The sequence below is a fragment of the Streptomyces malaysiensis subsp. samsunensis genome (assembly GCF_024519315.1).
Classification (GTDB): domain Bacteria; phylum Actinomycetota; class Actinomycetes; order Streptomycetales; family Streptomycetaceae; genus Streptomyces; species Streptomyces malaysiensis.
On record NZ_JANIIC010000069.1, the window covers coordinates 1 to 49407 of the forward strand.

Consider the following 49407-nt stretch of genomic DNA (forward strand, 5'->3'; position numbering starts at 1 on the left):
AGCGGCATCGTCAAGAACCTGAACGCGAACGTGGGCGCCTCGGTCAGCTCGGGCGCGGTCATCTGCGAGCTCAAGGACTGACCAGCCGCCATGGCGTCCTTACGGCGGGCTCCGACCGGGGCCCGCCGTCATGGTCGGTCCTCGACGAGGCCGGTCTTCGAGGCCGGTCCCCGAGGGTCCCCGAGGTCAGTCCTTCAGCGTCCGCTCCAGGAAGCCCAGAACGGTGTCCGCGTAGGTCTTCGGCTGGCTCTTGATGCCCTGTAGATGGTCGGTCTCCGGCAGGGTGTGCACCTCGGCCAGCGGATAGCGCTCGGCCAGCGCCCGTACCCCGGAGGCGGGGATCATGGTGTCGCGGTCACCGGTCAGGAAGAGCATCGGGGTGCGCTCGTACGCGCCCCCGACCGGCGGCGGCCACTGCACCCGCAGCATCGCCACGGCCGCCGACGAGGCGACCGACTCCACGACCGGGCGGGAGGGGCCCGCCCCCAGCGGGCCGGGGATGGGCACCCCGCCGGCCGCCACGAAGTTCCGGAACAGCGGGGCCAGTTCCAGTGCCGGACCGCTGTCGAAGACCAGTGCGTCGACCGGGCAGTCCTCCCTCTTGAGCATGTAGAAGGAGGGGAAGGTCGAGATGGAGAAGCCGTAGATCGCGATGCGCGCGGCGGCGTACTCCTCCATCGACCGCATATGCCGCACCACGGCGACCACATCGTCGGTGTGACGGTCGCTCATACCCCAGCCCGCCCGGTCCGCGGCGCTCTTACCGTGGTTGCGGTGGTCGAACATCGCGACCGTATAGCCCGCCTCGTTGAGCATCCGGGCGTGCGCCAGGCTCGCGGACTTGCTCAGCCCCAGGCCGTGTCCGAGGACCACGACCCGTTCGGTGTCGCCGGGAATCAGCCAGACATGCAGCCCGCGACCCTGTTGTCCGTTCAGCGGAACGTTGACATCGGTGCTGGTCAGGCTCAGGTCGGCGGGCTTCTTGTGATGCGGTCTGCGCGGCGGGTGGAAGATCATGTACGAGAGGAAGGCGCCGTACAACGGTGCCACCGGGAGGGTCACCGCAGAGGCCGCCTTCGCCAGGAATCCCGTCGCCATGGTCGCCAAACCCCCATCACCGATCGTGCCCGGACGTGCGCGATCGTAGTGCGCACGGAAGGTGACCGCGTCGGCGGGGAGATGAACGTGGCCTAAGTCACCGGGTGCCCCTCATCCGCAACGCCGCCTCGGGTCAAGGGGGTTGGGGGCGCGTGAACCCGCCATGGCGGCGCGTTCCGACGGCGCGCCGCCGCGCGCGCCGCTGTACCGTCAGTACGTCCACAGCGAGCGCATCATCGGCCGATAGCACGGGGGAAGCGGAACAGTGTCCTTCAGCAGCCCGGTTCAGCCCGCACGGGAGCCCCGGGGCTGGGCCCCGGCCCGCGCCCTGCCCACCCCCGGAGACCGCCCCGGCCCCGGCGAGGTGGCCGTATGGCTGCTGCGGATCCCGCCGTCCGCCGCCGCTGCCGCCGCCGTCGCGGAGGGCACCCTGGACGAGGGGGAGCGCGAGCGCGCGGCGAGGCTGCGGTCCGAGGTGGCGCGCGAGCGCTATGTGACCTCCCATGTGGGGCTGCGGACGCTGCTCGGCGGCTATCTCGGCATCGCCCCGGCCGACGTCGTGTTCACCCGGGAGACCTGCGGAATGCCGGACTGCGACAAACCGCACGGCCGCCCGGCCCTGGCGGGCGAGGACATGCTGCACTTCTCGCTCTCCCACTCCGGGGACGCCGCCCTGTGCGCCGTCGCCCGGGTGCCCGTCGGCGCCGACGTCGAGGAGCGCGACCCCGGGCGCGTGGGGACCCGGCTGACGGGGCTGATCGGGCAGCTGCACCCCGAGGAGCGCGCGGCGGTCGACGCGCTTCCGGAGGAGCTGCGGGAGGAGGCGTTCCTGGGCTGCTGGGTCCGTAAGGAGGCGTACCTCAAGGGCATCGGCACCGGGCTGCCGGGCGGGATCGGCGCCCACCATGTCGGCCTCGCCGAGGGCCTGGCACCGGCCGACGCGCCGTCCGGCCCCAGCGGCTGGGGCTTCGCCGACCTCGACGCACCGCCCGGCTACCACGCCGCGGTCGCCGTACGGCACGAGGCCGCGCCCGGCGGCCCGGCGCGGCCGGTGGTGACCCTGTCCGGTCTGCCCCTGGGCTGATCGGCCCGAGTACAGTCGGCGCCATGCCGCATCGCGAGGTGGAACTCTCGGCAGGCACCGTCGAGTACGAGGACACGGGAGGTGAGGGCCCCGTCGCGGTTCTGCTGCACGGCGTGGCCATGGACGGCTCCCTGTGGCGCGATGTGGTCGCCGCGCTGAGCCCCGACATCCGCTGTGTCGTCCCCACCCTCCCGCTGGGCGGCCACCGCCGTGCGATGCGGCCCGACGCGGATCTAACGGTGCTCGGGGTGGCCCGGCTGGTCGCCGAGTTCCTGGACCGGCTCGACCTTACGGATGTCACGCTGGCCATGAACGACTGGGGCGGGGCGCAGGCGCTGATCGCCGACGCCCGCGCCCAGCGGATCGGCCGGCTGGTGATCACCTCCTGTGAGGCGTTCGAGAACTTCCCGCCCGGGCTGCCCGGCCGGAATCTGCGGATGGCCGCGAAGCTGCCGGGCGGGCTCAACGCCGTCTTCAAGCTGCTGAAGGTGGCGCCCCTGAGGCGGCTTCCGATGACCTGGGGCTGGATGACCAAGCGCCCGGTGGACCCCAAGGTGATGGACGCCTGGCTCCAGCCGCTGTGGACCTCCCCGGAGGTCCGCCGGGACCTGCGGAAGTACGTTCTCGGGGTGCCACCGGTGGACGAGCTGCTGCGCTGGGCCGAGGCGCTGCGCACCTTCGACCGCCCCGCCCTGGTGGCCTGGGCGTCCGAGGACCGTGTGATGCCGCCCGAGCACGGTCTGCGCCTGGCGGGGCTGCTGCCCCGGGGCAGTCTGGTGGAGATCCCCGACAGCTACACCCTGATCCCCCAGGACCAGCCGGGGCCGCTGGCCGACCTGATCCGCGCCTTCGTCCTGGACGGCGCGGCCACGGCATAGGGACTGGCCGCCGTCGCATCGGGACTGGCCGCCATGCCCTAGGGACTGTCGTACCCCCGGCGTACCGTCGTCAGTATGTGCAGATCCATCAAGACCCTTCGCCCGCCGTACGCCGAGTCGGTCACCGAGGCCGATATGCGCGCCGCGGCGCTTCAGTACGTCCGCAAGATCTCCGGCTTCCGCCAACCCGCCGCGCATAACGCGGAGGCGTTCGACAAGGCCGTCGAGGCCATCGCCGCCGCCACGGGGGAGCTGCTGGCCTCGCTCGAGGTGCGGGGTGGGGCGGCACGCTGAATGGCCCGGGGCTTTTGAGCACCCGGGCCATCCGCTTGATCAGTTGTGCGCCGCCAGGGACTCGAACCCCGGACCCGCTGATTAAGAGTCAGCTGCTCTAACCAACTGAGCTAGCGGCGCCTGCTGACGAAATAAATACTACCCGGTCCGAAGGGGTGGTTCTGACCGCGCGCGGATGGGCTCAGATCGACAGGGAGAGCAGCATCGGGGCCGCCTCCCGGTTGAGCGTGTCGGCGGCCTGGCGCAGGCGGTGCGCGTGGGCCAGGGGGAGGGAGAGGGCCAGACAGCCCACCGAGCGGCCCGCGCTGATCGGGACCGCCGCGCAGACCGTGCCGATCGCGTACTCCTGGAGGTCGAGCACGGGCACGGTGGCGGGCTGGCTGTCCAGCTTGCGGAACAGCGCCTTTTCGCTGGTGGTGGTCCGGGAGGTGAGCCGCACCGTCTTGTGGCGGGAGATGTGATCGCGGCGGCTGTCGTGGTCGAGCTGGGTGAGCAGGCATTTGCCGAGCGCCATCGCATGGGCGGCGGAGCGGAAGTCCACCCACTCGTTGACCTTGGGGGCCCGCGGCCCGTCCGCGTACTGCGTGATCTTGACTTCGCCGTCCACATAGCGGCTGAGGTAGACCGCCGCGCCCACCGAGTCGCGCAGGGCGCTGAGCGACCGCTGGAGCTTGTCCTGGACGGCGTGGCCGTGGCCGGGACCCGCGGAGCCCAGCAGGGACAGGGAGCTGCCGCCGACATAGGCGCCGTCGGCGATCTGCTCCACATAGCCCTCGCGGCGCAGCATCCGCAGCAGGTCCGCGAACTGGTGGGCCGGCAGCCCGGTCTCCCGGGCGATCATGATGTCGCTGACGCCGGACGAGTGTTTGGCGACGACCTCAAGGATCCGGAGGGCGTGCTGCACCGAGTGGAACGGCGCGGTCGGCTCGGGCCTGAGCGCCACGATTTCCCCCCTCGCAGGTTGGCGTGGCTTTGTATCACGATAACCGCCAAGGGGCTTATCCGGATCGGCTGTTGAGGATATTGCCGGGGCGCCACAGCCCCGGTCAGCAGGGGCGTATTTCTGTGGCATATGACACAGGCATGCCCCCGCAAGCGGCTCGCGGGGGCAGTGCCGGTCGTGGCCCGGCCGGGGCCGGGCGATCTAGAGAACCGCGCTCAGGAATTCCCTCGTCCGCTCGTGCTCCGGCTCGGTGAAGATCTTCTCCGGCGGTCCGGACTCGATCACCCGGCCCGCGTCGAACATCAGTACATCGTCGGAGATGTCCCGGGCGAAGTTCATCTCATGGGTGACGCACAGCATGGTGATGTCCGTTGTGTGAGCGATGTCACGCAGCACATCCAGCACTCCGGCCACCAGCTCCGGGTCCAGCGCCGAGGTCACCTCGTCCAGCAGCATCACCTGCGGCCGCATCGCCAGCGCGCGGGCTATCGCCACCCGCTGCTGCTGCCCGCCGGACAGCTGCGTCGGATAGGCGTCGCACTTGTCGCCGAGCCCGACCAGGTCGAGCAGCTCCCGGGCGCGGGTCTCGGCCTCGTCCTTGCCGAGGCCCAGCACATGCACCGGGGCCTCGGTGATGTTCCGCAGCACCCGCATATTGGGGAAGAGGTTGAACTGCTGGAAGACCATTCCGATCTTCTTGCGCACCTCACGGGTGTGCTTCTCGCCCGCCGGGACCAGTGTGCCGCCTCTGTCCTCATGGGTGAGGTAGTCGCCGTCGACCTTGATCGTGCCCTCGTCCGGCTTGATCAGCGTCATCAGCAGCCGCAGGATCGTGGTCTTGCCCGAGCCCGAGGGGCCGATCAGGGTGACGTGCTTGCCGGAGGAGACCGAGAAGTCGAGGTTGTCCAGGACCGTATTGCTGCCGAAGCGCTTGGTCACCTGGTCGAAGCGGATCAGTTCACTGCCGTCCACGGCAGGGTTCGTGTGGTCGGTTTCAGTGGCCAAGACGACGCTCCAGGGCTCGCATAAGAAGGGAAGCCGGATAGGCGATGACGATGAAGGCGATGCCGACCATCGTGTAGGGCTCGATGTACTGGAAGGACGACGCGCCTTCCGCGCGCGCCTTCTGGAGCATGTCGACGACGCCGATCAGCGCGAGCATCGGGGAGTCCTTCAGCATCGCGATCACGTAGTTGCCCAGGGCGGGCACCACCCGGCGGATGGCCTGCGGCAGGATCACCGCGGTCCAGGTACGGCCGCGGGAGAGGCTGAGCGCGGTCGCCGCCTCCCACTGGCCCTTGGGCACACCGTCGATACCGGCCCGGTAGACCTCGGCGGTGTACGTCGAGTAGTGCAGGCCGAGCGCGATCACCCCGGTGGTGAGCGCCGAGAACTTGATGTCCCAGGTCGGCAGCACGTAGTAGAAGAAGAACAGCTGCACCAGCAGCGGGGTGTTGCGGATGAACTCCACAACGGCCGCCACCGGCCAGCGGACGAAGCGGGTCGGCGAGCGGAAGGCCATCGCCCACACCAGGCCGAGCGCGAACGCCAGGACCGAGCCCAGCGCGGTCGCCTCCAGCGTGATCAGCAGTCCGCGGCCCAGTTCGGGGAGGAAGTCCTTCGCCACATCCCAGTTCCAGTTCACTGGGCACCTCCCGCCGTGATGATGTTGGACGACTGCTCGGTCTCCTGGCGCGAGGACAGCTTCCGGGTGATCAGCGAGCGCTTGCCGGAGTCCACCGGGGCCTGGCCGATCCCCGCCTTGGCGCGCCGCTCCAGCAGCCGCATCAGCCGGGTGAGCACGAAGGCCAGCACGAAGTAGAGGACCAGGATGATCGCGTAGATCTCCAGGCTGTCACCGGTGGCCAGCCGCGAGAGCTGGGCGGCGAAGGTGATGTCGGCGACGCTCACCGCGGAGACCAGGGCGGTCGCCTTCAACAGCTCGATCAGCAGGTTGTTGAAGGGCGGGATCATCTCCGGGATGGCCTGCGGCAGGATCACCCGGCGCATCCGCTGTGCGGGGGTGAAGCTGAGCGCGATGGCCGCCTCGCGCTGTGCCGGGGCCACCGCGGCGATCGCGCCGCGCACGATCTCCGAGCCGTACGCCCCGTAGGTGAGGCCAAGGGCCAGCACCGCCGCCCACATCGGCACCAGCTGGAACTGGAAGGCCAGCGGCATCACGAAGAACAGCCAGAACATCAGCACCAGGGCAGAGGTGCCGCGGAAGACCTCGACATAGAAGCCCGTCAGAAAGCGGACGATCCACAGCCGCGAGGTGCGGGCGATCCCGATGCCGAACGCCACGACGGCCGCGAAGATCGCGCTGTACAGGGTCAGCTGGATGGTGATCCAGACGCCCGGAAGAAGCCAGTTTTCCCAGAGCCCGGCCGTCATGAGCACAGCTCCTTGGCGGTCAGATCGGTCATCTCTTCCTCGGTGAAGCCGAAGGGCCGCACGATGCGCAGCAGCTCGCCGCTCTTCTTCATCTTGTGCAGCTCCACGTTGAAGGCGTCCCGGAGCTTGGCCTCCTCCGGCCGGAAGGCGAAGCCGCCGGCGCCGATGTCCGGTTTGCCGTCGACGTACGCCTGGAACGGCTCGGTGGCCTCGGCCCGCTGGCTGTTCCGCTGCTTCACCACGTTGTGGACGGTCACGGTCGTGCCCGCGAAGACATCGGCCCGGCCCTGCTCCACGGCGAGCAGCCCGGCCAGCTGGTCGGGGAGGATCAGCATGTCGCTCTGCTTGATCCCGGCGTCCTCCGCGTAGCCGATCTCGGCGTAGGCGGTGCCGGTGGCCATTTTGGCCTTCTTCTTAAAGATGTCTTCGTAATTGTGCAGGTTTTTGGGGTTCCCCTTGCGTACGATGAACGCGTCACGCATGCGGTAGTCGGGGTCGGAGAAGATCACCTGGGCGCAGCGCTCGGGGTTGATGTACATCCCCGCCGAGACCACGTCGAACTGCTGCGACCGCAGGCCCGGGATGAGCGAGCCGAATTCGGTCGGCACGGGCTGGACCTTGGGCACTCCCAGCCGTTTGAAGATGACCTTCGCGATCTCCGGTGCCTCGCCGGTGAACTCGCCGTTCTTGTCGATGTAGCCGAATGGGATCTCCCCCGCTATTCCCAGTCGGACCGTGCCTTGCGACCGCAGTCGCTCCAGCAGATTGCCCCCGTCCTCGGTGCCGGAGGCGGACACCCGGCTACAGCCGACCGCGCCCAGCAGACCCAGGGCCGCGCCGCCGGCGAGAAGGGAGCGGCGGCTGGGTCCTATTTTTGCTATTTCTCTGCTATCGGTGTCTTTCCCACGTGGTGGAGCCATGGGCGCGCGGCTACCCGACTCCAACAGATGTATGCAGTCTGTTTCCGGCCCTTGATACAGCCGATGCGTGGGTAGGCCCCTGGGGCAGGACTGGTTCCTAAGCGACCTGGAGGAAAGTCGATGGTTGACCGAGCCGACCGGTTCATCGAGGTCTCGCTCGAGAAGCGCGGGGTGAGCTGTACGGCCAAGCTCCTTGACGAGCTCGCGCCGATCACCTGTGAGGCGGTGTGGAACGCGCTGCCGCTGGGAGGTGATGTGTATCACGCGAAGTACGCGCGCAATGAGATCTACGCGCTGGTGCCCCCCTTCGCGCCGGAGGAGCCGCCCCTGGAGAACCCGACGATCACCCCGATCCCCGGGGATCTGTGCTACTTCACCTTCACCGACACCCAGCTCGGGACCAAGTCGTACGGATACGAGACCGAGGCCAAGCACCAGGGGCGGCGGCAGGTCGTCGACCTGGCGCTCTTCTACGAGCGGAACAACCTGCTGATCAACGGCGACGCGGGGTGGGTGCCCGGGATCGTCTGGGGCGCGGTCGTCGACGGCCTCGACCGCATGGCCGACGCCTGCCAGGACCTGTGGCGTGCCGGGGCGCTGGGGGAGACCCTGAGCTTCCGGCGGGCGTAGATCCTCGGCTTTCACCGGGCGGGGACCTCGGTTGCCGCCCGGTGTGGCCCTTGGTTTTCGTCGGGTGTGGCCCTTGGTTGCCGCCCGGTGTGGCCCCTGGTTTCCGCCGGGCGCGGCCTGGGGCGTGAGCAGGGCCCGGGGCGGAGCCGCCCCGGGCCGGGCAGTGGGCTTTACGGCCAGTGGGCCTCAAGGCCGCCGGGGGCGGACCCGTATGGCTCAAGCCGCCCCCGGGCGCACCCCGTGCGCTCAGGCCGCCCCCGGGCGCACTCCGTCCGCCAGCCCCGCCTCGAACAGCGCGTGCGACGCCCGCAGCACCAGCGCGTCCGCGTGGCGCGCGCCCACCAGCTGCACACCGATCGGCAGGCCCGCGCCGCTGAGGCCGCACGGCACCGATGCCGCGGGCTGCTGGGTCAGGTTGAAGGGGTAGGTGAACGGCGTCCAGCCCGTCCAGCGGGTGTGCTCCGACCCCTTGGGCACCTCGACCCCGGCCTCGAAGGCGGTGATCGGGAGCGTCGGGGTGACCAGCAGGTCGTACGCGGAGTGGAACCGTCCCATGGCGTGGCCGAGAGCCATCCGCACATCCACGGCCGCCAGATAGTCCAGCGCGCTGTACGAGGCCCCCTGGGCGCAGATCTCGCGCAGCCCCGGGTCCAGCAGCTCCCGGTCCTCCTGCCCCAGCGGCTGCACCACCCGGGCCGCGCCGCTGAACCACAGCGTGTGGAACGCCTCGACCGGGTCCTCGAACCCCGGGTCGATCTCCTCGACCACCGCGCCCAGCTCCGCCAGCAGATCCACCGCCCGCCGCACCGCCGCGGCCACCTCCGGGTCGACCGCGGCCGCGCCGCCGAGCGCGGGGCTGTAGGCCACCCGCAGCCCGTCCACCCCGCCCCCGCCGGGGGTGAGCGCCTCCCGGAAGCCGCCCTCGGGGGGCGGCGCCAGCTGGGACCAGTCACGCCAGTCCGGACCGGAGATCACATCCATCATCAGCGCCGCGTCGGCCGCGTCCCGGGTCATCGGCCCCACATGGGCCAGGGTGCCGAACGCGCTCGCCGGATAGAGCGGAACCCTCCCATAGGTGGGTTTCAACGCGAAGATGCCGCAGAAGGCGGCCGGGATACGGACCGAACCTCCGCCGTCCGTCCCCAGACTCAGCGGACCCGCGCCCAGCGCGACCGCGGCCGCGCTGCCGCCGCTGGAGCCGCCCGCGGTCCGCTGAGGGTCGTACGGATTGCCGGTGACCCCGTATACCGGGCTGTCGGTGACGCCCTTCCAGCCGAACTCCGGGGTCGTGGTCTTCCCCACGAACACGGCGCCGTGCTCGCGCAGCCGCGCCACCGAGGGCGCGTCCTCGTCCCATGCCTGGACATCGGGCCGCACGGTCCGCGAACCGCGCAGGGTGGGGGCGCCGCGCAGCAGGAGGATGTCCTTCACCGACACCGGTACGCCGTCCAGCAGGCCCGCGGGGGCCCCGCGCCGCCACCGCTCTGCGGACTCCTCCGCCTGTCGCAGCGCGCCCTCGGCGTCCACCCTTGTGAAGGCGTTCACCTCCGGCTGTATCTGCTCGATCCGGTGGAGGACGGCACGGGTCGCCTCGACGGGGGAGAGCTCGCCGGAGGCGTAGCGCTCCAGGAGTTGAACGGCTGTCAGGTCGTGCGTATCGGTCATCCGGCTCTCCGTTCAGGTCGTGCGATAGGTCGTGCGATCAGTCCACCGGTACGTACCCGAGGCGTTTGTCGACGATGTTGAGCAGTGGTTCGCCCGCGCACCAGCGCTCGAAGTTGTCCTGGAACTGCTCGGCCAGATGGTCGCGCCATCCCACCGTGTCGCCGCTCATATGGGGCGAGACGAACAGCCCCGGCACGTCCCACAGGGGATCGTCCGAGGCCAGCGGCTCGTGTTCGAAGACATCCAGGGCAGCGCCGCCGATCCGGCGGGCCACCAGGGCCGCCGTAAGGTCCTTCTCGACGACCAGGGGGCCGCGGCCGATGTTGATGAACCGGGCGCTGGACTTCATCCGGTCGAAGACGGACCGGTCGAACATGCCGCGGTTGGCTTCGGTGAGCGGTGCCGCGCACACCACCCAGTCGGCCGACGGCAGCAGCCCGGGGAGCTCGTCACCGCCGCGCACGCCCTGCCGCGCGGAGCGGCCCACCAGGTCGACCACCACACCGAGCGCGGCCAGGGTGGAGCCGATCGTCCGGCCGATGGGGCCCGCACCCACGACCACGGCCCGCGTCCCGGCCAGCCGCATCGTCTCCCGGTGCTGCCAGCGGCGCTGCCGCTGAAGCTCCCAGGTGCCGTGGAAGTCCTTGGCCATGGCGATCACCAGGCCGGCCACATACTCCGCGATCGGCTGCTCGAAGACCCCCCGGGCATTGGTCAAAACCGTGTCGGACGCGATGAGTTCGGGGCAGAGCAGCCGGTCCACGCCGGCGCTCGCGGTATGGACCCACGCCGGCCGGGGGCCCTTGCCGGGCCAGGCGTCGCGGACCGCGTCGGAGGTGAAGTCCCAGACCAGGAGCACATCCGCGACAGGGAGCGCCTGGGGGAGCGATTTCTCGTCACAGACGAGCACCTTGGCCCGCTCGGCCACCCGGTCCAGGTGGACGGGTGGCTGGTCGCCGAAGACGACAACTGTGCTTTCGGACATAGGCGGGAAACCGTTTCGAAACGTGGGTGGGTTTGCCTGGAGGAGGAGGGGGCAGGCGCCTCAGTTTGAGGATTGACCACGCTAGGCAGCGGAAACTACCGTCGTCAACAACGGCATCTGTCCCGGCGTCCCGGCATCAGGCCGGTCTCTCTCCATCGAAACCTCTGGCCAATGGTCCAGTCCCTCCGTTCCGTATTGGGGCTCGCTTTGGACGTCTCTTTTCTAGGTGGCCCACAGCCGCAGCGCGGCGTGGGAGTGGTGGCACCGTTCGACTTCGCACTCGATCGTGAACTGTGGCGCTGGGTACCGGACGAGGTCTCCCTGCACCTCACCCGTACCCCGTTCGTACCCGTCGAGGTGAGCCTCGACCTGGCCCGGCTCGTGAGCGAGCACGAGACCTTGCACGACGCGGTGCGGGCGCTGGCCGCCGTGGCACCGGAAGTGGTGGCGTACGCATGCACCTCGGGCAGCTTCGTCGGCGGTGTGGCCGGTGAGCGCGCGATGTGCGCCGCCATGACCCAGGCGGGTGAGATCCCGTCGCTGACCACCTCGGGCGCCCTGCTGGAGGCGCTGAGAGAGATCGGCGCCCGGCGGATCGCCGTGGTGACCCCGTACACCCGGTCCGTCACCGACTCGCTGGAGGAGTACCTCGCCGAGGGCGGGATGACCGTCACCGGACGGGCGTACCTCGGACTGACCCGGCACATCTGGAAGGTGCCGTACCGCGATGTGGTCGACATGGCCCGGCAGGCGGTGGTCGGGGCGACCGACGCGCTCTTCATCAGCTGCACCAATCTGCCGACCTACGACGTGATCCCGCAGCTGGAGGCGGAGCTGCGGATGCCCGTGCTGTCCGCCAACCAGGTCACGATGTGGGCGGCGCTGCGGGCGATCGGCGCACAGGCCGTCGGGCCGTACCAGGCGCTGCTTGACCCGGTCGCCCGGTCCGGTCCCGCGGGGATGTCGGTCTCGCCGCTGCGCGGCCCGCTCCCGATGACGGACCCGGTCGTCGAGTCGGTGATCGAGGCCGTGGAGTCGGTCGAGTCGGTGGTGGACGAGCCGGAGGCGGCGCTGGCCGGGGCGGCGTCGCCCGGGTCGGACGGCGATCCGGTCGACGGGCTCGACCCGGGCTTCGGAGCCGGCCTCGGCGAGGGCCCCTATCTCGACGATTCGGGAGGCCCGGCCGCGGGGTGAGGCGGCGGCCCGGCGTGATGTGACGTGATGTGGAGGGCGGCCCGCCCCGGAGTGAGGGGGCGGGCGCCCCGGCGTGGCCGGGAAGCCTGCCCGGGTGAGACGGGCAGGAGGTCCGCGGTGTAGGAGAATTGAACCCTCCCCCCGATGAAGAAAGGGGGATTCCTGGCTCAGGAAGCCCCGCAGGTCTGCGACCTGAAGGGTCTTACTCCCTCGGCACCAGCCGGGACGGAACCTGCCCGGTCGCCCGAAAGCGTGGGGTTGCGCTGGCTTGGCTCTCGCTCAGCACGTTATGCGTGCTTGGTTCTCGCAACGCACGACACGCACTTTACCCAACCGTGTGGGCGTTTTCGCCCCGGAGGTGAAATCCCGTTCCTTGCTCTGCTCCGATTCCTCCCCCGCCCGAAGGCGGGGGCACGCCAGTCAAGGAGGCAAGTCATGGTGGACTCGACGCGCCCGGCCCCGGACACAGTGGGCTTTCTCTACCCCGGATACTCCGCCGAGGACGAATATCCGCGCCTGGAAGCCATGCTCGGCGGCGACAGCGGCGACATCCGGCTTCCGCTCGTCCACACCGACATCGGTGAGGACGCCCACCGGGTGGACGCCCTGCTGGAGATGGGGTCGGCGGCCCGTCTCGCGGCCGGGGTCGCCGAGCTCGCCGAGCGCGGTGCCCAGGCCGTGGTCTGGGCGTGCACCAGCGCCAGCTTCGTCTTCGGCTGGGAGGGCGCCAAGGAGCAGGTGCGCGAGCTGAGCCAGACGGCCGGGATGCCCGCCTCCAGCACCTCCTTCGCCTTCGCCCACGCGGTGCAGGAGCTCGGCGCCGAGCGGGTGGCCATCGCCGCCACCTATCCGGAGGATGTCGCCGACTACTTCAGGGCATTTTTGAAGGCGGCCGGAGCCGAGGTGGTCTCGATGCGCGGCAGCGGGATCATCACGGCCGCGGAGGTCGGCACCTGGGGGCGGGAGGAGGTGCTGGAGCTGGGCCGCGCCGGGGACCACCCCGAGGCCCAGGCGGTGCTTCTGCCCGACACCGCCCTGCACACCGCCGCCTGGATTCCGGATCTGGAGGCGGAGCTGGGTAAGCCGGTGCTCACGGCCAATCAGGTCACGGTCTGGGAGGGGCTGCGGCTGCTGGGCCGCGATCCGGTCCATGACCGGCTGGGCACGCTGTTCGCCCGGAGCGGCGGATAGCGGAAGGCGGTGCGGCCGCCGGGGGGCGTGCCGAGATGGCCGAGGAGCCGATGACAGGGAGCTGAATCCCGGCGGAATTCCATGTCGCTCTTTCGCCATCGGGGCATTCCGCTTATCGGACTGCGCCTAGCATGCAGCCGTGCGTCGCCATCATCTCTCCCCGGTCCCGTCGGCACGTCATCTGCTGGTCGCCGGTGCGGTGACGGTGGCCACGGCCGTCGGGATCGGCGTGCTGGCGGTCGGCGGAGGATCCTCGGACGGCCCCCGTGCGAACCCCTCCGCGAGCGCGAGCGCGCCCGCGAAGGCCCCGGACGGGCTCCGGCACACCTCCGTCGAGGTGTCCGAGGGTGGCTGTGGCCATGGCTGGACCGATGCCACCCGTGGCAAGCAGGTCTTCGATCTGCGGAACACCTCCAGCAGACCGGCCGAGGTCCATCTCACCGATCCGGCGAACGGCGCCGTCTACGGAGAGGTGGAGGGCCTGGGCCCCGGCACCAGCAGACCGCTGAGCGTCACGCTCGGCGGGGGCTCCTACGCCTTTGTCTGCCTGCCCGAGGACGCGGACGCGGTCACCGGGCCCACCGTCCGTGTTCCCGGACCGGCGCGCGGCGGTGGACCGGCCGCGGTCCCGGTCAGCCAGCAGGATCTGATCCCGCCCACCATCGCCTACCAGAAGTGGGTGGCGGGCCGGATGGACGAGCTGGTGCGGCGTACGGACGCGCTGCGCTCGGCCATCCACTGCGGTGAGCCGGCCACGGCCCGTGCGGCCTGGCTGCCCGCCCATCTGGTGTACGAGCGGATGGGCGCCGCCTATGGTGCCTTCGGCGACGCCGATGGGGCGATCAACGGCACCACGGCGGGGCTGTCCGGCGGGGTCCACGACCCGGACTTCACCGGCTTCCACCGCCTGGAGTACGGCCTGTGGCACGGTCAGTCCGCGAGCGCTCTGCGCCCGGTCGCCGACCAGCTCGTCAAGGATGTCCGAAAGCTGAGGGAGGACTGGTCGCAGGCGCGGATGGACCCGGCCGACCTGGGCCTGCGGGCGCACGAGATCATGGAGAACACCGTGCAGTTCGAGCTGACCGGCCGCACCGACTACGGCAGCGGCACCAACCTGGCCACCGCGCGGGCCAACGTCGACGGCACCCGGGCCGTGCTGCGCCGGCTGGAGCCGCTGCTGAAGCCCCGCGCCCCGTGGCTGCCCGAGCTCAAGAGCGACCTGGACCGCACCCAGCGGACCCTGGAGCGCTCGCACCACGGGGACCACTGGACCACGCTGGACCGGCTGAGCCGCACCGGGCGCCAGCGGCTCAACGCGGACGCGGGCACGCTGGTGGAGCGGCTGTCGCGGGTGGCGGCGCTGATGGATGTGCGGAGGACCCGGTGAGCGAGGTGCTGCGCAGGGGCTTTCTGCTGGGCGCTGCCGCGGGCACGGTCGGCGCGGTGGCGGGCGCTGCCGCGGGCACGGCGTCCGCGAAGGAGGAAGGCCCGGAGAAGAAGCCCACCCGTGTCCCCTTCCACGGCCCCCATCAGTCCGGCATTCTCACCCCGCCCCAGCGGGCCGCCGCCTTCATCGCGTTCGACGTCATGGCCGAGGGGCGCGAGGAGCTGACCGACGCCTTCCGCACGCTCACCGAGCGGTGCCGCTTCCTCACCACCGGAGGCACCCCCGACCCGGTCGGGATCACCGCGCCGCCCGCCGACTCCGGCACCCTCGGCCCCCAGGTGGCCGCTGGCCGGCTGACCGCGACCGCCGGCGTGGGCGCCTCGCTCTTCGACGGGCGCTACGGCCTGCGGGACCGCAAGCCCCGGCGGCTGAGCACGATGGAATCCTTCCCCGACGACGATCTCGACCCCGACTGGTGCCATGGCGATCTGAGTCTTCAGCTGTGCGCCGACAGCCCCGACACGGTGCTGCACGCGCTGCGCGACATCGCCCGGCACACCCGGGGCGCGCTCCAGATCCGCTGGCGTATCGACGGCTTCGTCAGCCCGCCGCGCCCGTCCGGCACCCCGCGCAACCACATGGGGTTCAAGGACGGCACCGCCAATCCGGACACCGATGACGCCCGTGCGATGGACCGTCTGGTGTGGGTGGGCGCCCACTCCGGGGAGCCGGCCTGGGCGACCGGCGGCAGCTATCAGGTGATCCGGCTGATCCGGATGCTGGTGGAGTTCTGGGACCGGGTGTCGATCAGCGAGCAGGAGCGCATGTTCGGCCGCAGCCGCGACTCGGGCGCCCCGCTGGACGGTCAGCACGAGTTCGACACCCCGTGCTACGCACAGGACCCCAAAGGCGACATCATTCCGCTGGACAGCCATATACGGATGGCCAATCCGCGCACCGCCCGCACCGAGGACCAGCGCATACTCCGCCGCCCCTACAACTACGACCGGGGCATGGACGGCAATGGCAACTTGGACATGGGGCTGCTGTTCTGCTGCTATCAGCAGGATCTCGTGCGTCAGTTCGAGGCCGTCCAGAAGCGGTTGGCGGGCGAGCCCCTGGTGGACTACATCACCCCCTTCGGCGGCGGCTATTTCTTCGCCCTCCCCGGAGTGAGAGACCGCTCCGACTGGCTGGGGCGCGCCCTTCTGGCCTGACACCGCCCCACCTTCCGGTCAAGAACACCTCAAGAGTTCCTTGGATTCTTCTGACCCTCTATTCACTCGGCCGCCTCCATGGATTCCATCGGAGAGTCCGGCCCGCGGCACAGGATCAGGCGCAGGCGTGAATCGCGAATCATGTGGAGGCATGACATGGGCGGCACGGCAGGATCCGTAGGCGGCCGACGGCGTGGCCGGGCCATGCGCTGGGGTGCCCTCGCCGGCGCCGCGGCCCTGGCGACCGTGGGCGGGGTGGCCCCCGCATGGGCCGCGCCCGCCAAGGGCGGCGGCACCGCGACCCCGGTGAAGCATGTGGTGGTGATCTTCGACGAGAACATCTCGTTCGACCACTACTTCGGCACCTACCCCAAGGCGGCGAACACGGACGGCACCACGTTCACGCCGGCCAAGGGCACCCCCAAGGACATCGACACCCTGGCGCACGCCGGGTTGCTGAAGAAGAACCCCAATCTCTACAAGCCCAAGCGGCTGCGCAGCGACCAGGCCATGACCTGCGACCAGAACCACTCCTACGGCCCCGAGCAGTACGCGGCCAACGCCGGCAAGGCCGATAAGTTCGTGGAGAACACCGAGGTCAGCAAGTGCACCGGGCTGTTCGGCGAGCCCGGTCTGGTGATGGATTACTACGACGGCAACACCGTCACCGGGCTGTGGAACTACGCCCAGCACTACGCGATGAGCGACCGCTCCTTCAGCTCGGCCTACGGCCCCTCCACCCCCGGAGCGCTGGAGCTGGTCTCGGGCCAGACCCACGGCGTGATCTCCACCGACCCCAAGTCCTCCACCGAGAACCCGATCCAGACCGACAAGCCGGACGCGTACACGGTGGCCTCACCGGACGCCAAGGGCGTGGGCACGATGATCAACGACCCGGACCCGGCCTACGACGACTGCTCCAACAAGGACCACACCAGCGGCAACGCCCTGGCCCTGATGCAGGGCAGGAACCTCGGCGATCTGCTCAACGACAAGGGTGTGACCTGGGGCTGGTTCCAGGGCGGCTTCCGGCCCAGCACCGCCTGGGACGGCCGGCAGGACCACTACGCCAAGTGCTCCGGCACCACCCACAAGAACGTCGGCGGGGCGGAGTCGGTGGACTACAGCCCGCACCACGCCCCGTTCCAGTACTACAAGTCCACGGCCAACCCGCATCACCTCCCGCCGAAGAACGTCCAGGAGATCGGCCGGAGCGGCCGGGCCAACCACAACTACGACCTCACCGACTTCGGCGCGGCGCTCAAGACCGGCCATCTGCCGGCCGTCAGCTTCCTGAAGGCCGCCGAGTACCAGGACGGCCACGCCGCCTACTCCGACCCGGTCGACGAGCAGCACTTCCTGGTCGAGCAGATCAACGCGATCCAGAAGTCCCCGCAGTGGAAGGACACCGCGATCGTCGTCGCGTACGACGACAGCGACGGCTGGTACGACCACGCCTACGCCAAGCCCCTCAACGGGTCGACGGACAAGACCACGGGCTCGGGCGGCAAGGCCACCGACAGCCCCGCCTGCCAGTCCGGCCCCGCGCCCGCGGGCGGCTACCAGGACCGCTGCGGCCCCGGCCCCCGGCAGCCGCTGCTGGTGATCTCCCCCTTCAGCAAGTCCAACAAGGTCGACCACACCCGGACCGAGCAGACGTCGATCACCCGCTTCATCGAGGACAACTGGCACACCGGTCGGATCGGTGACGCCTCCTTCGACAGCCGGGCGAACTCCCTCTCCGGGCTGTTCGACTTCCGTCACCCCAACAACACCCAGGTGCTGCTGAAGTCCGACGGCTCGGTCGCGTCGGTCCACAAGGCCGGTCACTACACGACCTCCGCCCTGGCCGCCCACGCCCCGATCGTCAACGCCGCGGCCGCCGACGCCCTGACCACCCGGCGTCTCGCCGACGACCGGGGCACCTCCGCCGCCCTGCCCATCGGCATCACGGCGGGTGTGCTGGTGCTCGGCGGCGCCGGTACGGCGCTGGCCCTCCACCGCCGCCGCACCGCGCGGACCGTGGGCTAGCCCCGGTCCGCCGCGAGAGACGGCACACCGCCGTCGGGTCCGCCGCCGCACTTCCTCCCCAGGTGGCGGCGGGCCCGGCCGTCCGCCGGGGGCCGGGGAATAAAGCGGAGCCTTTCTCCGGTTGAATGTGCCCGGTAGACGTAGAGGCGTAGAGCCGAAGACGTACGAGCAGACGCACAGGCGTACGCGCACCGCAGCGCGACCAGGGAGGCGGGCCACCGTGGCCGATGAGCAGGACCGGCGAGACGACCAGCGCGACCCCATCCGGGCCCGGCCCCTCGGCAGCGCACCGGTGCCCCTGTCGGTGCTGGACCTCGCGACCGTCGGCAGCGGGGTGACGGCCGCCGAGGCGCTGCGCACCACCACCGAGCTGGCCCGGCTCGCCGAGCGCCGGGGCTTCCACCGCTTCTGGGTCGCCGAGCACCACTCCATGCCCGGGGTCGCCAGCTCCTCCCCGGCGGTGATCCTCGCCCATCTCGCCGCGCACACCGAGCGGATCCGGCTGGGCTCCGGCGGGGTGATGCTCCCCAACCACGCCCCGCTGGTCATCGCCGAGCAGTTCGGCACCCTGGAGGCGTTCGCCCCCGGCCGGGTGGACCTCGGCCTCGGTCGCGCGCCCGGCACCGACGGGGCCACGGCCGCCGCCCTGCGCCGCACCGAGCGGCTGCGCGAGGGCGCCGACGACTTCCCCCAGCAGCTCGCCGAGCTGACCCGCTTCCTCGACGACTCCTTCCCCGACGGCCACCGCTACGCCCGTATCCACGCGGTGCCGGGGCCGGTGCAGGGCACCGTGCCCGGCGGGGTCCAGTCCGCCGGCCGGCCCTCGATCTGGCTGCTGGGCTCGAGCGGCTTCAGCGCCCGGCTCGCCGGGATGCTCGGGCTGCCGTTCTCCTTCGCGCACCACTTCTCCGCGGCCAATACCGTGCCCGCGCTCGACCTCTACCGCGAGACCTTCCGGCCGTCCGCCGTGCTGGACCAGCCGTACGCCTCGATCGGCGTCTCGGCCTTCGCCGCCGAGGACGAGAAGGAGGCCCACCGCCAGGTGCTCACCGGCGCCCTGGCCATGATCCGGCTGCGCACCGGACGCCCCGGCCTGGTGCCGACGCCCGAGGAGGCCGAGGGGTACGAGTCCAACGAGATCGAGCGCGACTTCATCAACAGCTGGCTCGCCAATGTCGAGTACGGCACCCCGGACCAGGTCCGTGAGGGACTCGACGGGCTGATCAAGCGCACCGGAGTGGACGAAATCAAGATCACCGCCAATGCCCACGGCCGCGAGGCCCGTCTGCGCTCGTACGAGCTGATCGCCGATGCCTACGATCTGCCGACGGCGCAGACGGAGGCGTAGCCCTACCCCGACGCCGGGCAGGTGGTGATCATCGCCTGGATGCGGTCCGGCGGCACCGGACGGGAGTAGAACCACCCCTGTCCCGTGTCGCAGCCGATCCGCCTCAGCCGCTCCGCCTGCTCGGCGCTCTCCACGCATTCGGCCGTCACCGTGAGGCCCAGCCGGTGCGCTAGCTGCACCAGCGCCTCGACGATGGTCTGGTCGGCCGGATTCGGATGCTCCTCCGCCCGGAACCCCTGGACGAACGAGCCGTCCAGCTTGAGCGTGGAGACCGGCAGCCGGCTGAGATAGGCGAGGTTGGAGTAGCCGGTCCCGAAGTCGTCGATCGCGATGGCCACCCCCATGTCGCTGAGCTGCTGGAGCGCCTGGAGCGGACGCCCCGTCGAGCCCATCACCGCCGACTCGGTCAGCTCCAGCTGAAGCAGATGCGGCGGCAGCCGGGTCTCCGCCAGGATCGCGCCGACATCGGCCACCAGATCGGAGTCCCACACCTGGCGGACCGCCACATTGACGCTGACCACCAGCGGATGCGTCGGATTGGCCAGCTGCCAGGCACGGGCCTGGCGGCAGGCGGTGCGCAGCACCCACCGGCCCAGCGGCACGATCGCGCCGTTCTCCTCGGCCAGGGGGATGAACCGGTTCGGCGACAGCCGTCCGAACTGCGGATGGTCCCAGCGCACCAGCGCCTCCACCCCCCGTACGACCCCGTCGCCAAGACCCACCAGCGGCTGGTAGTCGAGCACGAACTCCTCCCGCTCGACCGCCGGGCGCAGGGTGCTGGACAGCGCCTGCCGGGTCATCCGATGGGCGTTGCGCTCCGGGTCGAAGAGGGTCCAGCGCGCCTTGCCGTCCTCCTTGGCCCAGTACAGCGTGGTGTCCGCGGCCTGCATCAGCCAGGTGGTGTGGGTGCCGGCCGCGGGCCGCTCCACCACGCCGATGCTCGCCGACACCGACAGCCGCTGCCCGCCCACGTCGAACGGCTCCTGAAGGGCGGCCAGCACCGACCGGGCGAGGTCGCACAGCTGCTCGGTGCCGGTGGAGTTGCGGACCAGCAGGGCGAACTCGTCCCCGCCGAGCCGCGCCACGAGATGGCCGCCGGGCGCCGCGCAGTCGATGAGCCGCTGGGCGACCGCGCCGAGCAGCCGGTCGCCGACCCGGTGGCCGAGGGTGTCGTTGACCGCCTTGAAGCCGTCCAGGTCGAGATAGCAGAGCCCGATCCGGCCGGTGCCCTCGTGGTCGTAGGTGGCCGCCTCCAGCGCCGAGGTCATCCGCTCGAAGAACAGGCTGCGGTTGGGCAGCTTGGTCACCGGGTCGTGCATCTGGAGATGGCGCAGCCGCCCCTGGAGGTCCCGCTGATCGCTGATGTCGGCCATGGACAGCAGCAGGCTGCAACTGTCCGGCGCCGGCTCGACGGTGATCTCGGCCCACAGGGCATGGCCGTCGGCGCGCAGCAGCCGCCGGGTGCGGCGCAGCCGCGCGAGGCGGCCGCCCAGGACCTCCCGGTACTCCCGCCAGGTGCGCGGATCCTCGTGCAGATCGGCCAGGTCGGCCGCGCTGCGGGTGGTCAGCAGGCCCGGATCGGTGCCGAGCAGGGCGCCGAGCGCGGGGTTGGCGTCGAGCACCCTCCCCTCGCGGTCGACGACCGCCATGGCCAGGCGCGCCGCGTTGAAGGCGGCGCGGTAGTCGCCGGGCGCCGGGCCCGGGGTGTGCCCTGCGCCCGGGGGCGTGACCGGGCTCGGGGGCGCGCCCGGGACCGACGGCGCGCTTGGGGCCGGACGTGGTGCGCCGGGGTCCTCCGCGACAGGGAGGACGCTCGGGATGGCATCACGCTCTGTGATCGCGGGCAGGGTCGCGCCCGGGGCGCGACCCTGCCCGTCGGGGGTTCCGCTCACCGCTCGCTCCCGCGTGGCGTTTGTTGTTTCCAAGTTGTTCGTACACATCTTGCGCATGTCTCACACCGGGTGCCGGGCAGACCGTAATTGGCTGCCTGAAGGGGGATTCCCCGCTGAAGATGTGCCGATCATAGGGGCTCGTACTTCGGGCGTTCCATCGACGTCATCGCGCTCACCGCCGCCTTGACAATGTGTTTGGTCGTATCTGTTCGACTCTGCGCGTGCAAACAGCCGCTCTGACCGAATGTGACCGTCTGTTACGTACCCGGATAGCGGCCTCTTCACTCGACCAGCCCAACTCAACAGGGCGTACCCCGCCAATTCACCTCAGGGTGGAGTGGGTGTTCCGACTACGCCCGGGAGGTCGACATGGTGCGTCCTCAGGTACCCGAGGGAGTGCACCAGCGGCCTCGGCTGCGTCGGACCCAGGCCCTGCTGACCTCGCTGAGCGCGCTCATCGCGACCACCGTGGTGGCGGGCCCCGCCGTCGCCGCCGGCCCCGGCGGACCCTGTGACCTGGAACGTACCGACGCCCACCACTCGGAGGGCCTGGACACCTGGAACTCCCGCTATCCGCGCCCGGTACGCCGACTGGACGCGGCGATGGTCTTCCTGTCCTTTCCCGACGCCAGGCCCAGGGTGACCCCCGCCCGGCTGGCCGCCGACCATATCCCCGCGACCCCCGACTTCTTCAAAAGGGCCTCCTACGGGAAATTCGCGCTGCGCGTACATCCGCTGCGGCGCTGGATCGCCATGCCCCAGCGGTCCACCGCGTACGCCATACAGCGCGACTGGAACGCCCAGCGGCGGGCCGCCTATCTGCGCGACGCCATCGCGTCCGCCGATCCGCACCTCGACTTCGGCCGCTATGACCTCGTCTATCTGGTCGCCGACCCCGATGCCCCCGGTGTGGACGCCGATGCGACGAAAGTGGTCAACTTCGAAAAGCCACTGCGCGCCGATGGTGTCGATCTGCGTCGTCTGGTCACCGTTTTCGAGCACCATCCACCGGACCGCAATGTGCTGGCCCATGAGACCGGGCATGTCTTCGACCTTCCCGACCTCTACCACCGGCCGAAGGACACCGACGGTAACGCCGAATGGGACACCTACGTCGGCGACTGGGACCTGATGGGAAGCCAGTTCGGGATGGCACCCGATCCGTTCGGCTGGCACAAGTGGAAGCTGGGCTGGCTCGGCGCGCGCCAGGTGGCCTGCGACCGCCTCACCGGTCCGCGCAGATACACCCTCCAGCCCCTCAGCGCCCCCATGGCGCGCGGCGGGCCCGGCGCCGACTTCCGCACCCGGCTGGTCGTGGTCCGCACCGGGCCCACCACCGCGCTGGCCATCGAGGCGCGCGGCGGCCGTGGCAACGACGCGGGCATCTGTACCGAGGGCGTGCTGGTCTACCGCGTCCACAACGACAAGGCGTCCGGCGACGGCCCCGTCCAGGTGCTGGACGGCCACCCCACCACCTCCGCCTGCTGGAACGAGTCGGTCTACCCCGAACTCGCCGACGCCCCGCTCGGCGTCGGCGACACCCTTTCGGTCAAGGAGGACGACGTACGGATCACGGTGGCCGGCCGCGCCGCCGACGGAGGCTGGACCGTACGGGTCAACCGCCAGGCGCCCGGATGACGCGGCGGCCCGCCGGCCGAAGGCGCCCGTCCCGGCCGGGACCATGGCCGCCTTCCCGCCCCGCCGCGCCCCGCCGTCGTGGACCCGACGACCGGACGGATCCGTGACGCCCTGGGGTCGACCCGGGTGAAGTACGCGCGCCGCACGCCGAGTTCGGGAGGGAGGCCGGTGAGCCCTGCCGGGGTGGTGCGGCATGACAAGGGGGCGCGCGATCGCGCTCGTGCTACGGGGTATGCGTTCGACGGGCGGATTTGCCCGCGAATCGATGGAAGGTCCGGGAGAGCGGGGGAATAATCGTCATGCGGGGGAAGCCGGGCGGGTGGAGCAGGGGGCGGCATGGTCAGGGTGCTGATCGCGGAAGACATGCATATGTTGCGCAAGGCCCTGGTCGCCCTGCTGGAATTCGAACCGGACATCGAGGTGGTGGCCGAATTCCCCGACGGGGCCGACATCCTGCCGCGCGCCCGTGAGCTCCGCCCGGATGTCGCGGTGCTCGACATCGATCTGCCCGGTATGGACGGGCTCACCGCCGCGGCCGAGTTGAGCACCGCCGTCCCCGAATGCCGCACCATGATGCTCACCAGCCTCGGCCGCCCCGGGAATCTGCGCCGGGCGCTGGCCGCCCATGTCTCCGGCTTTCTGCTGAAGGACAGCAGCCCGGAGAAGCTGAGCGACGCCATCCGCGCCGTCGCCAAGGGCGAGCGGGTGATCGATCCACAGCTCGCGCTGGCCGCCCTGGACGACGGTCCGCAGCCGCTGACCCCACGTGAGCTGGAGGTTCTGCGGTTCGCCGCGAAGGGGGAGGACTCCGGGCAGATCGCGGCCAAGCTGTTTCTGTCGGTGGGCACGGTGCGCAACTACCTGACGTCCGCCGTGACCAAGCTGGACGCCCGCAACCGGGTCGACGCCATCCGGATCGCCCGCGAGGCGGGCTGGCTGTAGCGGCGACCGGGCCTTGCCGCGCCGCCATGGTCGCGCCGCGCCGCCATGGTCGCGCCGCGCCGCCACGGTTCTCGCCGCGCGTCGCGGGGCCACGCCGCCACGGGCCTTGTTACGCCGCCCCGGGCCGCCTGTCACGCCGTCACGGTCGGCCCCGGGCCGTACTCCTCCTCCGAGCCGCGCTCCCGGCCGCTTCGCCGCGGCGCGGCCACGGACACATCCAGCTCCGCCCGTAACTCGAACCAGCCGTCCGACCGTACGCCCGCGCGCAGCCGCCCGCCGAGGTTCTCCACCCGCACCCGGAGGTTCCCGATTCCGCTGCCGCCGTCCGTGCTGTCGGCGCGCAGGATCGTGGACGGCCGGCCGACCCCGTCGTTGACGAGGGTCAGCCACACCCGGTGGCCGCTGCGCCGTGCCTCGAACGCGCAGTGGTCGGCCTTGCTGTGGCGCAGCACATTGGTCAGCCCCTCGCGCAACACGCTCGCCAGCACCGTGTCCACCAGCTCCGGCAGCGGTGCGCAGTCGATCTCGGCCGTGGCGCTGATGCCCGCCGCGGCCAGCATCGAGCGGGCCGTGGCCGCCTCCGCCGACAGCGACATCTTGCGATAGCCGCTGGCCACGGCCCGTACGTCGGCGAGGGCCTGACGGGAGGTCTGGAGGATCTCCGAGAGCTCCTGCTGGGCGCGGGAGTTCTGCCGGGGCACCAGCCGGTGCACCAGCTCGCATTTGAGGGTGATCGTGGACAGGCTGTAGCCCAGCAGATCGTGCACGTCCCGGGAGAACCGCAGCCGCTCCTGGGCGACCGCCAGCCGGGCCAGTTCCGCCCGGGACCGGGACACCTCCGCGACCAGCCCGGACAGCCGCGAGAGCCCGAAGACCACCAGCCCGGTCAGCGCGGTGGAGACCGAGGTGTACGCGACCTGGCCCCAGCCGAAGCCGACCTGGAACAGCAGCACGTCCGTGCACAGCAGGATGGCCGCGAACGCGGGCCACGCCAGCGCCGGAACCAGCACCAGCAGCGAGGAGCCGGCCAGGAAGCCCGGCATGCCCAGCCAGGCGTGCTTGAAGATCGCGAACGGGGCGAAGGTCAGCACCGCCTGGAGCGCCAGCGTCCAGTGCCGGGCGCCGCTGAGCCGGGGCGCGAGGCCGGGGAAGGAGTGCAGCAGTTGGAGGCAGAGCAGGACGGTCATCGGCAGCAGCGCCAGCGCGAGCATCGCCGCGTCGATCGTCCCGCCCGAACGATTGCCGTCGACCACATAGGTGACGGCCACGGAGAAGTAGCCCACCAGCACGATGACCGTGATGACCACGGCCAGACGCGGCGCCAGATCGTCATGGTGACGCGGTGGGTGGTTCCCGGCACCGTCGGGCAAGAGGCTCCCCTGCACTCGTCCTCCGGATGGTCGAGCCGGATTGGGTGGCTTGCCCGAGAGTATCCGATCTTCGGTGGAGGTGGAGAGGCCGCGTAGAAGGCTCATGGTGTACGCAGAGTTACCGGGTGTCACGGGGAATCACAGGAAAAACGGAATCGGGTTGAGGTCCGCATAGGGCGTGGGGGCCGACAGCCGGCCGAGCGCGACGGGTACGTCGAAGAGCCGGCCGGGCGCGAACCGGGCCCAGTGCGGGCGCATCCCGGGCATCAGCACCTTGGCCACCGGCAGTCCCACATCCGGCCGGGTCTGGTCAAGCACCAGCAGCTCCATCCCGCGCCCGCGCGCCAACTCCCTTACGGCGGCCGTCGCGTCGCCCTCCGGGGGGCCGGATATCGGGGGCGGCGGGGCGGCCGGATCGGGTGTCAGATACGGGTGGTCGGCGAGGGTCGCGGTGCGGAACCAGCGCAGCGCCTCGGGCTCGGCCGCGCCGTAGCCCCCGCCGTCGGCACGGGCCTCGACCACCGCCGGAAGCATCTGGTTGAGCTCGGCGAAGGCGTGGCAGAGCGCGGTGTGCCGGTCGAAGTGGGCGCCGAAGCCGAGGGTGATGTCCTCGGCGGGCTTGTCGAGGCGCCGGGAGAGCGCGGCGACCACCGGAATGCCGAAGTCCGTGGTGAGGTCCAGGGCCCACACCTCGCGCCGTACGCCCCGGTGGGCGGCGCGCACCTCGGCCAGCCAGGGGTCGTCGAAGGCGTCGAGGGCCACGGCGGGCTGCCGGGTGCGGTTGTACCACCACAGGGCGACCGCGTCCCGCTCCACCAGCTCCAGAAAGCCCCGTACGACGGCGTCGGCCAGGGTGCCGCCGGCCGCCGCGCCGTTGGAGTCCGCCCGGCAGCAGCGGCCGCCCGGGGGCTGCGGGGCGCCGTAGTACAGCAGCGCGGTGGGCAGCAGCCGGTGGCGTTCGGCGGTGAGCGACCACACCGGGGTCCAGTCCAGCTCCGCGCCCTCGTCGAACGGATCGTTGATCCGGTGGCGCGCGGGGAGGGCGGGGTCCCGGAACTGCCGCGGATCGAAGAGCTGGACGGTGTCCGGATGCATCACGTCGTCCGGGCGCAGATCGCGGTAGCGGGCGCGCTGACGGGGCTCGTCCCCCTGGAAATGGCCGCTGTAGTGCTCCAGGGCCTCGCACAGCGCGCTCGCCCGCGCCTGTTCGGCCGTGCGGCCCTTACCGTGGGCGGCGGCCCGCAGCCCCGCCCTTACGGCGTCCAGGCCGCTGTGGGGGCCCGCCCCGGCGTACGAGGGGTGGCGGGCGTGGAAGCAGTTGAGGACGGCCGGGCCGCGCGGATCGCGCCGGATCTCGGTGACCAGCCCGGTGACGGGGTCCACCAGATGTCCGTAGCGCTCCATGATCCCGCGCGGGGAGGTGTCGGCGTCGGTACCGATGAGCGGGTCCCGTGGCGACGGCAGCGACAGGGGCGCCCGTATCCGGGCCGCGACCAGCGCCGGATCGCCGCAGCCGGCGCACTGTGGCCGGCGGGCGAGCGGATGGCGGTCCACGGTGGCGGTGAGGCTGTCCAGGGTGCGCAGCTCCCGCTGGCCCGGATGCCGGTGTCCGGCAAGCCACTTGGCGGCCTCCAGGGCGGCGAGCTGGAGCGCCGCGGCGCGGCTCGCGGGCAGGGAGGCGGGCGGGCGCGGCACCGGCCCCGGGCGGCCGAGCCGGCGCTGGAGATACGCCTCGGCCTGCCGTCCGCGCCACAGCCGGTCGGCCAGACAGTCCCAGCACGGATCGTCGGGGGCGCCGAGGAACGGGCCCAGCCACGCCTGGGTGCCGACCGGTTTGACGGGCAGCCAGCGAAGGCCGGCTGCGCGGTGCGCGGCGTCCACGGCGGCGAGCCGGGGATCGAGGTAGTCATCGCACACCACAAGGGTGAGTTCTGTGTCGCCATGTTGACGAGGGGCGATTTGACATATCTCTCGGCGAGGAGTAGCGGCCCCGGAAACCGTCGGATCGCCGTCCACCGCCCCCCGGTCCGCCGCGGCCCCGCCCACGGTCCTCGAGGCAGCGGTCCTCAGCCCCGCGGCGCGCAGCGCCCGGACCACTTCGCCCGGGTCGGCCGAGCCGAGGACCAGCGGGGCCACGGCGGGGCGGGACGCCCGGGGCGCGGGCGCCGGGGTGGGGCCGCCCACGGCGGCCGGCCCCGCCAGCTCCCAGTACGCCGCCTCAGGGGTCGAGGCGCGCTCCCGCTCGGAGACCAGCCCGGCCGCGCGGAGTCGGGCGATGACGCGCTCGGCCTGCCCGGCCGGGACCGCGCCGGCCGGGCCCGCGGCGCGGGCGGGCGCGGCGGCCTCGGTGAGGATGTGGGCGAGGTCCCGCGACCCGTCGAGCAGCGGCGCCAGCGCGGCGATCGCCTGCCCGTGCAGCGCCGTGACCCCGTGCTCGGAGACGAGATACACGGCCTCGCCCGGCACCGGCTCGACCCGCAGATGTGGTGTGAAGCCCAGTTCGCCGGTCATCGGCCGGTCATTCGGCGCCGACGGTGCAGATGCAGATGCCGGCCGCGGGGACGGCCCAGGCGGCCTCGGAGAGGTCCTCGATGACCAGGTCGTCCGCCTCGACGGGCGGATGAACGGCCTCGGCGGCCCCGACGTCCCCGGCGCGCTCGGCGAGCCTGACGCGTTCGGTGATCTCGGCGACCCCGGTGACCTCGGTGTTCTCGGCGGAAGAAGCCAGGCCGGCGGGGCTCGTGGACTCATTTGGGACGGGCGTATCGGTCATCGCGGACTCTCTCATCGCCAGGGGTGTGAATTTGTCATGGTGCGGGGCTCTGGAACTCATATCGAGCTCGTTACTCCGGCACTGGCCGCACAGGCCGCCCACAAGCGAGGCTCTTAGATGCCTCGGTGGCAGGGCCGCGCGGCCAGGAGGCACTTGACGGACCGTTGACGGAGGTACACGACCATGGACATCAAGGTGTTGGGGCCGCTGAGCGTCGAGGCGTGCGGTCAGTCGATCGTGCCGAGCGCGGGCAAGCCGCGCCAGATCCTTGCATTGCTTTCCGTCTACGCCAACCAGATGCTCCCGGTGCCCACTCTTATGGAGGAAATCTGGGGCACACAGATGCCACGCAGCGCGCTCACCACTTTGCAGACCTACATCCTCCAGCTGCGCCGCAGGCTGGCCGCCGCCTATGGCCCGCAGGCCCCGCAGGCATCCAAGGATGTGCTGGCCACGCGCTACGGCGGATATGTGCTGGAGGCCCAGCCGGGTGCGGTGGACATCCATGAGTACGACCGGTTGGTGGCCGCGGGGCGGGAGGCGCTGGACGCCGGGGACGATGTGCAGGCGTCCCTGCTGCTGCGCGAGGCGCTGGCCGTGTGGCGCGGCCCCGCGCTGGTGGATGTGAAGGTCGGGCCGGTTCTGGAGATCGAGCTGGCCCGTCTGGAGGAGAGCCGGCTCGGCGTCCTGGAGCGCCGTATCGAGGCCGATCTGCGGCTGGGCCGCCATGCCGAGCTGCTCACCGAGCTCACCGAGTTGACGGCCCGCCATCCGCTGCACGAGGGGTTGCACGCCCAGTGCATGGCCGCGCTCTACCGCGCGGGCCGCCCCTGGCAGGCGCTGGAGGTCTACCAGGGGCTGCGCGCCAGGCTGGTCGAGGACCTCGGGCTGGAGCCGTCGCCGCGGCTCCAGAAGCTCCAGCAGGCGGTGCTCGCCTCCGACCCGGCGCTCGATCTGGACCTGGACGGCCACTGGCGCCGCCCGGTGCTCGACCTGTTCGCCGCATAGCCCCTCGACCGCATTGCCCCTCGACCGCGTAGTCCCTCGACCGAATAGACCGACAGCCGACAGCCGACAGCCGACAGCCGACAGCCGACAGCCGACAGCCGACAGCCGATCCCTGATACCGCCCTCGTCCGAAGTCTCGTGGGCCCGGTTCCCGTAGGTCTCGTAGGTCCCGTACCAGCCGTCCCCGTCCGATGAACCATCCCCCCAAAAACGCCCGGCGCCGCCCTTCAGCCGGGCCTGCTACGGCTCCGCTGCCCGATCCCCCCGCGCGGGCAAGCGGAGCCGTAGCGCGTCCAGGGAGCGTCAGGGGGTGTCACTGGCGCCCGGTGCCCAGGTCCTGGAGCCCGACCAGCAGGAGGCGCGACGATGCGCGAGATCGACACCGATGTGTGCGTGGTCGGGGGCGGCCCGGCCGGTCTGGTGCTGGCGCTGCTGATGCTGCGGTCGGGGGCCCGGGTGACCGTCCTGGAGTGCGCCCGCGCGCATCAGCGCGTGGTCCGCGGCGAAATCCTCCAGCCCGGCGCGATGGAGTTGCTGGACGCGCTCGATGTGCTCTCCGGCGCCCGCGCCCGCGGTGCCCATGAGCACCACCGGTTCCTGGTGATGGAGGGCGAGCGGGTGCTGCTGGAGGCCGACTACCGGCTGCTTCCGGCCCCGTACGACCACCTGTTGAGCGTTCCGCGCCCCCATCTGCTGGATGAGCTCCTCGCCCGCTGCCGCCGCTCGCCCGGCTTCCGTTATCTGCCCGGATGGCGGGCCGGTGGTCTGCTGCGGCGGGATGAGCGGATCGCCGGGGTGATCGCCGACGGACCGCCGGGCCGTTGTGCCGTACGGGCGCGGGTCGTGGTCGGCGCGGACGGCCGGTTCTCACGGGTCCGGCGGCTGGCGGGTATCGGGGCGGGCCGCGCCGAGGCGTTCGCCCAGGATGTCCTGTGGTGCGCGCTCACCGCGTCCCCGGAGGAGCCGCCGGTCCGCGATGTGCGGGTGTTCCGCACCGGCGGCGGCCCGGTGCTGGTCTACGGCTCCTGGCCGAACCGGATCCAGATCGGCTGGACCCTGCCGCACCGGCGCTACGGCCATCTGGCCGCCCTCGGCCTCGACCATGTCAAGGAGCGGCTGGTGCGCGCCGTGCCGCGGTACGCCACGCTGATCCGCGACCAGATCCGGACCCCGGCCGATCTCGGTGTGCTCGATGTCTTCTCCGCCCGTGCCGAGCGCTGGGCCGCCGACGGTCTGGTGCTGATCGGTGACGCGGCCCACACCCACAGCCCGATCGGCGCCCAGGGCATCAACCTCGCGGTGCAGGACGCGGTGGTGCTGCACCCCCTGCTGACCCGTGCCCTGGCCGAGGGCGACACCAGCGCCGAGCGGCTGGCGGAGTTCGAGCGGCGGCGCGGGCCCGATATCGCGGCGGTCATGCGGATGCAGACCTTGCAGAGCCGGGCGATCCTCTCGCAGGGCGCGTTCACCACCCGGGTGCGCCCCCGTCTCGCGCGGGCGCTGCGTCGTACACCGCTCTATCGCAAGATCCTCCAGCGCATGGCCTACGGCAATCCGTCGATCCGTATCGCCGACGCCGGAGTGTGCGGCCGGACATAGCGCCGGAGCGCGATGGCCGGAATTCGTTGGCACACCGCTTCTCGCCACCCCGACGGTGGTGCCATAGGCCGTATGGCCTAGGTTGAGGCCATGCACACTGTCGTGATCCTGGCGCTGGATCAGGTCATCGCCTTTGATCTGGCCACCCCGATCGAGGTGTTCACCCGCACCCGGCTGCCCGATGGCCGGGAGCCCTACCGGGTCCGGGTCTGCGGGCCCACCCCCACCATCGACGCCGGGGTGTTCGCCCTCCAGGCGCCGTACGGACTCGAGGCGCTCGCCGAGGCCGACACCATCGTCGTGCCCGGCCGTAGTGACCCACTGCTTCCGGTCCCCGCCGAGGTGAACGACGCGCTGCGGGACGCGGCCGGGCGGGGCACCCGTATCGCCTCGATCTGCTCCGGGGCCTTCATCCTCGCCGCCACCGGGCTGCTCGACGGGCACTGCGCCACCACACACTGGCTCGGCGGTGCGCTGCTCGCCGAGCTCCATCCGAAGATCCAGGTCGACCCGGATGTGCTCTATGTGGACAACGGCCAGTTCCTCACCTCGGCGGGCGCCGCGGCCGGGCTCGATCTGTGTCTGCACATCATCCGGCGCGACCATGGTTCCGCCGTGGCCGCCGACGCCGCCCGGCTGTCCGTGATGCCCCTGGAACGGGAGGGCGGGCAGGCCCAGTTCATCGTCCATGACCAGCCGCCCGTACCGCGCGGATCGCTGTTCGAACCCCTGCTGCGGTGGATGGAGGACAACGCCGCGCGGGACCTCACCCTCACCGAGATCGCCGCCCATGCCGGCATGAGCACCCGCACCCTCAACCGCCGCTTCCGGGAGCACACCGGGACCACCCCGCTCCAATGGCTGCACCGCGCCAGGATCCGCCAGGCGCAGTATCTGCTGGAGGCCACCACCCACCCGGTCGAGCGCATCGCCACCCAGGTCGGATTCGGCTCGCCCACCTCCTTCCGGGACCGCTTCAAGCGCGTCGTCGGCACCAGCCCGCACAGCTACCGCTCCGCCTTCCGGCGAAACGCCGGATAAGCCGCTTCTGCGAAACGCCGGAAGTCGCTCCGGCGAACGCCGGACGGCCGCCACATCCCGGCAGGGGCGGGCGCGGGTCGAGGCTGCCTCGAGTCACGGCGGCGACCATGGCCTTCTCAGTGGGAACGACCGCGAGGAGTGCCCATGTTGGACCTCGGCCTGGAGGGGCGCACGGTCCTGGTCACCGGGGCCACCGGGGCCATCGGCCGGGCCGCCGCGCGCGCCTTCGCGGAGCAGGGCGCCCGGGTCGCGCTCGCCTTCCGGCACCGCCGCGAGGCCGCCGAGGCGCTGGCCGACGAGCTGTCCGGATCCGACCGGGGCAGGGCCTTCGCCGTGCCGTACGCCCTGGACGACGCCGCGTCGCCGCGCTGGGTCGTGGCCGCCGTGGAGGAGCGCTGGGGCGGGCTGGACGTGCTGGTGGCGACCGCCCGGCGAAGAGGTGCGCGACGCGAGCCGCACACCCGGTTCGAGGACGTATCGGAGGAGCACTGGCGGCCGCTGGTCACCGACGGCTTCGCGCCCGCGATCCGCACCGTCCAGTGGGCCCTCGCCGGGATGCGCAAGCGCGGCTGGGGCCGGATCGCGCTGGTGGCCGCGCCGTACGCAGCGGACGGCGATCCCGGCGGGGAGTTCCACGCGGTGGCGCGGGCCGGGCTGCACGGTCTGGTCCGCGGTCTGATGGACGAGGTGGGCGGCGACGGAGTGCTGATCAACGCCGTATGCCCCGGGCCCACCCCGCCCGACCGGCCGCCCACCACCCCCGAGGACATCGCCCGCACCCTCCTCTTCCTGTGCTCCGCGGCCAACGGCACGGTCACCGGCGAAGCGCTGACGCTCGCGGGGCGCCGCTGAGCCCGCCGAGGAGCGCGGGATGTGATGAGTCGGCTCGGTGTCATGTCCATCGGCCGGACGGGGCGGTCCGGCCGGCTCGACTCCGCGGGAGGTCACCGTGCGCGTCCTGTTCACGACCTGGGCCTCGGGCGCCCATCTCGTCCCCATGGTGCCGCTGGCGCGCGCCCTGCTCGAGGCCGGGCATCAGGTGCGGGTCGCGGTGCCGTCCGCATGCGCGGCGGCCGTCGCCCGCGCCGGCCTGGTGCCGGTGCAGATCTGCGCCCTGCCCATGGCGGTGGTCAGGGCGCCGGACCCGGCGCGGCGCCCGCGCGGCGTCTGGCCGACGGACTGGCCGGTGCGGCCCGCCGCGCTCACCCCGGAGCAGCACGGAGTGCTGCGCGCGTGCGGCGATCGTCAGGTGCGGATCGCCGAGGCGATGGCCCAGGGGCTGGTGGCCTTCGCCCGCTGCTGGCAGCCGGAGGTGGTGGTGCACGACGCGAGCGCCTACGCGGGCACGGTGGCCGCGGGCGCGCTGGGGGTGCCCGCCGTCGGTCAGCTGTGGGGGAGCGCGGCCGTCCTGCGGCTGGACCGGCAGCGGCTCGAAGGCCCGCCGCTGCCCGGCTACGCCCGGCTGATGCGGCGCTACGGCGCCGACCCGTCGCGCGAGCCTGACCTGTGGCTCGATCCCTGCCCGCCGAGCCTCGCGCTGCCCTCGCGGGCGCGGCGGCTGCCGGTGCGCTTCCTTCCCCAGGGCGGATCGCCGCCGGGCTCGCCGGGTGCTACGCGCCCGCTGGGGTTGCCGAATTCCCTGGATGAGGCGCCGTCGCCGTACGGGGCCCGCCGTGCCGGGCCGTACCTCGGGCGCCGGGCCGCCGCGTCGAACGGGCGGCGCGGACCGGGCGGCCCCAGGCGCTCCGGACCGGTGCGGGTGTGCGCGGCGTGGGACGACGCCGGTGGTCCGCCGGACGCCGTACGGGTCGCTCTGTGTGCCGCGGAGGCGCGGGGCGTGGAGGTCGTCCGGGTCGGGAGCGCCGCCGAGGGGCGGCCGCCCGCCGGGCCGCTGCACCGGGTGCTGCCGGGCTGCCGGGCGCTGCTCCACCAGGGCGGGGGCGCGTCGGTGCTGGCCGCCGCCATGGCCGGGGTGCCGCAGCTGGTCGTCGCGCCCCGTCTGGAGCACCAGCTGAACGGGGCGCGGCTGGCGCGGGCGGGCGCCGGGATGTACCTGCCCGCCGATGCCCTCGACGGCACACGGCGCGGGGCGGGTGCCGCGGGGGCCCGGCTGGCGCTGGACCTGTTCGCACTGCTGGAGCAGCCCTCGTACGTCGCGGCGGCGCATGTGCTGCGCCGTGAGGCGCTCGCGATGCCCGGCCCGGACAAGGCGGTGCGGGCGGTCACCCGGCTCGCGGGCCCGGCCGTATGAGGGCCGTCATGCGCGACCCGGCCTTGCGGCGGCCGTGATACGCGAAGGCCCCTCCTCGCGCGTGAGGCCATGCGAAAGGCCCCCCACCGAAGTGAGGGGCCTTTCGCTGTCTGTGCGCCGCCAGGGACTCGAACCCCGGACCCGCTGATTAAGAGTCAGCTGCTCTAACCAACTGAGCTAGCGGCGCCTGCTGACGTAGGAGACCTTAGCACCCGGACGCCACGGAGCGAAAATCGATAAGTTTCAGCTCGGAAAGACGGCGGGTGCGCTGGTCACAGCCGTGCCGACAAGATCATTACCGGCGGTGCGGGCCGCCCTCACACAGGCCCACAGCAGCACCTCGGGGCCGGGCAGCCAGGGGTTGCGGACATCGGGCGCGACCAGCCAGCGAGGCGATGGCGCCGGAGTGGACTCCCGCGTTCCGCCGGGCATCGGGACGGCGGGTTCCGGGACGCCGGGCTCGGGAGTGCTGGACTCGACGGCGCCGGACTCCACGGCGCTGGGCTCCGGAACGCCGGACTCCGGGGTTCCGGGCTCCCTCGCGCCCGGCTCCTGAGCACCGTGCTCCAGGGCGTCCTGCTCCAGCGGCGCCGTCGCCGGTGGATCGGGGTCCGGCGGGAACAGCGGCGGCACGGTCACCGCGTCGCCCCGCCCGTAGCAGAGCAGCGGGGGAGCGGCGGCGCGCCACTCCTCCCAGCCGAGCAGCGCCGGCAGCCGCTGGGCGGTCCCCGGGGCGGCGAAGAGCATCACCCGGCCGCCCTGGGCCGCGACCGGCCCGGTGCCGGGCCCGTCGGTCCATAACCGGCCCACCACCCGGCGGCCGAAGAGCGCGTCCATGCTGATCACGTCGAACGCCGTGCCGCAGGGCAGCGTCACGGGGGCGGTCGGGGCCCCGGCCCACAGGGCCTGCACACCGCGCGGTGAGGCGCTGGCCGAGGCGAGCCAGTCCGCACCGGCCGGGGTGACGAAGACGGCGGCGTGAAGTGAGTCCTGAGGCGTTCTGCTCATGTTTCCACCTTTACCGTCGGCGATGACGTGTAGAGAGATGAGACGAAACCGGGACATCGGGTGGCGGCATCCGGTACCTTCCGCCCGCATATGCCCCGGGCTCACGCCTGCCGTCCGTCCGGTGCCGTCAGTCCGGCACCTCGCCGCCCCGCATCAGCTCACGACCGAACTCGACCATCTTCTTGGCGTAGTCCTCGGTCCACTCGGCGCGCTCGGCGATCACGGCGGGGGTCAGCCGATCGAACCGCCTCGGGTCGGCGAGCTGCGCGGCCGCCATCGCCTGGAACTCCATGGCCCGGTCCGTCGCCGCACGGAACGCCAGCACCAGCTCCGTCGAGCGGGACAGCAGCTCACGTGGGTCTTCGATCGACTCCAGGTCGAAGAAGTGCGCCTCGTCCGAGGCCGCGGCGGCCGGTTCGAAGAGCAGGGGCGCTGGTTTCAGCCGCCGGGGCGCGGAGCCATGCCGGCCGTGAGCCGATTCCGGCTCGGGCATGTGATCTCTCCTCCTGGGTCGTGAGGCACATACGGTTCGTGGTGGTCCTGTTGTCTCCATTGTCGCGCGTAGGACAAGGGCGCCCCCGCCGTACGCCGCCGACCTGGGGTCTCTCCCCACCCCATCGCCCCCTGAACCATGGCCGGACCCCTCACTACCGGTGACGGACCGTACGCCCGCCGCGGACGCGCCGTCCTTACGGCCGCCGGGGTCGCGCCTCACGCCCTTACGGCCGCCATGCCACGCGGTGCTCGGCCAGATGCGCCAGCACGGCGTGATTCGCCTCCCATCCGTCCGGGAACTTCACCGTCACGCCCAACTGCACCGGCTCCGTGGACGGATGCTCGTCCAGCAGCTCGGTCACGCCCGCCCGGCACACCACCACACACGCCTGCCGGTGCCGCGACGTCAGCACGCACAGCCGCCCGGTCTCCAGATGGAAGGCCGTGGCGTCCGGGCGCCCGGACAGCGGATGCAGAACGACCGTGACATCGAACTCACGCCCTTGGAGGCGGTTGGCGGTGTCGACGGTGACGCCGGAGACCCCGAGCCCCGTCAGCGCGGCCCGGACCGCCGCCGCCTGGTCCCGGTGTGCCGTGCCCACCGCGATCCGGTCCGCCGCGACCGGAAGCGGCTCTTCGGACCGCTCGCTGACCGCCACCGCGCCCCGGTCCAGCAGCCGCCGCACCACCTGCGCCACGGCCGCGACCGCCTCCGGGTCGGTGCGCGGAGTGCGCCGGGCGGGCAGCTCCAGCAGCCCCCAGCCGGATGCGGCGGCCTCGTCCAGCACCCGGTCCGGCCCCGTGCCGTCGGAGGCCACTCCGAAGCTCAGCCGCCGCTCGCCGTGGCCGGTGCCGCTGCGGAACGGCGTGTACGGATAGAACGCGGCCGAGACCAGCGGGGCCGCCGAGGCCGGCAGCCGCCAGGACACCGGCAGCCGGTGCTGCGGAAGCCGCGGATTGTGCGCGAGCAGAGTGGTGACCGCGCTCGCCGACGGATCGTACGAAAGCCCCGCCCACTGGTCGGCGCCCACCACGCTGAACGGGTCCAGCTGCCCCGGGTCGCCCACGAACAGCGCCCGCTCGAACAGCCCGGCGACCGCCAGCAGCGCGTCGGAGCGCATCTGGTACGCCTCGTCCACGATCGCGTGCCGCCACGGCTCGACGTTCTTGATGTGCGCCCACTTCGCGGCCGTGGAGACGACGATGTCGAGCCCGGCCAGGTCGGCGATCTTCGCGGAGGCGCGGACCGCCGCATGCCCGTCGAGCACCGGGTCGTACGGGTGTGGATCGCTGCTGTGCAGCCGCCCCACCGGAAGGTCGGGATCCGCCGTGGCCAGCCGGTCCACCAGGTCGTCCACCTGGGCGTTGGTCTGCGCGACCACCATCAGCGGCCGCCCGGCGGCGGCCAGCTCCCGCGCCGCGCGCACCACCAGCGTCGACTTGCCCGCACCGGGCGGGGAGTCCACCACGACGCCGCGGTCCGCCCCGTGCAGCGTGTCCCGCAGGATCGCCTCGGTCGCGCGCGCCGCCGCGGCCGAGGGGTCGAACGGCTCGCCCGCGCGGGCACGGCCCGTGTGGGCCGCGGCGGCGGCCGGGTCCGCGCCGATCACAGATAGTCCTCCTCGGTCATCGGGTCGGGCTCTGGGCCCTGGGCCGGGGCGGCGGCGTCCGGCGGGCCGCCGTGGGTCCATGGCGTGCTCTCCGGGTCGGGCAGCTCCGGGCCGCCGCGCGGGGCATGCTCGAACAGCGTCCAGCACACCCGGTCGCCCTTCTCGGGCACCGTGCCCGGCTCGGGCTGCTTGCCCCGGCCCATTCCGCCGGTCAGCCGCACCACCAGCGCACGGGCCGCACCGCCGGGGCCGTACTCGGCGCCCGAAGCACCCGTATCATCCGAAGCGTCCGCGCCACCGGCTCCGCCGCTCTCGTCGCTCTCACCGGACTCGTCGGCTCCTTCAGGCCCGTCCATGTCCGCGAAACCGGCGAACTCCCCGCTCTGCGCCTTGCCGTCGGCCACGACCCGGTGCAGTTTGACCCGCTCGGCCAGGTGCGGACGGTCCTCGGTGCGGACCGTGACCAGCGGGCGCGGGCGCGGCACCTTCGCGTCCGACCAGGCCATCTCCACATCGATCACCTCGCCCGCGAACGCCTCTCCGGCCAGCCGCCGCCCCGCCATGACCAGCGGATCGTCCAGCGCCTCATGGGCATCCAGCTGGGCCTGCGCGGTCTCGCGCGCGGCCAGCTTCTGCGCGGCCGTCACCGCGTCGTCCCGCTTGGGCTGCGGCGGCTCCCCGGCCCTGACCCGGTCCCGGTGGCCGGTGTAGGACCAGCGGTCGCGCCTCCAGCGGTCCGTCACCCGCGCGCCCTCCGGGAGGGAGCGCAGCAGGTCCACCCCGCGCCACAGCGCGTCCCAGGTGGGCCGCAGCTGTGACGCCAGCAGCCGGCGCAGCTCCTCCTCGGCGAGCCGCAGCCGTGCCTCGCCCCCGGCCACGCCCTGTGACGCCTCGGCACGCGCCGCGTCGTAGCGGGACATCGCCGGTGCCAGCAGCTTGTTGTCGAAGGCGGGGTCGGTGGCCGGACCGGCGGGCGGGCAGCGCAACTGGCCGTGCGCGTCCCGCTCCGACTCCGCCCGCAGCGCTGCCTCCGCACCCGATACGCCCTCCGGGGGGTCGACCCAGGCCAGCAGCGAGCCCAGGTGCTGATCCTCCAGATTGCTCTGCCCGGTCGCCCAGTGCCGGCTCAGCAGCTCGGTGAGCGACAGCAGCAGACATGAGCCGGGCACCCGCGACCGCTCCCCGTAGTGGGTCAGCCAGCGGCCGAGCAGCGGCACCCGCGCGGGCGCGGGGAAAGGCGTCTCCGGGTCCTGCTCGGCAGTCCGCCGGAACCGCATCGAGCGGCCCAGCAGCCGGACGAACGCCACGCCCGCGGCGCTCGGCACCAGCAGCTGCGGCGCGTCCTCACAGAGTTCGACCTGGACCGGCACCTTCTTACCGGTCTCCGGATCCGTCTCCTTGCGCTCCTCCAGCTCGATCCCGTCCGCGTACGAGTCCAGATACGGCTGGATCTCCTCGGCGAGCTCGGCGAGGAACGCGAACCGCAGATCGCGGTCGCGCGGCTGGGCCACGATCAGCAGCCGCGGCGCGTCCCGGTCGGTGCCCACCATCGCCCCGAGCGGCGCACCCGCCTCACCGGCGGTGGTGAGCGGGACGAACGCCAGCGGGCGCTCCGACAGATGGCGGTGGCGCACGGTGGTCAGGGGCTGGGCCCGCCCCTCCCGGACCGCCTCCATCCGGGCCAGGGTGGTGATCAGCGACATGCCACCGCCTCGGGGCGGGACGCCAGCGCCTCGGCACGCAGGGCCGCCGCGCGGCGCAGGGCGTCCACGGCGGGGTCGCCGGTGGGGATGTCGTCGGCGGAGCGTTCCATGGCGGCCGTAAGGACGGCGCCCACGGTGGTGAGCCCGCCCAGCTCGCCCCGGACACCACGGCCGAGCGCCTCGACCAGGCCCGCCCCACGGGACCGTGTCCGACAGTGGGCGGCCAGCTCACACGCGGACAGGCACTCCGGGGCGTACGCGGCGTCCACCGCGTCCACGGCGGCCGTCAGCTCCTCGAGCGGCCGGGTCGGGGTCCGGCCGTCGTCGGTGAGCCGGAGGTCGAAGGTGGTGCCCTCGGGGAGCGCGGCGGCGATCTCCTCGATCCGGGTCAGCCGGTCCAACTGCCGCCGGGTGACCGCCAGCTGCTTGCGCACGTCGACCATTTCGGCGGTCGGCAGGTTGGAGAAGTCCTTGGGGCATACGAGCAGCACCTGATGGCGCACCCGGGCCCGCGCAGGGGCCGGGCCCGCCGGTGCGGCCGGGCCCTCCGGGGCTGTGGCTCCAGCCGGGTCTGCCGCCTCCGCCGCCTCTGCCGGGTCCGCCGGGATCACCGGGCCTGCCGCGTCCGCCGGGCCTGCCGCGTCCGCCGTCCCGGCCAGGGTTGCCGCTTCCGCCGGGATCACCGGGCCCGCCGCGTCCGCCGCCTCCGCCGGGGGTGCAGGGACCACCGGGCCTGCTGCCTCCGCTGGGCCTGCTGCCTCCGCCGGGGCTGCTGCCTCCGCCGTCCCGGCCGGGCTCGCCGCCTCCGCCGGGACCACCACGCCCGCCGCGTCCGCCGCGTCCGCCGCCCCGGCCGTCTCAGCCGCGTTCGCCGGGCCCGCCGCGCCCGGAGCCATCGCCGCGTCGTCGCCGCCCTCCGGCGGTTCGCCGATCATCGACGCCACCCGCTCCAGCGCCAGGGCGTAGACCGCCGACTGCCGGGCGGCCGCGCCCACCTTGGCCGGGTCGGCGGAGCCGTCCACCATGGGGAAGGACTTGATCTCGACGACCGTCCACGATCCGTCGGGGTGGACCACCACCGCGTCCGGCTCCAGGAAGGCGGGCGAGCCCGCGACGTCCAGGCTCACCATCGGATGGTCCAGCAGCGCCCAGCGCCCCGCCTCCGTGGCCTCGCGCAGCGCGAGCGCCGTACGGGCCGTGCGGCCCTGTGGGCCGGGCGCGGCCAGATCGGGGGTCGCCACGGCGCCGGGGCCCGGCGGCTCCGTGCCGTCGCGCAGCCGCTCGTGCAGCAGCCGCACCAGATCCGCGCCGCCGTCCGCCTTGACCCGGGCCTCGAAGGAGTTGCCGCGCTGATGCGCGAACTGCGACTGCCCGAAGTTCGCGGGAGCCCCCAGCGCCTGCGCGAGCGCGCCCTTGTCGACCCCGGCCCCGTCCAGCAGCGCGCGGCGGCGGCAGCCCGGGTTGGCGGCCAGCGCCGCCAGCGCACGGGCGTCCATCGGACGGGGAGTGGTGGCCGGGCCGCGCAGCTCAGCGAGCCGCTGCCGCAGCCCCGTCGCCTGCCGCGGGGGCCGTGCCGCCCGTGGCCGTGGTGCTCCGGCCGTCGGCACCGGCACCGGCTCCCCGGCCGCCGTCGTCCGCGGCACCGTCCTTGCGCCGCCTGTCCGCGCCCCCGCCCTGCTGCCGGGGGATCCGTTCCCGTTCACGCGCCGAAGTCTCGCACTTGTCACCGACATTCGCGGGCACCCCCGCGGTTCGGGCGGCGGTGGCCATCTCGCGGGCCGGGCGCAGGCGGGTGCGCACCGTGTCGGCGAGCCGCAGCGCCGGGCCGGTCAGCAGCGCCCCGAGCCCCATGGCGACGGCGCCCGCGGCGGCGTCCAGGAAGTAGTGGTTGGCGGTGCCCATGACCACGATCGTGATCGCCAGCGGATAGCCGACCGCGCCGATCTTGGTCCACACCGAGCGTCCGTGCCGCCACAGGGCGATCCCGCACCACAGCGCCCATCCCACATGGAGGCTGGGCATCGCCGCGTACTGGTTGGTCAGCCCGCCGAGTCCGCGCGGAGCGCTGGCGTCGCCGCCCCACCAGCCGTACGAGCCGTATTGCGCCATGGTGTCGACAAAGCCGTGGCTCGCCTCCAGAAGGCGCGGCGGGCAGGTCGGGAGCAGGGTGAAGCCGATGAGTCCGATGATCGTGGAGACCAGCAGCCAGGTGCGCAGAAAGCGGTAGTCCGATGCCTTCCGGCGCTTCCACAGCCACATCAGGATCGCCGGGGTCAGGACGTAGTGCAGTGAGGCGTAGGCGAAGTCCGCGGGTATGCCTATCGCCGCGTGGGCCGTGAAGATGTCGTTCAGCGGCGACTCGAAGTCGATGTTCAGCCGCTGTTCGAAATGGAGGATCGCCAGACCGTGATCGACGGCGGTGGACACATCGCCGCGAGCGAGCAGCCGACCGGCCGAGTACGCGGCGTACACCACCGCTATGAGCGGCAGTTCGGTCCACCAACGGGGCCGACTGCCCTGTGCTGCTCCGGCACGGGGCACGGTATGGGGCATTCGGACGCTCTCCAAAGATCAGGCGGCCACAAAAAGGCGCGCGGTCAACCGTACGGTGTAGGCGAAGCGACCCACGCACCGCCCCCGTCCGCGTGCGCGCCCGCTCCGGGACCCCGGCGGACTCGCGCGCAGCCTGGAAGACGCCAGGAGTGACCCGGAGGTTGCCCGCCGATCACGTGCGCGATGATGGGGGGATGGCGACCGGCCATGTGCCGGTCCCGCGAAGTGCATGAAACCGCAGGCAGCGGCGTGTAATGGCGCACGGCGGGGCGGCGGTGCGAGACCGGTGAAAGAAGGCAGTACCCCATGGCACCACGCATCCTCCTGGCCCGGCACGGACAGACGCGGTGGTCGCTCTCCGGGAAGCACACCGGCCGTACGGACATTCCGTTGCTGGACGAGGGGCGGCGCGGCGCCAAGCTGCTCGGCGAGCGGCTGCACCACGGCCCCTGGGCGGGCCTCCCGGACACCGAGGTGTGCACCAGCCCGCTGTCGCGGGCGAAGGAGACCTGTGACCTGGCGGGCTTCGGCGACCGCGCGCGGGAGTGGGACGCGCTCCTGGAGTGGGACTACGGCGCGTACGAGGGGATGACCCCCGCCGAGATCAAGGCCATCCGGCCCGACTGGCTGATCTGGCGCGACGGGGTGCCCGAGGGCGAGCCGATCGCCTCGATCGAGGCTCGGGCGGACGAGGTCGTGGAGTGGGCGCGCTCGGCCGACCGCGATGTGCTGGTCTTCGCGCACGGCCACATCCTGCGGACGCTGGGCGCCCGCTGGCTCGGCTACGACGCCTCTTTCGCCGCCCGCATCCGGCTCGATCCGACGTCCCTGTCGGTGCTCGGCTGGGCCTACGGCGAACCCGCCATCGAGCGCTGGAACGACACCGGTCATCTCGCCTGAGGCCCCGGACCGGCGTCAGACCGGGCTGGTGCGGCCGGCCGCCTCGGGACGGGCGACGGCCGCCTCATGGCGGGCGAGGAAGTCCGCGACCGCCTCATCGCGACCGTAAGGACGCAGTATCCGGGCCGTGTCGTCGAGCATCCGGCGGATCCGCGACGACTTCACCTGGTCCAGCAGGCTCAGCGCCCGGCCGGCCGCGGCGGCGGCCGCGTCCGGCGCGCCCCCGGCCACCAGATCGCTCGCCAGCTCCGTGGTGAACAGCGCGATATTGCGGGTGAAGTGGGGGTTCTGGAGGGCGACCGCGCGCCGTGCGTGCTCCACGGCGCGCTGCCAATCGCCGAGCGCCGACCAGCACTGCGCCTCCAGCCCCTCCAGCTCGGCCTCGCCGAAGAAGCTCATCCACTCGGGGTCGGCGTCGCAGGGCCCGCGCCCGAACAGCGTCCGGGCGCGCAGCAGCGCCCGCTCACAGCCGCCACGGTCGGTCAGCCAGGCGAGCCCCCCGGCCTCGCGCAGCGCGAGCAGCGACAGCAGCCGTGGTGAGGCGAGCCGCTCGGCGACCCGCTGGGCCGCCTGCGCCGCCCGTACGGCCTCGCGGGGGCGTCCGGCGTCGCGGGCGAGGAAGGCGGTGTTGCAGAACGTGTGTGCCTCCAGGGCGGCGTCGCCGGAGACGCGTGCGGTGGCCAGAGCCTCGGCGTAGTGGGACCGCGCGTCGGACAGCCGCCCGGAGTCATGGGCCAGCCAGCCCACCGAGATGGCCAGTTCACCGGCGCCCGTGCAGAGCCGCTCGGCGATCGAGCGGCTGTAGCCGCCCGCGTCGAGCAGTGCGTAGGCGGCGCTCAGCGGTTTGGCGGTGTGTGCGTAGAGGGGGTCGGCGCCGTGCCGGTCGTCCAGCACCCGGATCCGCCGTACGGCCTCCTCCACGGCGGCGGCCTCGGCCTCGCCCACCCGCCGCCCCGTCCGCCGGGGCGGCGTCCCGGCCCGGGGAACGGCGGCCACGGCGGCGGCCGCCGCCCCACCGGCCACGAACGAGCGCCGTAGGAGTTCGCTCTCCTCGAAGATGTCGACGGTCCCCTTGCCCTCGGACTCGGGGGCCCCGAGCCGCGGGCCGGGTACGGGGACAGGGACGACGGGGACGGAAGGGCACACGGGGCCGCGGGCTCCATGGCCGCGCACCGACTCCCGGGAGGCGAAGCCGAGATCCGTAAGGGTGCGGCCGGGGAACATATGGCGGAACACGCGCTCGTAGGCGTAGTTGGGGCAGCGGATCGCTCCTGACTCGACGCGGCCGATATAGCGGGCGTCGCAGGAGACCTGCTCGCCGATCTCACGGGCCGCACGGCGTACGGACGCCGCGAACTCGGAGGGCGAGAGCTGTCCGCGCAGCCGGCGGAACGCGGTGTTCGGCCGGGGCGGCGAGGGCTCTGGAAGCGGCGCCATCTGAGCCTCTCCCTTGGTGATGCCAGGTGGGCGGGGGAGAACCGTACCGGCCGTGGGATCGGCGACACTCGGAGATTTCCGGCAAACGTTACATCCCTCCCATGATCTGCCATGAACTGCCATCCTTTACGGCGGCATTCGGCCGTAGCCGTTGACACCGCCGCGCGTTGAACCGGGTGCGACCCGATGAAGAGGGAGGCCGGAGTGGATATCAGCCGCTCACGGACGACTGCCCAGCACCCCCAGCACGCTCAGCGCCATGACTGCGATCTCGTCACCGTGCCCGCCCGGCAGGGGCTGGAGGCGGTGGACATCCTGCGTCGTGCGTGCGACGGCCTCGGTCCCGTCCTGCACGACAACGCCTGCGACACCCTCGGCTTCCTGGTCCCGCCCGGTACGGCGGACGGCTGGGACCTGCCGGGCTCGGCGTGCACCCAGACCTCCGGGCGCGGGATCCGGATAAATACCGGCTCCGGCACCGGCGCCCCCGCCGAAGCCGGAGACCCCCCGGCCGAAGCCCCCGCACCCGGGGACTTAGCGGCCGCGGCGGCCGGGGTCGAGGCGCCGCCGGGCACCGGCACCGGCTGGCTGGTGCCGCCCGACGCGGCGTACACGGTCGCCACCGACCCCGCCGAACTCCGGGCGGCGCTCGGCGAGGCGGCCCGCACGATCGAGGCCGTCGACCGCTGCCAGTGAACCCGGGTGACCGCCGCCGTCGGTGATGAGCACCGGCCATCGGCGGTGACCAGCCGCGTCCTCCACACCGGCGACCCGCTGTCAGTGGTGCGCCGCATACTGGGACACATGGCGAAAGGCACGAACAAGCGAGCCGCGCGCGGGCGCGGAGCGGCACGGGGACGCGGCCCCGTGCCGGCCACCGCATCCGTCGACGGGGGGCTCGCCGAGCTCGTGCCGGACCGGGACCGGCCCCGCGGCTGGACGCTGCTGCTCGACGGCAAGCCGCAGTCGCATGTCGATCTCGACGACCCCGCCCATCTCGACTTCGAGTACCAGCGCAGATTCGGTCATATCGCCGATCTCGCCGCCCCTCCCGGCCGCCCGCTGCACGTGGTCCATCTGGGCGGCGGCGCCTTCACACTCGCCCGCTACATCGCGGCCGGCCGCCCCCGCTCCACCCAGCAGATCATCGAGATCGACGCCCCGCTCGTCCAGTTCGTCCGGCGTGAGCTGCCGCTGGACCCCGGCGACCGGATACGGGTGCGCGGCGCGGACGCGCGGACGGGGCTCGCCAAGGTGCCCGACGGCTGGGCGGATCTGATCGTCGCGGATGTCTTCAGCGGGGCCCGCACCCCCGCCCATCTCACCAGTGTGGAGTTCCTCGCCGAGGTGCGGCGCGCCCTGCGCCCGGATGGGTTCTACGCCGCGAATCTCGCCGACGGCCCGCCGCTGGCCCACCTCAAGGCCCAGATCGCCACCGCCCGCGCCGTGTTCGCCGAGGTGTGTCTGACCGCCGACCCCGCCCTGTTGCGCGGCCGCCGCTTCGGCAACGCCGTGCTGCTTGCCGCCGACCGCGAACTGCCGCTGGCCGAGCTCACCCGGCGCGCCGCGGGCGATCCGTACCCCGCCCGGGTGGAACACGGCCGTGCGCTCACGGACTTCACCGGCGGCGCGGCCCCGGTCACCGACGCGACCGCCGCTCCCTCCCCGGCCCCGCCGCCCGCCGTCTTCACCTGACCTGACTCGACCTGACCCGACCGGAGGCGGACCGGAACGGACCGGAGCGGACCGGAGGGCGCTGAGCGGAGGTGCGCGGAGCGCTCAGTGCTCGTCGATGCGGACCTTGGGCGGGCCGTCGTGCCAGGTGCAGAAGATCGTGGTGGTGTCGGCCCCGGAGACGAAGTCCACCCGGATCCACTCGCTCTGCTTCCACACCTGCATCTGCCATCCGCCGTCCGGTGTGGCCGATACCAGCTCCGCCGATGCCGCCCGGATGTCGAAGACCGCCCGGCCGCCCTTGGCCGGATAGCTGCGTACCTCGCCGCTCTCCTCCGGCCGCGCCGACTCCCGCCGGGTCGGTGCCTGGGTCGGCTTCCGGGTGCCCCCGGCCGAACCGGACCCCGTCTTCCCGTCCCCATCGGCTCCCTCGGCTCCCTCGTTGTCCGCCCCGGGACGCGAAGGCGAAGACGGGGCGGACGGTGAAGTCGCGGCGGGCGAAGGGGGTTTGGGCCGATGCGTCGAGGAGGACCAGGCCCCGCTCGCCGAGCGGGAGCCGTCCGTGATCGGCAGCGCGCGCGGCGGATCGTAGGCCGTACCGGTCAGCACTGTCCGCACGCCGTACCACGACAGCGTGACCGCGGCGCCGGTCGCCAGCACCCACGCCAGACATTGGACCAGACCTCTTTGCATCTTTCTCATCTTGCCTCACCCGAATGGCGTACGGTGCCGGTCATGGCAAGTGTGCTCGTGGTCGAGGACGACCAGTTCGTACGCTCAGCCCTCATACGGCAGTTGACCGAGGCGTCCTATACCGTGCGCAGCGTCGGCACCGCCCTGGAGGCATTGCGCGAGGTGGCGCAGATCGGGTTCGACGTCGTCATCCTGGACCTCGGCCTCCCCGATCTGGACGGGGCGGAGGCGCTCAAGATGCTGCGGGGCATCACCGATGTGCCGGTCATCGTGGCCACCGCCCGTGACGACGAGGCCGAGATCGTCCGGCTGCTCAACGACGGTGCCGACGACTACCTGGTCAAACCGTTCTCCGTGGCCCATCTCTCCGCCCGGATGACCGCGGTGCTGCGCCGTGCGCGCGGCGGCGGGGCGGGGGAGCCGGGCGGTGCGGCGGCGCTCCCCACGGTGCTCCGGGTCGGCGGGCTGGCCGTCGATCCGCTGCGCCGCCAGGCCCAGTTGGACGGGGTGACGCTCGATCTGACCCGGCGCGAATTCGACCTGCTCGCCTATCTCGCCGGGCGGCCCGGTGTCGTCGTACCGCGCAGGGAGCTCCTCGCCGAGGTCTGGCGCCAGGCGTACGGGGACGACCAGACCATAGACGTCCATTTGTCATGGCTGCGCCGCAAGCTGGGCGAGACGGCCGCCCGGCCGCGCTACCTCCACACGCTGCGCGGGGTCGGCGTCAAACTGGAGCCACCGGCGGAGCACACGTGAGATGGGCCCTGGTCAAGGTCTGCCTGGCCGTCACCGCGATGGTCGTGGTGGCCTTCGCCGTACCGCTCGGCCTCGTCGTCAAGGAGCTGGCCCGGGACCGGGCGTTCGCCGACGCCGAGCGGCAGGCCGCCACCATCGGCCCGGCGCTCGCCATCACCACCGAGCGGGCGCGGCTCCAGCGCGCGGTCGCCAGCACCCAGGCGGGCGGGGACGGCCGGATGGCGGTGCATGTCCCGGATGATCCGGGCGAGCCGGGCAGCGGCTACGACCTCGGCAAGAGCCGTGCGCCCAAGGGCGAGCTGACCACCGCGCGGCGGCTCGGCCGCGCCTCGGTGTCCGACGCCCCCGGGGGCTACGCACTGCTCCAGCCGACCGCGCTGAGCAGCGGTCAGGTCGCGGTCGTGGAGGTGTATGTGCCGCGTGCCCTGGTCACCAGCGGGGTGACCACGTCCTGGCTGGTGCTGGCGGGCGTGGGCCTCGCGCTGATCGTGGGCGCGGTCGCCATCGCCGACCGGCTCGGCACCCGGCTGGTGCGCCCTGCCGGGCAGCTCGCCGAGGCCGCCCACGACCTGGGCCGGGGCGAGCTCGGGGTGCGCGTCCCGGAGGACGGCCCGGCCGAACTCCGGGCGGCCGCCACCGCGTTCAACTCCATGGCCGACCAGGTGGTCCAACTGCTGGCCAGTGAGCGTGAGCTGGCCGCCGACCTCTCCCACCGGCTGCGTACCCCGCTCACCGTGCTGCGGCTCAACGCCGCCTCGCTGGGCGAGGGACCCGCGGCCGAGCAGACCCGCGCCGCCGTGGCCAAACTGGAGCGCGAGGTCGACCAGATCATCCGCACCGCGCGCCAGCAGAAGACGCACACCCCCTCCGGCTGTGACGCCTCCGAGGTGATCCGGGAGCGGATGGAGTTCTGGTCCGCGCTCGCCGAGGACGAGGACCGTACGGTGCGGCTGGCCGGGGTCGACCGGACCGTACGGGTGCCGGTCGCCCGCCCCGAACTCGGCGCGGCCCTGGACGCCCTGCTCGGCAATGTCTTCCGGCACACGCCCGAGGGCACCGCGCTCGCGGTGGACGTCCACGATGGTGGGGACGCCAGCAATTCAGTGATCATCCTGGTTTCCGACGCGGGCCCCGGGATCGCCGACCCGGACGCGGCGCTCCGCCGGGGCCACGGCGACGGCGGTCCTGGCTCGACCGGCCTCGGGCTGGACATCGTGCGCCGGGTCGCGGAGTCCACGGGCGGCGATCTGCGGATCGGGCGGTCGGTGCTGGGCGGCACCGAGGTACGGGTGTGGCTCTCGCTGAACGGCGGCGGCCTCGCCGGCCCGGGGCAGCGGCGGCGCGGCCGTAAGAAGAGGACCCGTGGCCGCACCAGGGAGCCCGCGGAGCATTAATCGCCGCCGATGGGTTCCTTAAGGCAGCCATAAGATCCGTGGCTGGTGCACGGATCCTGCCGTTTGTCCGACTTCCCCTCGCTAGCGTGTCGCCCGCACCATCTCCCCCCACATCCGTAAAGCGAAGGCAGGCACCTGATGAGCAGTACGCACCGTCGCATGGCAAGCCGGACCACCAAGGTGATCGGCGTGACCGCCGCCGCCGTCCTGGCCGGTGGCACGGCGTTCGCGCTCAGCGGGGCGGCGAACGCGGGAACCGTCTCCGAGAAGCCCGCCGCGGCGGCGGCCGGCGGCTTTGCCCCGTACATCGACACCTCGCTCTACCCCGCCTACGACATGGTGGGCGCCGCCGAGAAGACCGGCGTCAAGCAGTTCAACCTCGCCTTCATCACCTCCGGTGGCGGCTGTACCCCCAAGTGGGGCGGCGTCACCGAGGTCGGCGACAACGAGGTGGCCAACCAGACCGAGAAGCTGCGGGCGGCCGGCGGTGACGTCCGGGTCTCCTTCGGCGGTGCCTCCGGCTCCGAACTGGGTCTGGCCTGCACCTCGGCGGACGAGCTCGCCGCGGCCTACGGCAAGGTCGTGGACGCCCTCAAGCTCACCAAGGTGGACTTCGACATCGAGGGCAGCGCGCTTCCGAACAAGGAGGCCAACACCCGCCGCGCCCAGGCCATCGCCAAGCTCCAGGAGCAGCACTCGGACCTGGACGTCTCCTTCACCCTGCCGGTGCTCCCGACCGGTCTCACCCAGGACGGTGTGGACCTCGTCGCCGACGCCAAGAAGAACGGGGTGAAGGTCTCCTCCGTCAACATCATGGCGATGGACTACGGCGCCTCCTTCGACGGCGACATGGGCCAGTACGCCATCGACGCCGCCACCGCGACCCAGGGCCAGATCAAGGAGGCCCTCGGGCTGAGCGACGACGAGGCGTGGAAGGCCGTCGCGGTCACCCCGATGATCGGCGTCAATGACGTCAAGAACGAGATATTCAAGGTCGACGACGCCTCCCAGCTGGTGGAGTTCGCCAAGTCCAAGGGGCTGGCGTGGCTGTCGATGTGGTCCGCGACCCGCGACAAGCAGTGCCCGAGCCCGCAGGACACCGCATCGCCGACGTGCAGCTCGATCGACCAGGAGGAGTTCGCCTTCGCCAAGGCGTTCGCCGCCTACAACAGCTGACGGCCGCGATAGCTGCCAGCTGCAAACAGCTGGCAGCCGCAACAGCTGACAGCAGCGACGGCTGACATCGGGGCGGCCCCACACCGTCCGTCGGCCGCATGAAGCCCCACATCACCCACCCCCCACGGCACCCCCCACACGGCGGGGCGCGGACGGGAACCCCCCCCCCCCCCCCCCCCCCCTTTCCCCCCCCCCCGGCCGCCCGGCCCCCAAGCCCCCGGGGGTCCCCCGCCCC

General features: G+C 72.4%; 43 protein-coding genes and 2 tRNA genes. 23 read left to right on the forward strand and 22 right to left on the reverse strand.

What is annotated here, in order from left to right:
- Nucleotides 1-186: 186 nt before the first annotated feature.
- Entirely contained in the window at nucleotides 187-1098 is a 912-nt protein-coding gene (locus NQU54_RS39985; protein ID WP_257635277.1) for an alpha/beta hydrolase, read from the reverse strand.
- 265 nt (nucleotides 1099-1363) lie between these two features.
- Between NQU54_RS39985 and NQU54_RS39990 the strand changes: the two genes are divergently transcribed.
- From NQU54_RS39990 to NQU54_RS40000, 3 genes are all read left to right on the forward strand, one after another.
- A complete protein-coding gene (locus NQU54_RS39990) occupies nucleotides 1364-2182 on the forward strand; it encodes a 4'-phosphopantetheinyl transferase family protein (RefSeq protein ID WP_257635278.1) in 819 nt (272 codons plus the stop codon).
- A gap of 23 nt (nucleotides 2183-2205) precedes the next feature.
- A complete protein-coding gene (locus NQU54_RS39995; protein WP_257635279.1) occupies nucleotides 2206-3060 on the forward strand; it encodes an alpha/beta fold hydrolase in 855 nt (284 codons plus the stop codon).
- A gap of 75 nt (nucleotides 3061-3135) precedes the next feature.
- A complete protein-coding gene (locus NQU54_RS40000; protein WP_137978113.1) occupies nucleotides 3136-3354 on the forward strand; it encodes a DUF2277 domain-containing protein in 219 nt (72 codons plus the stop codon).
- Nucleotides 3355-3400: 46 nt separating this feature from the next.
- On the opposite strand, the gene NQU54_RS40005 is transcribed toward NQU54_RS40000, so the two are convergent.
- From NQU54_RS40005 to ehuB, 6 genes are all read right to left on the reverse strand, one after another.
- A tRNA-Lys gene (locus tag NQU54_RS40005) sits at nucleotides 3401-3474 on the reverse strand.
- A gap of 61 nt (nucleotides 3475-3535) precedes the next feature.
- Nucleotides 3536-4297 (reverse strand): IclR family transcriptional regulator domain-containing protein, encoded by a 762-nt coding sequence (locus NQU54_RS40010; protein WP_257635280.1) that lies wholly within the window; start codon nucleotides 4295-4297, stop codon nucleotides 3536-3538.
- Nucleotides 4298-4498: 201 nt separating this feature from the next.
- A complete protein-coding gene (ehuA, locus tag NQU54_RS40015; protein WP_069863871.1) occupies nucleotides 4499-5269 on the reverse strand; it encodes an ectoine/hydroxyectoine ABC transporter ATP-binding protein EhuA in 771 nt (256 codons plus the stop codon).
- 22 nt (nucleotides 5270-5291) lie between these two features.
- Nucleotides 5292-5942: an ectoine/hydroxyectoine ABC transporter permease subunit EhuD gene (gene ehuD / locus NQU54_RS40020; RefSeq protein WP_257635281.1), complete on the reverse strand. Its 651-nt coding sequence runs from the start codon at nucleotides 5940-5942 to the stop codon at nucleotides 5292-5294.
- Nucleotides 5939-6691 carry an ectoine/hydroxyectoine ABC transporter permease subunit EhuC gene (gene ehuC, locus NQU54_RS40025; protein ID WP_099013867.1) on the reverse strand — a complete coding sequence of 251 codons (753 nt, stop codon included), beginning with the start codon at nucleotides 6689-6691 and terminating at the stop codon, nucleotides 5939-5941. The genes ehuD and ehuC overlap by 4 nt, the downstream gene beginning before the upstream one ends.
- Entirely contained in the window at nucleotides 6688-7611 is a 924-nt protein-coding gene (gene ehuB, locus NQU54_RS40030) for an ectoine/hydroxyectoine ABC transporter substrate-binding protein EhuB (protein WP_257635282.1), read from the reverse strand. Before ehuB ends, ehuC begins: the two co-directional genes overlap by 4 nt.
- Nucleotides 7612-7731: 120 nt before the next feature.
- Between ehuB and NQU54_RS40035 the strand changes: the two genes are divergently transcribed.
- Nucleotides 7732-8241, forward strand: a complete 510-nt coding sequence (locus tag NQU54_RS40035; RefSeq protein WP_257635283.1) for a DUF3830 family protein — start codon at nucleotides 7732-7734, stop codon at nucleotides 8239-8241.
- Nucleotides 8242-8487: 246 nt separating this feature from the next.
- On the opposite strand, the gene NQU54_RS40040 is transcribed toward NQU54_RS40035, so the two are convergent.
- Nucleotides 8488-9906 (reverse strand): amidase, encoded by a 1419-nt coding sequence (locus NQU54_RS40040; protein ID WP_257635284.1) that lies wholly within the window; start codon nucleotides 9904-9906, stop codon nucleotides 8488-8490.
- A 37-nt stretch (nucleotides 9907-9943) separates the two neighbouring features.
- Nucleotides 9944-10891 (reverse strand): D-2-hydroxyacid dehydrogenase, encoded by a 948-nt coding sequence (locus NQU54_RS40045; RefSeq protein WP_257635285.1) that lies wholly within the window; start codon nucleotides 10889-10891, stop codon nucleotides 9944-9946.
- A gap of 207 nt (nucleotides 10892-11098) precedes the next feature.
- Here NQU54_RS40045 and NQU54_RS40050 point away from each other — a divergent pair, with 207 nt between their 5' ends.
- The 6 genes from NQU54_RS40050 (at nucleotide 11099) to NQU54_RS40075 (ending at nucleotide 19259) form a co-directional block, all read left to right on the forward strand.
- The gene (locus NQU54_RS40050; protein WP_257635308.1) at nucleotides 11099-12085 is read left to right on the forward strand and encodes a maleate cis-trans isomerase family protein; all 987 of its coding nucleotides are present in this window, start codon (nucleotides 11099-11101) and stop codon (nucleotides 12083-12085) included.
- 435 nt (nucleotides 12086-12520) lie between these two features.
- A complete protein-coding gene (locus tag NQU54_RS40055; RefSeq protein WP_257635286.1) occupies nucleotides 12521-13276 on the forward strand; it encodes a maleate cis-trans isomerase family protein in 756 nt (251 codons plus the stop codon).
- Nucleotides 13277-13415: 139 nt separating this feature from the next.
- Nucleotides 13416-14663 carry an EfeM/EfeO family lipoprotein gene (locus NQU54_RS40060; protein WP_257635287.1) on the forward strand — a complete coding sequence of 416 codons (1248 nt, stop codon included), beginning with the start codon at nucleotides 13416-13418 and terminating at the stop codon, nucleotides 14661-14663.
- A complete protein-coding gene (gene efeB, locus NQU54_RS40065; RefSeq protein ID WP_257635288.1) occupies nucleotides 14660-15880 on the forward strand; it encodes an iron uptake transporter deferrochelatase/peroxidase subunit in 1221 nt (406 codons plus the stop codon). Before NQU54_RS40060 ends, efeB begins: the two co-directional genes overlap by 4 nt.
- Nucleotides 15881-16036: 156 nt before the next feature.
- Nucleotides 16037-17911, forward strand: a complete 1875-nt coding sequence (locus NQU54_RS40070) for a phospholipase C (protein WP_257635289.1) — start codon at nucleotides 16037-16039, stop codon at nucleotides 17909-17911.
- A gap of 220 nt (nucleotides 17912-18131) precedes the next feature.
- Complete coding sequence (locus NQU54_RS40075) at nucleotides 18132-19259, forward strand: LLM class flavin-dependent oxidoreductase (protein ID WP_174881944.1); 1128 nt, start codon at nucleotides 18132-18134, stop codon at nucleotides 19257-19259.
- A gap of 2 nt (nucleotides 19260-19261) precedes the next feature.
- On the opposite strand, the gene NQU54_RS40080 is transcribed toward NQU54_RS40075, so the two are convergent.
- Entirely contained in the window at nucleotides 19262-21199 is a 1938-nt protein-coding gene (locus tag NQU54_RS40080; RefSeq protein WP_257635309.1) for an EAL domain-containing protein, read from the reverse strand.
- A gap of 321 nt (nucleotides 21200-21520) precedes the next feature.
- Here NQU54_RS40080 and NQU54_RS40085 point away from each other — a divergent pair, with 321 nt between their 5' ends.
- Together NQU54_RS40085 and NQU54_RS40090 are read left to right on the forward strand one after the other, a co-directional pair.
- Nucleotides 21521-22789, forward strand: coding sequence for a M6 family metalloprotease domain-containing protein (locus tag NQU54_RS40085; protein ID WP_257635290.1), 1269 nt, complete (start codon nucleotides 21521-21523; stop codon nucleotides 22787-22789).
- Nucleotides 22790-23125: 336 nt separating this feature from the next.
- Complete coding sequence (locus NQU54_RS40090) at nucleotides 23126-23731, forward strand: response regulator transcription factor (protein ID WP_079257772.1); 606 nt, start codon at nucleotides 23126-23128, stop codon at nucleotides 23729-23731.
- A gap of 131 nt (nucleotides 23732-23862) precedes the next feature.
- Here NQU54_RS40090 and NQU54_RS40095 read toward each other — a convergent pair whose 3' ends face one another.
- The 3 genes from NQU54_RS40095 to NQU54_RS40105 form a co-directional block, all read right to left on the reverse strand.
- Complete coding sequence (locus tag NQU54_RS40095; protein WP_257635291.1) at nucleotides 23863-25101, reverse strand: sensor histidine kinase; 1239 nt, start codon at nucleotides 25099-25101, stop codon at nucleotides 23863-23865.
- A 138-nt stretch (nucleotides 25102-25239) separates the two neighbouring features.
- Nucleotides 25240-27612 carry a TOMM precursor leader peptide-binding protein gene (locus NQU54_RS40100; protein ID WP_257635292.1) on the reverse strand — a complete coding sequence of 791 codons (2373 nt, stop codon included), beginning with the start codon at nucleotides 27610-27612 and terminating at the stop codon, nucleotides 25240-25242.
- Between the two features lie 7 nt (nucleotides 27613-27619).
- Nucleotides 27620-27874, reverse strand: a complete 255-nt coding sequence (locus NQU54_RS40105) for a hypothetical protein (protein ID WP_257635293.1) — start codon at nucleotides 27872-27874, stop codon at nucleotides 27620-27622.
- A 183-nt stretch (nucleotides 27875-28057) separates the two neighbouring features.
- Here NQU54_RS40105 and NQU54_RS40110 point away from each other — a divergent pair, with 183 nt between their 5' ends.
- The 5 genes from NQU54_RS40110 to NQU54_RS40130 all read left to right on the forward strand — a co-directional run bounded on the left by NQU54_RS40110 (nucleotide 28058) and on the right by NQU54_RS40130 (nucleotide 33773).
- A complete protein-coding gene (locus NQU54_RS40110; RefSeq protein ID WP_030836626.1) occupies nucleotides 28058-28882 on the forward strand; it encodes an AfsR/SARP family transcriptional regulator in 825 nt (274 codons plus the stop codon).
- Between the two features lie 366 nt (nucleotides 28883-29248).
- Nucleotides 29249-30481, forward strand: a complete 1233-nt coding sequence (locus NQU54_RS40115) for an FAD-dependent monooxygenase (protein WP_257635294.1) — start codon at nucleotides 29249-29251, stop codon at nucleotides 30479-30481.
- A 90-nt stretch (nucleotides 30482-30571) separates the two neighbouring features.
- Nucleotides 30572-31522, forward strand: a complete 951-nt coding sequence (locus tag NQU54_RS40120; RefSeq protein ID WP_257635295.1) for a GlxA family transcriptional regulator — start codon at nucleotides 30572-30574, stop codon at nucleotides 31520-31522.
- A 144-nt stretch (nucleotides 31523-31666) separates the two neighbouring features.
- Nucleotides 31667-32374: an SDR family NAD(P)-dependent oxidoreductase gene (locus NQU54_RS40125; protein ID WP_257635296.1), complete on the forward strand. Its 708-nt coding sequence runs from the start codon at nucleotides 31667-31669 to the stop codon at nucleotides 32372-32374.
- Nucleotides 32375-32471: 97 nt separating this feature from the next.
- Nucleotides 32472-33773 carry a nucleotide disphospho-sugar-binding domain-containing protein gene (locus tag NQU54_RS40130; RefSeq protein WP_257635297.1) on the forward strand — a complete coding sequence of 434 codons (1302 nt, stop codon included), beginning with the start codon at nucleotides 32472-32474 and terminating at the stop codon, nucleotides 33771-33773.
- Between the two features lie 113 nt (nucleotides 33774-33886).
- On the opposite strand, the gene NQU54_RS40135 is transcribed toward NQU54_RS40130, so the two are convergent.
- From NQU54_RS40135 to NQU54_RS40165, 7 genes are all read right to left on the reverse strand, one after another.
- Nucleotides 33887-33960 (reverse strand) — tRNA-Lys (locus NQU54_RS40135).
- Between the two features lie 56 nt (nucleotides 33961-34016).
- The gene (locus tag NQU54_RS40140; RefSeq protein WP_257635298.1) at nucleotides 34017-34781 is read right to left on the reverse strand and encodes a bifunctional DNA primase/polymerase; all 765 of its coding nucleotides are present in this window, start codon (nucleotides 34779-34781) and stop codon (nucleotides 34017-34019) included.
- 127 nt (nucleotides 34782-34908) lie between these two features.
- Nucleotides 34909-35274 carry a DUF8844 domain-containing protein gene (locus tag NQU54_RS40145; protein WP_257635299.1) on the reverse strand — a complete coding sequence of 122 codons (366 nt, stop codon included), beginning with the start codon at nucleotides 35272-35274 and terminating at the stop codon, nucleotides 34909-34911.
- A gap of 226 nt (nucleotides 35275-35500) precedes the next feature.
- On the reverse strand, nucleotides 35501-36883 hold the full coding sequence (locus NQU54_RS40150) for an AAA family ATPase (protein WP_257635310.1): 1383 nt from the start codon (nucleotides 36881-36883) through the stop codon (nucleotides 35501-35503).
- Nucleotides 36883-38589 (reverse strand): ICP22 family protein, encoded by a 1707-nt coding sequence (locus tag NQU54_RS40155; protein WP_257635300.1) that lies wholly within the window; start codon nucleotides 38587-38589, stop codon nucleotides 36883-36885. Before NQU54_RS40155 ends, NQU54_RS40150 begins: the two co-directional genes overlap by 1 nt.
- A complete protein-coding gene (locus tag NQU54_RS50605; protein WP_257635301.1) occupies nucleotides 38580-40196 on the reverse strand; it encodes a hypothetical protein in 1617 nt (538 codons plus the stop codon). Before NQU54_RS50605 ends, NQU54_RS40155 begins: the two co-directional genes overlap by 10 nt.
- Complete coding sequence (locus NQU54_RS40165; RefSeq protein ID WP_257635302.1) at nucleotides 40117-41142, reverse strand: phosphatase PAP2 family protein; 1026 nt, start codon at nucleotides 41140-41142, stop codon at nucleotides 40117-40119. Before NQU54_RS40165 ends, NQU54_RS50605 begins: the two co-directional genes overlap by 80 nt.
- Nucleotides 41143-41448: 306 nt before the next feature.
- Between NQU54_RS40165 and NQU54_RS40170 the strand changes: the two genes are divergently transcribed.
- On the forward strand, nucleotides 41449-42042 hold the full coding sequence (locus tag NQU54_RS40170; protein ID WP_069863917.1) for a histidine phosphatase family protein: 594 nt from the start codon (nucleotides 41449-41451) through the stop codon (nucleotides 42040-42042).
- A 15-nt stretch (nucleotides 42043-42057) separates the two neighbouring features.
- On the opposite strand, the gene NQU54_RS40175 is transcribed toward NQU54_RS40170, so the two are convergent.
- Nucleotides 42058-43479 (reverse strand): NsdA family TPR-like regulatory protein, encoded by a 1422-nt coding sequence (locus NQU54_RS40175; protein ID WP_257635303.1) that lies wholly within the window; start codon nucleotides 43477-43479, stop codon nucleotides 42058-42060.
- 186 nt (nucleotides 43480-43665) lie between these two features.
- Here NQU54_RS40175 and NQU54_RS40180 point away from each other — a divergent pair, with 186 nt between their 5' ends.
- Nucleotides 43666-44175, forward strand: coding sequence for a hypothetical protein (locus NQU54_RS40180; protein WP_257635304.1), 510 nt, complete (start codon nucleotides 43666-43668; stop codon nucleotides 44173-44175).
- Between the two features lie 108 nt (nucleotides 44176-44283).
- A complete protein-coding gene (locus NQU54_RS40185) occupies nucleotides 44284-45174 on the forward strand; it encodes a spermidine synthase (protein WP_257635305.1) in 891 nt (296 codons plus the stop codon).
- A gap of 84 nt (nucleotides 45175-45258) precedes the next feature.
- Here NQU54_RS40185 and NQU54_RS40190 read toward each other — a convergent pair whose 3' ends face one another.
- Complete coding sequence (locus NQU54_RS40190) at nucleotides 45259-45846, reverse strand: hypothetical protein (RefSeq protein ID WP_232639000.1); 588 nt, start codon at nucleotides 45844-45846, stop codon at nucleotides 45259-45261.
- 42 nt (nucleotides 45847-45888) lie between these two features.
- On the opposite strand from NQU54_RS40190, the gene NQU54_RS40195 reads away from it, so the two are divergent.
- The 3 genes from NQU54_RS40195 (at nucleotide 45889) to NQU54_RS40205 (ending at nucleotide 49172) form a co-directional block, all read left to right on the forward strand.
- Complete coding sequence (locus NQU54_RS40195) at nucleotides 45889-46602, forward strand: response regulator transcription factor (protein ID WP_173963286.1); 714 nt, start codon at nucleotides 45889-45891, stop codon at nucleotides 46600-46602.
- A complete protein-coding gene (locus tag NQU54_RS40200; protein WP_257635306.1) occupies nucleotides 46599-47996 on the forward strand; it encodes a sensor histidine kinase in 1398 nt (465 codons plus the stop codon). Before NQU54_RS40195 ends, NQU54_RS40200 begins: the two co-directional genes overlap by 4 nt.
- Before the next feature lie 159 nt (nucleotides 47997-48155).
- Nucleotides 48156-49172 (forward strand): chitinase, encoded by a 1017-nt coding sequence (locus tag NQU54_RS40205; RefSeq protein WP_257635307.1) that lies wholly within the window; start codon nucleotides 48156-48158, stop codon nucleotides 49170-49172.
- Nucleotides 49173-49407 lie beyond the last annotated feature (235 nt).

Coding starts and splice junctions, on each gene's coding strand:
- NQU54_RS39985 (WP_257635277.1), bottom strand. CDS start 1,098: ATGGCGACGGGATTCCTGGCGAAGGCGGCCTCTGCGGTGACCCTCCCG.
- NQU54_RS39995 (WP_257635279.1), top strand. CDS start 2,206: ATGCCGCATCGCGAGGTGGAACTCTCGGCAGGCACCGTCGAGTACGAG.
- NQU54_RS40000 (WP_137978113.1), top strand. CDS start 3,136: ATGTGCAGATCCATCAAGACCCTTCGCCCGCCGTACGCCGAGTCGGTC.
- ehuC (WP_099013867.1), bottom strand. CDS start 6,691: ATGACGGCCGGGCTCTGGGAAAACTGGCTTCTTCCGGGCGTCTGGATC.
- ehuB (WP_257635282.1), bottom strand. CDS start 7,611: ATGGCTCCACCACGTGGGAAAGACACCGATAGCAGAGAAATAGCAAAA.
- NQU54_RS40035 (WP_257635283.1), top strand. CDS start 7,732: ATGGTTGACCGAGCCGACCGGTTCATCGAGGTCTCGCTCGAGAAGCGC.
- NQU54_RS40040 (WP_257635284.1), bottom strand. CDS start 9,906: ATGACCGATACGCACGACCTGACAGCCGTTCAACTCCTGGAGCGCTAC.
- NQU54_RS40045 (WP_257635285.1), bottom strand. CDS start 10,891: ATGTCCGAAAGCACAGTTGTCGTCTTCGGCGACCAGCCACCCGTCCAC.
- NQU54_RS40055 (WP_257635286.1), top strand. CDS start 12,521: ATGGTGGACTCGACGCGCCCGGCCCCGGACACAGTGGGCTTTCTCTAC.
- NQU54_RS40070 (WP_257635289.1), top strand. CDS start 16,037: ATGGGCGGCACGGCAGGATCCGTAGGCGGCCGACGGCGTGGCCGGGCC.
- NQU54_RS40080 (WP_257635309.1), bottom strand. CDS start 21,199: ATGTGTACGAACAACTTGGAAACAACAAACGCCACGCGGGAGCGAGCG.
- NQU54_RS40085 (WP_257635290.1), top strand. CDS start 21,521: ATGGTGCGTCCTCAGGTACCCGAGGGAGTGCACCAGCGGCCTCGGCTG.
- NQU54_RS40090 (WP_079257772.1), top strand. CDS start 23,126: ATGGTCAGGGTGCTGATCGCGGAAGACATGCATATGTTGCGCAAGGCC.
- NQU54_RS40100 (WP_257635292.1), bottom strand. CDS start 27,612: ATGACCGGCGAACTGGGCTTCACACCACATCTGCGGGTCGAGCCGGTG.
- NQU54_RS40105 (WP_257635293.1), bottom strand. CDS start 27,874: ATGACCGATACGCCCGTCCCAAATGAGTCCACGAGCCCCGCCGGCCTG.
- NQU54_RS40110 (WP_030836626.1), top strand. CDS start 28,058: ATGGACATCAAGGTGTTGGGGCCGCTGAGCGTCGAGGCGTGCGGTCAG.
- NQU54_RS40115 (WP_257635294.1), top strand. CDS start 29,249: ATGCGCGAGATCGACACCGATGTGTGCGTGGTCGGGGGCGGCCCGGCC.
- NQU54_RS40120 (WP_257635295.1), top strand. CDS start 30,572: ATGCACACTGTCGTGATCCTGGCGCTGGATCAGGTCATCGCCTTTGAT.
- NQU54_RS40125 (WP_257635296.1), top strand. CDS start 31,667: ATGTTGGACCTCGGCCTGGAGGGGCGCACGGTCCTGGTCACCGGGGCC.
- NQU54_RS40140 (WP_257635298.1), bottom strand. CDS start 34,781: ATGAGCAGAACGCCTCAGGACTCACTTCACGCCGCCGTCTTCGTCACC.
- NQU54_RS40145 (WP_257635299.1), bottom strand. CDS start 35,274: ATGCCCGAGCCGGAATCGGCTCACGGCCGGCATGGCTCCGCGCCCCGG.
- NQU54_RS40155 (WP_257635300.1), bottom strand. CDS start 38,589: ATGTCGCTGATCACCACCCTGGCCCGGATGGAGGCGGTCCGGGAGGGG.
- NQU54_RS40165 (WP_257635302.1), bottom strand. CDS start 41,142: ATGCCCCATACCGTGCCCCGTGCCGGAGCAGCACAGGGCAGTCGGCCC.
- NQU54_RS40170 (WP_069863917.1), top strand. CDS start 41,449: ATGGCACCACGCATCCTCCTGGCCCGGCACGGACAGACGCGGTGGTCG.
- NQU54_RS40175 (WP_257635303.1), bottom strand. CDS start 43,479: ATGGCGCCGCTTCCAGAGCCCTCGCCGCCCCGGCCGAACACCGCGTTC.
- NQU54_RS40180 (WP_257635304.1), top strand. CDS start 43,666: ATGAAGAGGGAGGCCGGAGTGGATATCAGCCGCTCACGGACGACTGCC.
- NQU54_RS40185 (WP_257635305.1), top strand. CDS start 44,284: ATGGCGAAAGGCACGAACAAGCGAGCCGCGCGCGGGCGCGGAGCGGCA.
- NQU54_RS40190 (WP_232639000.1), bottom strand. CDS start 45,846: ATGCAAAGAGGTCTGGTCCAATGTCTGGCGTGGGTGCTGGCGACCGGC.
- NQU54_RS40195 (WP_173963286.1), top strand. CDS start 45,889: ATGGCAAGTGTGCTCGTGGTCGAGGACGACCAGTTCGTACGCTCAGCC.
- NQU54_RS40205 (WP_257635307.1), top strand. CDS start 48,156: ATGGCAAGCCGGACCACCAAGGTGATCGGCGTGACCGCCGCCGCCGTC.